54 protein-coding genes and 1 tRNA gene are annotated in these 56,847 nt (G+C 60.6%); 19 read left to right on the top strand and 36 right to left on the bottom strand.

The window, feature by feature from the left end; all coding sequences use genetic code 11:
• Positions 1–29: 29 nt before the first annotated feature.
• From upp to HX899_RS25955, 6 genes are all read right to left on the bottom strand, one after another.
• Positions 30–659: a uracil phosphoribosyltransferase gene (gene upp, locus HX899_RS25980; RefSeq protein ID WP_003544477.1), complete on the bottom strand. Its 630-nt coding sequence runs from the start codon at positions 657–659 to the stop codon at positions 30–32.
• A 103-nt stretch (positions 660–762) separates the two neighbouring features.
• Positions 763–1,731 (bottom strand): adenosine deaminase, encoded by a 969-nt coding sequence (locus tag HX899_RS25975; RefSeq protein WP_181293737.1) that lies wholly within the window; start codon positions 1,729–1,731, stop codon positions 763–765.
• Positions 1,728–2,948, bottom strand: coding sequence for a phosphopentomutase (locus HX899_RS25970; RefSeq protein ID WP_181293736.1), 1,221 nt, complete (start codon positions 2,946–2,948; stop codon positions 1,728–1,730). The genes HX899_RS25975 and HX899_RS25970 overlap by 4 nt, the downstream gene beginning before the upstream one ends.
• Before the next feature lie 112 nt (positions 2,949–3,060).
• Positions 3,061–3,642 (bottom strand): TadE/TadG family type IV pilus assembly protein, encoded by a 582-nt coding sequence (locus HX899_RS25965; protein WP_138332143.1) that lies wholly within the window; start codon positions 3,640–3,642, stop codon positions 3,061–3,063.
• On the bottom strand, positions 3,642–4,277 hold the full coding sequence (locus HX899_RS25960; protein WP_181293735.1) for a TadE/TadG family type IV pilus assembly protein: 636 nt from the start codon (positions 4,275–4,277) through the stop codon (positions 3,642–3,644). Before HX899_RS25960 ends, HX899_RS25965 begins: the two co-directional genes overlap by 1 nt.
• Before the next feature lie 115 nt (positions 4,278–4,392).
• Positions 4,393–4,797 (bottom strand): pilus assembly protein N-terminal domain-containing protein, encoded by a 405-nt coding sequence (locus HX899_RS25955; RefSeq protein WP_138332145.1) that lies wholly within the window; start codon positions 4,795–4,797, stop codon positions 4,393–4,395.
• A 380-nt stretch (positions 4,798–5,177) separates the two neighbouring features.
• Here HX899_RS25955 and HX899_RS25950 point away from each other — a divergent pair, with 380 nt between their 5' ends.
• The 10 genes from HX899_RS25950 to HX899_RS25905 all read left to right on the top strand — a co-directional run bounded on the left by HX899_RS25950 (position 5,178) and on the right by HX899_RS25905 (position 14,951).
• A complete protein-coding gene (locus HX899_RS25950) occupies positions 5,178–5,378 on the top strand; it encodes a Flp family type IVb pilin (protein ID WP_138332146.1) in 201 nt (66 codons plus the stop codon).
• A gap of 124 nt (positions 5,379–5,502) precedes the next feature.
• Positions 5,503–6,015 (top strand): prepilin peptidase, encoded by a 513-nt coding sequence (locus HX899_RS25945; RefSeq protein ID WP_138332147.1) that lies wholly within the window; start codon positions 5,503–5,505, stop codon positions 6,013–6,015.
• 110 nt (positions 6,016–6,125) lie between these two features.
• Complete coding sequence (gene cpaB, locus HX899_RS25940) at positions 6,126–6,941, top strand: Flp pilus assembly protein CpaB (protein WP_138332148.1); 816 nt, start codon at positions 6,126–6,128, stop codon at positions 6,939–6,941.
• Positions 6,942–6,952: 11 nt separating this feature from the next.
• Positions 6,953–8,452, top strand: coding sequence for a type II and III secretion system protein family protein (locus HX899_RS25935; protein ID WP_181293734.1), 1,500 nt, complete (start codon positions 6,953–6,955; stop codon positions 8,450–8,452).
• Positions 8,449–9,201, top strand: coding sequence for a CpaD family pilus assembly protein (locus HX899_RS25930; RefSeq protein ID WP_138388463.1), 753 nt, complete (start codon positions 8,449–8,451; stop codon positions 9,199–9,201). Before HX899_RS25935 ends, HX899_RS25930 begins: the two co-directional genes overlap by 4 nt.
• A 14-nt stretch (positions 9,202–9,215) precedes the next feature.
• Complete coding sequence (locus HX899_RS25925; RefSeq protein ID WP_138332151.1) at positions 9,216–10,493, top strand: CpaE family protein; 1,278 nt, start codon at positions 9,216–9,218, stop codon at positions 10,491–10,493.
• Between the two features lie 132 nt (positions 10,494–10,625).
• Positions 10,626–12,101: a CpaF family protein gene (locus tag HX899_RS25920; RefSeq protein WP_012759732.1), complete on the top strand. Its 1,476-nt coding sequence runs from the start codon at positions 10,626–10,628 to the stop codon at positions 12,099–12,101.
• Between the two features lie 5 nt (positions 12,102–12,106).
• A complete protein-coding gene (locus HX899_RS25915) occupies positions 12,107–13,114 on the top strand; it encodes a type II secretion system F family protein (RefSeq protein ID WP_138332152.1) in 1,008 nt (335 codons plus the stop codon).
• Between the two features lie 15 nt (positions 13,115–13,129).
• The gene (locus tag HX899_RS25910; RefSeq protein WP_181293733.1) at positions 13,130–14,116 is read left to right on the top strand and encodes a type II secretion system F family protein; all 987 of its coding nucleotides are present in this window, start codon (positions 13,130–13,132) and stop codon (positions 14,114–14,116) included.
• Positions 14,117–14,318: 202 nt separating this feature from the next.
• Positions 14,319–14,951: a LysE family translocator gene (locus HX899_RS25905; protein WP_138332154.1), complete on the top strand. Its 633-nt coding sequence runs from the start codon at positions 14,319–14,321 to the stop codon at positions 14,949–14,951.
• 46 nt (positions 14,952–14,997) lie between these two features.
• On the opposite strand, the gene HX899_RS25900 is transcribed toward HX899_RS25905, so the two are convergent.
• Positions 14,998–15,834, bottom strand: coding sequence for a tetratricopeptide repeat protein (locus tag HX899_RS25900; RefSeq protein WP_181293732.1), 837 nt, complete (start codon positions 15,832–15,834; stop codon positions 14,998–15,000).
• A 144-nt stretch (positions 15,835–15,978) separates the two neighbouring features.
• Here HX899_RS25900 and HX899_RS25895 point away from each other — a divergent pair, with 144 nt between their 5' ends.
• The 3 genes from HX899_RS25895 (at position 15,979) to HX899_RS25885 (ending at position 18,768) form a co-directional block, all read left to right on the top strand.
• Complete coding sequence (locus HX899_RS25895; RefSeq protein WP_138332156.1) at positions 15,979–17,370, top strand: M17 family metallopeptidase; 1,392 nt, start codon at positions 15,979–15,981, stop codon at positions 17,368–17,370.
• A 178-nt stretch (positions 17,371–17,548) separates the two neighbouring features.
• The gene (locus HX899_RS25890; RefSeq protein ID WP_181293731.1) at positions 17,549–17,899 is read left to right on the top strand and encodes a MarR family winged helix-turn-helix transcriptional regulator; all 351 of its coding nucleotides are present in this window, start codon (positions 17,549–17,551) and stop codon (positions 17,897–17,899) included.
• 11 nt (positions 17,900–17,910) lie between these two features.
• Positions 17,911–18,768, top strand: coding sequence for an NlpC/P60 family protein (locus HX899_RS25885; protein ID WP_181293730.1), 858 nt, complete (start codon positions 17,911–17,913; stop codon positions 18,766–18,768).
• Here HX899_RS25885 and HX899_RS25880 read toward each other — a convergent pair whose 3' ends face one another.
• The 12 genes from HX899_RS25880 to HX899_RS25825 form a co-directional block, all read right to left on the bottom strand.
• Positions 18,769–20,160, bottom strand: coding sequence for an amidase (locus tag HX899_RS25880; RefSeq protein WP_181293729.1), 1,392 nt, complete (start codon positions 20,158–20,160; stop codon positions 18,769–18,771).
• A 36-nt stretch (positions 20,161–20,196) separates the two neighbouring features.
• On the bottom strand, positions 20,197–21,060 hold the full coding sequence (locus HX899_RS25875; RefSeq protein WP_138332159.1) for an ABC transporter permease: 864 nt from the start codon (positions 21,058–21,060) through the stop codon (positions 20,197–20,199).
• A gap of 3 nt (positions 21,061–21,063) precedes the next feature.
• A complete protein-coding gene (locus HX899_RS25870; RefSeq protein WP_138332160.1) occupies positions 21,064–22,011 on the bottom strand; it encodes an ABC transporter permease in 948 nt (315 codons plus the stop codon).
• A gap of 274 nt (positions 22,012–22,285) precedes the next feature.
• Positions 22,286–23,815: an ABC transporter substrate-binding protein gene (locus HX899_RS25865; protein ID WP_181293728.1), complete on the bottom strand. Its 1,530-nt coding sequence runs from the start codon at positions 23,813–23,815 to the stop codon at positions 22,286–22,288.
• Positions 23,816–23,965: 150 nt separating this feature from the next.
• The gene (locus HX899_RS25860) at positions 23,966–24,886 is read right to left on the bottom strand and encodes a LysR substrate-binding domain-containing protein (protein WP_181293727.1); all 921 of its coding nucleotides are present in this window, start codon (positions 24,884–24,886) and stop codon (positions 23,966–23,968) included.
• 56 nt (positions 24,887–24,942) lie between these two features.
• Positions 24,943–25,938 (bottom strand): P1 family peptidase, encoded by a 996-nt coding sequence (locus HX899_RS25855; RefSeq protein WP_181293726.1) that lies wholly within the window; start codon positions 25,936–25,938, stop codon positions 24,943–24,945.
• A 231-nt stretch (positions 25,939–26,169) separates the two neighbouring features.
• A complete protein-coding gene (locus tag HX899_RS25850) occupies positions 26,170–26,364 on the bottom strand; it encodes a hypothetical protein (RefSeq protein WP_003544544.1) in 195 nt (64 codons plus the stop codon).
• A gap of 522 nt (positions 26,365–26,886) precedes the next feature.
• On the bottom strand, positions 26,887–29,808 hold the full coding sequence (locus HX899_RS25845) for an aminotransferase (RefSeq protein WP_181293725.1): 2,922 nt from the start codon (positions 29,806–29,808) through the stop codon (positions 26,887–26,889).
• A gap of 113 nt (positions 29,809–29,921) precedes the next feature.
• Positions 29,922–30,806, bottom strand: a complete 885-nt coding sequence (gene purU, locus HX899_RS25840; RefSeq protein WP_181293724.1) for a formyltetrahydrofolate deformylase — start codon at positions 30,804–30,806, stop codon at positions 29,922–29,924.
• A 216-nt stretch (positions 30,807–31,022) separates the two neighbouring features.
• Positions 31,023–32,042, bottom strand: a complete 1,020-nt coding sequence (locus HX899_RS25835) for an acyltransferase (RefSeq protein ID WP_180194431.1) — start codon at positions 32,040–32,042, stop codon at positions 31,023–31,025.
• Between the two features lie 160 nt (positions 32,043–32,202).
• Positions 32,203–33,483 carry a hypothetical protein gene (locus tag HX899_RS25830; RefSeq protein WP_138332168.1) on the bottom strand — a complete coding sequence of 427 codons (1,281 nt, stop codon included), beginning with the start codon at positions 33,481–33,483 and terminating at the stop codon, positions 32,203–32,205.
• Between the two features lie 2 nt (positions 33,484–33,485).
• Positions 33,486–34,535, bottom strand: a complete 1,050-nt coding sequence (locus HX899_RS25825; protein WP_181293723.1) for a glycoside hydrolase family 5 protein — start codon at positions 34,533–34,535, stop codon at positions 33,486–33,488.
• A 134-nt stretch (positions 34,536–34,669) separates the two neighbouring features.
• On the opposite strand from HX899_RS25825, the gene HX899_RS25820 reads away from it, so the two are divergent.
• Entirely contained in the window at positions 34,670–36,277 is a 1,608-nt protein-coding gene (locus HX899_RS25820; protein ID WP_181293722.1) for a GumC family protein, read from the top strand.
• Between the two features lie 61 nt (positions 36,278–36,338).
• Positions 36,339–36,671, top strand: coding sequence for a hypothetical protein (locus HX899_RS25815; RefSeq protein WP_138388446.1), 333 nt, complete (start codon positions 36,339–36,341; stop codon positions 36,669–36,671).
• Between the two features lie 6 nt (positions 36,672–36,677).
• Here the strand turns inward: HX899_RS25815 and HX899_RS25810 are convergent, their stop codons facing one another.
• The 9 genes from HX899_RS25810 to HX899_RS35600 form a co-directional block, all read right to left on the bottom strand.
• Entirely contained in the window at positions 36,678–37,352 is a 675-nt protein-coding gene (locus tag HX899_RS25810) for a GNAT family N-acetyltransferase (RefSeq protein WP_181293721.1), read from the bottom strand.
• 22 nt (positions 37,353–37,374) lie between these two features.
• On the bottom strand, positions 37,375–38,133 hold the full coding sequence (locus tag HX899_RS25805; protein WP_171599896.1) for a cephalosporin hydroxylase family protein: 759 nt from the start codon (positions 38,131–38,133) through the stop codon (positions 37,375–37,377).
• 32 nt (positions 38,134–38,165) lie between these two features.
• Complete coding sequence (locus HX899_RS25800; RefSeq protein WP_181293720.1) at positions 38,166–39,314, bottom strand: DegT/DnrJ/EryC1/StrS family aminotransferase; 1,149 nt, start codon at positions 39,312–39,314, stop codon at positions 38,166–38,168.
• A 76-nt stretch (positions 39,315–39,390) separates the two neighbouring features.
• Positions 39,391–40,629 (bottom strand): glycosyltransferase family A protein, encoded by a 1,239-nt coding sequence (locus HX899_RS25795; RefSeq protein WP_181293719.1) that lies wholly within the window; start codon positions 40,627–40,629, stop codon positions 39,391–39,393.
• Entirely contained in the window at positions 40,626–41,168 is a 543-nt protein-coding gene (gene rfbC, locus HX899_RS25790) for a dTDP-4-dehydrorhamnose 3,5-epimerase (RefSeq protein ID WP_181293718.1), read from the bottom strand. The genes HX899_RS25795 and rfbC overlap by 4 nt, the downstream gene beginning before the upstream one ends.
• On the bottom strand, positions 41,165–42,400 hold the full coding sequence (locus HX899_RS25785; RefSeq protein ID WP_181293717.1) for a class I SAM-dependent methyltransferase: 1,236 nt from the start codon (positions 42,398–42,400) through the stop codon (positions 41,165–41,167). Before HX899_RS25785 ends, rfbC begins: the two co-directional genes overlap by 4 nt.
• On the bottom strand, positions 42,397–43,461 hold the full coding sequence (gene rfbG, locus HX899_RS25780) for a CDP-glucose 4,6-dehydratase (protein ID WP_181293783.1): 1,065 nt from the start codon (positions 43,459–43,461) through the stop codon (positions 42,397–42,399). The genes HX899_RS25785 and rfbG overlap by 4 nt, the downstream gene beginning before the upstream one ends.
• Positions 43,452–44,225, bottom strand: a complete 774-nt coding sequence (gene rfbF, locus HX899_RS25775) for a glucose-1-phosphate cytidylyltransferase (protein ID WP_171599892.1) — start codon at positions 44,223–44,225, stop codon at positions 43,452–43,454. The genes rfbG and rfbF overlap by 10 nt, the downstream gene beginning before the upstream one ends.
• Positions 44,226–44,752: 527 nt before the next feature.
• Positions 44,753–45,043, bottom strand: a complete 291-nt coding sequence (locus HX899_RS35600) for a poly(hydroxyalkanoate) granule-associated protein (RefSeq protein ID WP_348647927.1) — start codon at positions 45,041–45,043, stop codon at positions 44,753–44,755.
• A gap of 771 nt (positions 45,044–45,814) precedes the next feature.
• On the opposite strand from HX899_RS35600, the gene HX899_RS25770 reads away from it, so the two are divergent.
• Both HX899_RS25770 and HX899_RS35690 read left to right on the top strand, forming a co-directional pair.
• Positions 45,815–46,060 carry a maltose ABC transporter permease gene (locus HX899_RS25770; RefSeq protein WP_130712886.1) on the top strand — a complete coding sequence of 82 codons (246 nt, stop codon included), beginning with the start codon at positions 45,815–45,817 and terminating at the stop codon, positions 46,058–46,060.
• Between the two features lie 80 nt (positions 46,061–46,140).
• Positions 46,141–46,464 (top strand): DUF6804 family protein, encoded by a 324-nt coding sequence (locus HX899_RS35690; RefSeq protein WP_407073935.1) that lies wholly within the window; start codon positions 46,141–46,143, stop codon positions 46,462–46,464.
• A 237-nt stretch (positions 46,465–46,701) separates the two neighbouring features.
• Here HX899_RS35690 and HX899_RS25765 read toward each other — a convergent pair whose 3' ends face one another.
• The 4 genes from HX899_RS25765 to HX899_RS25750 form a co-directional block, all read right to left on the bottom strand.
• The gene (locus HX899_RS25765) at positions 46,702–47,280 is read right to left on the bottom strand and encodes a recombinase family protein (protein WP_181293716.1); all 579 of its coding nucleotides are present in this window, start codon (positions 47,278–47,280) and stop codon (positions 46,702–46,704) included.
• A 707-nt stretch (positions 47,281–47,987) separates the two neighbouring features.
• Complete coding sequence (locus tag HX899_RS25760) at positions 47,988–49,127, bottom strand: HNH endonuclease signature motif containing protein (RefSeq protein ID WP_181293715.1); 1,140 nt, start codon at positions 49,125–49,127, stop codon at positions 47,988–47,990.
• A 30-nt stretch (positions 49,128–49,157) separates the two neighbouring features.
• A complete protein-coding gene (locus tag HX899_RS25755; protein ID WP_181293714.1) occupies positions 49,158–49,715 on the bottom strand; it encodes a hypothetical protein in 558 nt (185 codons plus the stop codon).
• 34 nt (positions 49,716–49,749) lie between these two features.
• Complete coding sequence (locus HX899_RS25750; protein WP_181293713.1) at positions 49,750–50,364, bottom strand: hypothetical protein; 615 nt, start codon at positions 50,362–50,364, stop codon at positions 49,750–49,752.
• A gap of 1,218 nt (positions 50,365–51,582) precedes the next feature.
• Between HX899_RS25750 and HX899_RS25745 the strand changes: the two genes are divergently transcribed.
• Positions 51,583–52,722: a hypothetical protein gene (locus HX899_RS25745; protein WP_181293712.1), complete on the top strand. Its 1,140-nt coding sequence runs from the start codon at positions 51,583–51,585 to the stop codon at positions 52,720–52,722.
• A gap of 258 nt (positions 52,723–52,980) precedes the next feature.
• Here the strand turns inward: HX899_RS25745 and HX899_RS25740 are convergent, their stop codons facing one another.
• From HX899_RS25740 to HX899_RS25730, 3 genes are all read right to left on the bottom strand, one after another.
• Complete coding sequence (locus HX899_RS25740) at positions 52,981–53,715, bottom strand: DUF2971 domain-containing protein (protein ID WP_181293711.1); 735 nt, start codon at positions 53,713–53,715, stop codon at positions 52,981–52,983.
• Positions 53,716–54,030: 315 nt separating this feature from the next.
• Positions 54,031–55,737: a hypothetical protein gene (locus HX899_RS25735; protein ID WP_181293710.1), complete on the bottom strand. Its 1,707-nt coding sequence runs from the start codon at positions 55,735–55,737 to the stop codon at positions 54,031–54,033.
• An 86-nt stretch (positions 55,738–55,823) separates the two neighbouring features.
• Positions 55,824–55,910: transfer RNA gene (locus HX899_RS25730), tRNA-Leu, on the bottom strand.
• Positions 55,911–56,078: 168 nt separating this feature from the next.
• On the opposite strand from HX899_RS25730, the gene HX899_RS25725 reads away from it, so the two are divergent.
• Complete coding sequence (locus HX899_RS25725; protein WP_181293709.1) at positions 56,079–56,501, top strand: BA14K family protein; 423 nt, start codon at positions 56,079–56,081, stop codon at positions 56,499–56,501.
• Positions 56,502–56,510: 9 nt separating this feature from the next.
• Here the strand turns inward: HX899_RS25725 and HX899_RS25720 are convergent, their stop codons facing one another.
• Entirely contained in the window at positions 56,511–56,804 is a 294-nt protein-coding gene (locus HX899_RS25720; protein ID WP_181293708.1) for a SelT/SelW/SelH family protein, read from the bottom strand.
• Positions 56,805–56,847: the final 43 nt, after the last annotated feature.

The following is a 56,847-nucleotide window of genomic DNA, read 5'->3' as shown; positions in this document are numbered from 1 at the left end:
TCTTTCGATTTGGTAAAGGAAGGTTGAAATTACTTGGTGCCGTACATGCGGTCGCCAGCATCACCGAGGCCGGGCATGATGTAGCCCTTCTCGTTGAGATGACTGTCGATCGATGCGGTGAAGACCGGAACATCGGGATGCGCGGCGCGAAAGTTGCGGATGCCTTCCGGGGCGGCAAGCAGGCAGAGGAAGCGGATATTGTGGGCGCCGCGTTCCTTGAGCTTGTCGATCGCCGCGATCGAGGAGTTGCCGGTCGCAAGCATCGGGTCGACGACGATGATCAGCCGCTCGGCCACGTCTTCCGGCGCCTTGAAATAATATTCGACCGGCTGCAGCGTCTCGTGGTCGCGGTAGACGCCGATATGCGAGACGCGGGCGGACGGCACGAGATCGAGCATGCCTTCGAGCAGCCCGTTGCCGGCGCGCAGGATCGAGGCGAAGACCAGCTTCTTGCCCTCGAGGATCGGCGATTCCATGGTCTGCAGCGGCGTCTCGATCGTTTCCATCGTCAGTTCGAGATCGCGGGTCACCTCGTAGCAGAGCAGCGTCGAGATTTCGCGCAGCAAGCGCCGGAAACTTCCCGTCGATGTCTCCTTGCGCCGCATGATGGTGAGCTTGTGCTGCACAAGCGGATGATCGATGACCGTGACGCCGTCCATGGGGAAGCCTTTCATTCTTTCTATCGAATGTTTCTTTCACGGAAATCGGCCCGACCGCAAGAGTGGCGGTCAATTTGTGCCGATCATCCCCAGCCTCTAACCCTCATATTCGAGCGAGCAGGGCCTTGCGTGTCTCATCGTCGACGAAGGCGGCTTCGATCGCCGTGCGCGTCATGGCATCGATCTCGGCGTCGCTGAAGCCGAAGGTCCCGGCCGCAAGTTCGTATTCTCGCTTGAGCGAAGTCTGAAAGAAAGGCGGATCGTCCGAGCTGATCGTCACCCTGACACCTGCGTCCTTCAGCCGGCGCAGCGGATGGGAGGCGAAATCGGGAAAGACCCCGAGCGCGATATTGGAGCCCGGGCAGATCTCGAGCACGGTGCCGAGATCGGCAAGCCGCGTCACCAGATCGACATCCTCGATGGCGCGCACCCCGTGGCCGATGCGCGAGGGGCGCACCGCATCAAGCGCGTCGGCGACGCTGAAGGCGCCGCAGACCTCGCCGGCATGGATGGTGAGCCCGAGGCCGGCGTCGCGGGCGATATCGAAGGCGCGGGCATAGTCGGCGACCCGGCCCATGCGCTCCTCGCCGGCAAGGTTGAAGCCGGTAATCAGAGGATTGCCGGCCTTTGCCGCATATTCGGCAGCACCAATCACGCTCTCCGGACCGAAATGCCGCTCGCCGGTGACGATCAGCCGGGCCTCGATGCCGCTCGTTTCCCTAGCCCGCCGGATGCCTTCGCAGATACCTGATATATAGGCATCGGCGCCCAGCCCGATCCGCTTGCCGTGGTCGGGCGAAACGATGAGCTCGCTGTAGATCGTATTGATGCCGGCGAGTTCCTCGAGATAGGTTTCGGTCAGAAGCGCATAGTCCTCCTCGGTCTTGTAGACCTCGGAAACCTTGTCGTAACATTCGAGGAAGCTTGCGAAATCATGCCAGACATAGGCTCCGTCGCGAAGCTCAGCGCTGATGTCGACGCCATATTTCTGAGCCTGCGCCGCGGTCAGAGCCGGCGGTGCCGCACCCTCCAGATGGCAGTGCAGTTCGACCTTCTTCAAATGCGATGTCACAGAAAACTCCTTCCGTGCGGCCCGGCCGGGATGCCGAGATGTCTGGCGATGCTCTCGCCGATATCGGCATAGCTGCGACGCACGCCGATCGAACGCGACCGGATGCCGGGGCCATAGGCGATGACGGGCACGCGCTCGCGCGTATGGTCGGTGCCGCGCCAGGTCGGATCGCAGCCGTGATCGGCGGTGAGCACGACGAGATCGCCGGGCTTCAGTTTCTTGTGGACTTCGGGCAAGCGCGCATCGAAGGCTTCGAGTGACGCGGCATAACCCGGCACGTCGCGGCGATGACCGTAGATCATGTCGAAATCGACGAAATTGGTGAAAACGAGATCGCCGTCCTCAGCCTCATCGATCGCCGAGAGCGACGCATCCATCAGCGCCTCGTTGCCGTTCGCCTTGATGACCCTGGAAATGCCCTGATGCGCGAAGATGTCGCCGATCTTTCCCACAGCATGCACATGCCGGCTATGCTCGATAAGCCGGTCGAGCAGCGTCGGCTCCGGCGGCAGCACGGAGAAGTCGCGCCGGTTTCCGGTGCGTTGGAAAGTGGAGGCGGACTGGCCAATAAAGGGCCGGGCGATGACACGGCCGATATTGTAGGGATCGAGCAGCCCCCGGGCCAAACGGCAGAAGGCGAGCAGACGATCGAGGCCGAAATGCCCCTCATGCGCGGCGACCTGGAAGACCGAATCCGAAGAGGTGTAGCAGATCGGCTTGCCGGTGCGGATATGGTCCTCGCCGAGCCGGGCGATGATCTCCGTTCCCGAGGCATGGCAGTTGCCGAGAATGCCAGGCACGTCAGCCTGCCTGCATAGCGCCTCGATGAATTCCTGGGGAAAGGCGTCGCCCTCTATCGGGAAGTAACCCCAATCGAAACTGACAGGTGTTCCCGCGATCTCCCAATGGCCCGACGGCGTATCCTTGCCACGGGAAATTTCGGTGGCAGCGCCATAAATCCCGTAGACCTTCTCCGGGACGGGCATACCGGACGGAAACCGGCCGGAGGCGGACCGTGCGATCTGCATCAGCCCGAGTTCCGACATGTTGGGCAGGGAAAGCGGCCCTTCGCGCAATCCGGCGCGGTCTGCGGCTCCGGCCGCGCAGAATTCGGCGATATGGCCAAGCGTATCGGCGCCCTCGTCGCCATAGGCCGCCGCATCAGGTGCTCCGCCGACGCCGAAGGAATCCAGAACAAAAAGAAAGGCACGCGCCATTTTACACCCGAGAGAGCCGATCGCCGGCCTCTGCAATATCGGAGGCGGCTGAGATCCAGCCATATAATGCTGCGGCCGGCTTGGCAAATTCGAGAAGAGTAGGAGGCGGCCGTCAGCAGTCGCCGCAGGGGATCGAGTCGCCTTGCCGCTGGCGGTAGAAATAACTGCGGCTGATGGTGATCGTGCGCATGCCGTCAGGCATGAAGTTCGGGGCGAACAGGAACATCGTATAGGGGATGCTGAGCTCGGTACGGACCAGGAAACTGTTCGCCGTCTTCATATCCGCTGGCACGTTGCTCACCGTGGTGTTCTTGGCATAGGGCACCGTACCGTCCTTCGCCCAGGACCAGAGCACCTTCGCATTGGCACCGGCATCGATGGTGATCCCGGTGATCTTCAGCGTCAGCGACGTGGAGTTGTAGGGCACGAAGATCGCCGTTGCGACCGACGGCATCTGCGCGAGCGCGCTCTTCGTGACGGATTGCTGCTGCGTGACGAGGTCGGCCACCGTTCCTGCGGCGCGTGTCACGCGCTTGCTGACGCTGAGGCCGACCGTGATCTCGAAAGCGCCGATATAGAGCATGACGAGCACGGGAAAGAGGATCGCGAATTCGATCGCTCCGGCGCCCTTGCGGTCGCGGGCCAGCCGCCGCACCGTCAGGACCAATCTGGTGAACGGGTTGCGCAACGCCATTATGGATACTGCTCGTTCTGGAAGGCCGCGGTCCCGACGATCAGGTATTGCCGCGGCATCGAAGCGTCGGAGGGACGTATCGTGGTGATGTAAGGTCGGACCAGATCCGCGGTGATTTCCCAGCGATAGTAAGCGCGCAGCATGTTGATCGTGCCGGCGCCGCCCGGCGCATATTTGAAGGCAGCCGGGTTGATGTCGGCATATTTATCGGTGGAGAGCTTAGGGATCGTCGTCGGAATGGCCGAGAAGGTGCTGAACGTCTGCACATCCAGGTAGAGCTTGCTCGGCGTGGCGACTTCGCTCGCCGAGCAGCGGATCAGGATCGAGATCTCATTGCAGAAAGCCTGGCGGAATTGCGCCTGGTTCATATCGGTCGTGCGGCCGAGATTATAGGTAATCTGCCCGGTTCGCATCCGGCGGCTCATCGTATCGACGGCATTGGAGACGAGTTCCTCGGCGGCGAAGGCGACGAAAGTTTCGAGGATTGCGAAAATCACCAGGAAATAGGGAATGGCGAGCAGCGCGAATTCGATCGCCGCAGCACCCTCGCGTGAGCGGGCGAGAGCGCGAAACCGTAAGAAACGGAACGGCGCAAAAGCGCGCCCCTTATCCGTCTTCTGATCAATTACCGTCATTGCCTGGATCCGAGCGACATTTTCCAGTCGTCAGACTAAGGTCCGTTCGTTGATTTTCCGTTTCAACCTGACACGACGATTTTAACGAATGGTCGAGGAAGTTGAAAAGAGAGCTTCAGGGTGAGCCGGCGGTCGCTTGCTGCGCATGCTGCTCGCAGTTCGGCGTGCAGGATAGCACGGAGCGCTGGGTCTGCCGGTAGACGCGCACCGTATTGCCCTCGTCGATCGACACCAGGATGCGTTCGTCGAGGATCGCGTTGCCGTCGGCATCGAGGAGGACCAGATTGGTGGTGCCGAAGCTGCGTCCCGTGAGCACGATGGTCTTGGCGTCGGCGACCGTCGCATCGGCGACTGCGGCATTGCCGACAATCACCTTGCTGACGGGGCGGTCGAGCTTCAAGACGCGCGCGTGATCCATATAGACGCGCAGCATGTCATCGTCTGCGGCCGCGGCCACTCCCGAAATACCGAAAACGGCGATCATGCCGGCAAAGAAAATGGTTTTGCCGCTCGATGACATTGGGTCCTCTTTCACGATCACAGCGCAATATCCGCATAGAATGGAAAAAAATGGTGAACGAAGCCTTAAGCTCACCACTCTGTTCCGGGATGAAGCGTAATGATCCGATTTGGTACGGCTCTAGGACGGCGCACCCCCCGGTTGGAAGCAGAATATGTGCTATTTCCGGATGAATGCAGCGGTTATTCCAGGAATATCGTTAAATATTGAGCGAAGCGCGTAAGAAGATACTGACTCTATAGGGGCATGTTGTCTCGTTCACATGTCGTTAACTCTTTTCCTTAAGCCGATGGAAACGGCCATTCGCTAGGTTGCAGTCATCCGATCAACGGCAAACAGTTGGCGGACGTGCTGAACATCAACTGGAGTTAGGAGTTACCATGACCAAGCTTTTTAGCCGTTTTCTGAAGGACGAATCCGGCGCGACCGCAATCGAATACGGCCTGATCGCTGCTCTCATTTCCGTAGCGCTCATCACCGGCGCCACGACCCTCGGCGGCAAGATCGGCGACACATTCAACGGCTTGAGCAACAAGATGAATACGTCTGTCACCTCGGCCGAAAGCACGGCCGGCAACTGAGTCAGACACCGCCAAACGGCGTCTGGATAATGCCGGCTGGATTTGCTCCGGCCGAGCTATTGAGCGGGCTCACAGGCTAAACGGCTGTGAGCCTTTTCGCATCTCGTTACGATCGGGTATAGGCATGATCGCAGCCGCAGTCTTCGTGATACTGCCACTCTGCCTCGCCATGGCGGCGTTCTCGGATCTGTTCACCATGACGATCCCGAACCGCATTCCCGTGATCCTGATCGCCTCTTTCCTCGTCCTCGCGCCGTTCTCCGGCTTGGGGCTGGAAATGATCGGCATGCATCTTGCCGGCGCCGCCATCGTCTTCACCGCCTGCTTTGCACTTTTCGCCTTCAATGTGATGGGCGGCGGCGATGCCAAGCTGTTGAGCGCCACCGCGCTCTGGTTCGGTCTGAATGAATCCTTGCTTTTCCTGATGACCGATGTCGCCGCGATCGGCGGTCTCATCACCTTGCTCATCCTGCTGGTGAGAACGCAGTCCAATACCATCCTCGCCATCGGCTTGCCAGTACCGAACTCGGTTCTGCTTGCCAAGAAGATCCCCTACGGCATCGCGATTGCGATCGGCGGCTTCATGGCTTTTCCTTCTTCGCCGCTGTTCCTCGCCGCGCTGGAAAGCCTGAAATAACGGCATTTTAAATGCCCGTTAACTTAAAATCTAAGCATTCCATTAACCATAATTATACCAATTGCTGAGCATTCTACAGGGCGAACATATCGTGCCCCGAGGAATGATCGATGAAACCGGCCCGCCTTATAATCCTAGCTGTCGCCGTGGTGGCAGCCGGCCTTGCCGGCCTCCTGGCAATGCGCATGGCGGGCAGTGGCGGTGTCGTTACCCAGGTCCGCTCGGTTGTCGAGAAGGAACCGACCGTCAACGTTCTCGTCTCGAGTGGCAATCTGTCGGTCGGCGCAAGGCTGGACGACCAGTCGGTGCATTGGATGGCCTGGCCGCAGGGCGGCGTCGTTCCCGGCCTCATCACGGAAGCCGACAAGCCGGATGCGATCAAGGATCTGCAGGGCGCCGTTGTGCGTCTGCCGATCTTCGAAGGTGAACCGATCCGGCCGGAAAAGATCGCCGATTCCAGCAGCCGCATCCTCTCCTCGCTGTTGCCGGCCGGCAAGCGCGCCGTCGCGACCGAGATATCGGTGGCAACGGGTGCGGGCGGTTTCATCCTGCCGAACGATCGCGTCGACGTGATCATGGTCCGCAAGGGCGCTGAGGCCGACAAGCTCATCACCGAAACCGTGCTGAGCAATGTCCGCGTCCTCGCCATCGACCAACAGATCCAGGAAAAGGACGATGGCTCGAAGTCGGTGGTCGGCACGACCGCGACGCTAGAGCTCACCCCCGACCAAACGAAGGTTCTTGCCGTCGCCCAGCAGATGGCGGACCGGCTGTCGCTCGCGCTGCGCTCGGTCGCCGATGCGCAGGAGCAGGATACCAGCGCCGCAGACTATCTGCTGAGCGGCGACAACGGCAGTGCGATCATCCAGGTCATCAAATCGGGCGCCATCGTCACGGATGCCGGCGCCGCGCCGAAGGCGGAGTAAGGGACGTGCAAATGGGCAATTCAACGCGGCGCGCCGGACCTCTCCTGATAGGCTGTCTTTCTCTGGCAATCGGCCTCTCCGGTATAGTGCCGGTATCTTTCGCCCCGCTTTTCGGGGCAGGCGAGGCGCGCGCCGATTCCGATAGCCTGGTCCGGATCTCGCAGACCGGCTCCAATGCCCATCGTCGGCTGAAGCTCGGGCTCAACAAGGCCGTCGTCGTCGATCTGCCGGAGGATGCGCATGATATCCTCGTCTCCGATCCGACCATGGCCGATGCCGTGACCCGCACCTCGCGGCGCATCTACCTGTTCGGCAAGAAGGTCGGCCAGACGAATATCTTCGTCTTCGGCGCCGGTGGACAGGAGATCGTCAATCTCGACATCGAGATCGAGCGCGACGTCTCCGGCCTCGAAGTCAATCTCCGCCGCTTCATTCGCGACTCCAACATCAACGTCGAAATCGTCTCCGACAACATCGTGCTGACCGGCACGGTGCGCACGCCGCAGGATGCCACACAGGCGGCCGATCTGGCGCAGGTATTCCTCAAGGGCGGCGAAGCGACGACCAGAACAGAAACGGCATCCGGCACCGGCGGCGACAGCTCGGTGGCGCTCTTTGCCGAAGGTCGCCAGAGCTCGCAGGTCGTCAACCTTCTCCAGATCGAGGGCGAGGACCAGGTCACCCTCAAGGTGACGATCGCCGAGGTTCGCCGCGAGGTGCTGAAGCAGCTCGGTTTCGACAATCTGGTTTCCAATTCCTCCGGCATGACGGTCGCCCAACTCGGCAGTCCGAACGCCGACAGCGCGGCATCGACGGTCGGCGGCGGCTTGGCGGCGCTCTTCAAGAGCTCGATCGGCAAATACGACATTTCGACCTACCTCAATGCGCTGGAACAGGCCAAGGTCGTCAAGACGCTCGCCGAACCGACGCTGACGGCGATATCGGGTCAGGCCGCGACCTTCAATTCCGGTGGCCAGCAGCTTTATTCGACGACCGACAACGACGGCAACGTCACCGTCGTCCCGTTCAACTACGGTATCAACCTCGCCTTCAAACCGGTCGTGCTGTCATCGGGACGCATCAGCCTGCAGATCAAAACCAATGTCTCCGAACCGGTGGCCGGCAGCGGCAACGCCACCTATCAGCGCCGCTCGGCGGAGACCTCGGTGGAGCTGCCTTCGGGCGGTTCGATCGCGCTCGCCGGCCTTATCCGCGACAATGTTTCCCAGACGATGGGCGGCACGCCCGGCGTTTCGAAGATCCCGCTGCTAGGGACCCTCTTCCGCCAGAAGGGGTTCGAGCGTCAGGAAACCGAACTCGTCATCATCGCAACGCCCTATCTGGTGCGCCCGGTGGCGCGCAACCAGCTCAACCGGCCGGACGACAATTTCAGCCCTGAGAACGACGGTGCAACCTTCTTCCTCAACCGTGTCAACAAGGTCTATGGCCGCCGCGAGGCGCCCGTTGCCGATGCGCAGTTCCACGGCTCGATCGGGTTCATTTACAAATGAGCGGGGCGCGAGCGGCAGCGATGGCAGAAAACAGAGATCAGGCGATGGCCCATATGAATGCGACGACACCCCGCCTCGGAAACTCGAAGGCGCTTTTTGCCACGGTCGCCATGTCGGTGGCGATACTTTCCGGATGCGCCGGCCCGCATGACCAACTGACGACCGGCGGCATTCCGGACGATTACCGTGCCCGCCACCCGATCATCGTGACGGAAGCGGAGCAGACGGTGGATATACCTGTTGCCTCCACCGATCGCCGCCTGACCATCGCCCAGCGCGATCTCATCCGCGGCTTTGCCGCAAACTATATCTCGCGCGCCTCGGGCCCGGTTTACGTGCTGTCGCCACAAGGCTCGCCCAATTCGGCGGCCGCCTATCAGCTGCGCAATCAGGTTCGTGCCGAGCTGACATCGAGGGGGATTGCAAGCTCGAAAATCGTCAACACCTCCTATGCCGCCGTCGGTCCCGGTGATGCGGCGCCCATCCGGCTGAGCTTTACCGGCACCACCGCGGTCACCACGCAATGCGGTCAGTGGCCAAAGGACATATCGAACGATTTGACCAACCAGAACTACTATAATTTCGGCTGCGCCTCGCAGAACAACCTTGCCGCCCAGATCGCCAATCCGGAAGATCTGGTGGCGCCCCGCGGTATGACTCCGATCGATGCGCAGCGGCGCAACAATGCGATCCAGGAATACCGGACAACAACGACGACGATCGAAGATGCTGGCGACAGCGGATTCTGAGGCGGAACGGAACGATGAGCGCGATCGAATACGAAATCAGGAATCCCAGCGAGCTTCGCAACGCCGAGGAGGCGGTGCGCATGGCGGATCTGGAAAGCATGCGGCCGCTGCCGCGCATCTCCGTCCATGCTTTCTGCGAGAGCGAGGCCCTGCAACAAGTCATGGAACGCTGCGCCAATGATCGGCGCGTCGCGAAGGTCAGCATGCGCATCACCAGCGGCGGCATCGCCGCTGCCGCCAATATGTTTTCCGGCGCCCCGACGCCGAACCTCATCATCCTTGAGACCAAGGCGAATGCCGCGAATCTGCTCGGCGAACTCGCGCCGCTCGCCGCCGTCTGCGATCCGACGACCAAGGTCGTCATTATCGGCTATTACAACGATATCGGGCTTTATCGCGAGCTTATCCGCAACGGCATTTCCGAATATATGGTCCAGCCCGTCGCCATGCCCGATATCCTTACGGCGATGGCCTCGATCTTTGTCGATCCGGACGCCGAGCCGCTCGGCCGCAGCATCGCCTTCATCGGCTCGAAGGGCGGCACCGGTGCCTCGACCATCGCGCATAATTGCGCCTTCGGCATTTCCAATCTCTTCTCCACCGAGACGATCCTCGCCGATCTCGACCTGCCCTTTGGCACGGCCAACATCGACTTCGATCAGGATCCGGCCCAGGGCATCGCCGAAGCGGTCTTCGCACCCGATCGTCTCGACGAAGTCTTCCTCGACCGCCTGCTGACGAAATGCTCCGAGCATCTGTCGCTGCTGGCCGCACCCTCGCTGCTCGACCGTGCCTATGATTTCGACGGCCAGGCCTTCCAGCCGGTGCTCGACGTTCTGCAGCGCAGCGCGCCCGTGACCGTGCTCGATGTTCCGCATGCATGGTCGGAATGGACGCGCTCGGTGCTGTCGAGCGTCGACGAGGTGGTCATCGCAGCGGTTCCCGATCTCGCCAATCTGCGCAACGCCAAGAACATGCTGGACGCGCTGCGCAAGATGCGGCCGAACGACAGGCCGCCGCATCTCATCCTCAATCAGGTCGGCATGCCGAAACGGCCGGAGATTTCACCGTCGGATTTCTGTGAGCCGCTGGAGATCGATCCGATCGCGATCATCCCCTTCGACATCAATCTCTTCGGCAACGCCGCCAATAGCGGCCGGATGATTTCCGAAGTCGACCCGAAGTCACCGACGGCGGAAACCTTTTCGCAGATATCGCACATCGTCACCGGCCGGGTCGCGATCAAGAAGGCGAAGAAAGGCGGCCTGCTGGGCCTCCTGAAGCGCAAGTAGACGATGAGCAATTCCAGCAAAAGTGTGCAGCGGTTTTGCGTCCGGAATTGCGTGAAAACAAAAAGATAGAGCATTTTCTTGACTCGGAGAGATCGGGAAATGCTCTAGAACGAGCAGATTGGATCGAGTGGCATGTTTGGAAAACGCGGAAACGAAGGTTCCGGAAAGGTCGGGGGGGCGATTGCTCCTCCGCCGCCGGCTCCGGCCGCCGCCCCTGCGGCCTCTTCCCCCTCCATTCTGGTTGAACCCTCGCGCGAATCCGCACGCCAGCAGGTGACGCCACCGCCGATGCAGACGCCGCAGCGCAAGCGCCCGGCCCGCACCGATGAATATTACGACACCAAGGCGCAGGTCTTTTCCGCGCTGATCGACACGATCGATCTCTCGCAGCTTTCCAAGCTCGACGGCGAAAGCGCCCGCGAGGAAATCCGCGACATCGTCAACGACATCATCACCATCAAGAACTTTGCGATGTCGATCTCCGAGCAGGAAGAGCTGCTCGAGGATATCTGCAACGACGTCCTCGGCTACGGCCCGCTGGAGCCGTTGCTGGCGCGCGACGACATCGCCGACATCATGGTCAACGGCGCCGGCCAGACTTTCATCGAAGTCGGCGGCAAGACGATCGAATCCGAGATTCGCTTCCGCGACAATGCACAGCTTCTCTCGATCTGCCAGCGCATCGTCAGCCAGGTCGGCCGCCGCGTCGACGAATCGAGCCCGATCTGCGACGCCCGTCTGCCGGACGGTTCGCGCGTCAACGTCATCGCGCCGCCGCTGTCGATCGACGGGCCGGCGCTCACCATCCGCAAGTTCAAGAAGGACAAGCTGACGCTCGATCAGCTCGTCCGTTTCGGCGCGATCACGCCGGAAGGCGCAACCGTGCTGCAGATCATCGGGCGCGTGCGCTGCAATGTCGTCATTTCAGGCGGCACCGGCTCGGGCAAGACGACGCTTCTGAACTGCCTCACCAACTATATCGACAGGGACGAACGCGTCATCACCTGCGAGGATACCGCCGAACTGCAGTTGCAGCAGCCGCATGTCGTCCGTCTCGAAACGCGCCCGCCGAATATCGAAGGTGAGGGCGAGATCACCATGCGCGATCTGGTCAAGAATTGCCTGCGTATGCGTCCCGAGCGCATCATCGTCGGCGAAGTGCGCGGACCGGAAGTCTTCGACCTGCTGCAGGCGATGAACACCGGTCACGACGGCTCGATGGGCACCATCCACGCCAATACGCCGCGCGAATGCCTGAGCCGTATCGAATCGATGATTGCCATGGGCGGCTTTACCCTGCCGGCAAAGACGGTGCGTGAGATCATTTCCAGCTCGGTCGACGTCGTTATTCAGGCGGCACGCCTTCGCGATGGTTCGCGCCGCATCACCCAGATCACCGAGGTGATCGGCATGGAAGGCGACGTCATCATCACCCAGGATCTGATGCGCTACGAGATCGATGGCGAGGATGCGAATGGCCGCCTGATCGGCAGGCACATGTCGACCGGCGTCGGCAAGCCGCATTTCTGGGATCGCGCCCGCTACTTCAACGAGGAAAAACGTCTTGCCGCCGCCCTCGACGCGATGGAAGCGAAAACGAAGGAATAGGCGAGATGTTCGGGTTCGATCCGATAGTGCTGGCAATCGTCGTCCTCGCCGCCGTCTCCGCGGCGGCGGTCGCCTATGCCCTGTTGTTTTCGAAGATCGAGGCCGACAAGAAATCGGCAAGCCGCATCAATCGCGTCAAATCGGCCGAAAGCGACCGGGTCAAGGTCAAGGCCGCCCGTGACCGGGTGCAAGAGCTGTCGAAGCGCCGTAAATCCGTGCAGGACAATCTGAAGGATCTGGAAAAGCGCCAGCACGAAAAGACCAAGAAGAGCGTGTCGATGAAATCGCGGCTGGTGCAGGCCGGCCTGACGATCACAGCGGCGAAATTCTATCTCATCAGCGCCGTCTTCGCCTCCGTGCTGCTGCTTGTCGCTTTGGTCGTCGGCGCATCGTTGATGGTCATGGTCGGTATCGCTGTCGTTGCCGGTCTCGGTCTGCCGCGTTGGGTCGTCGGCTTCCTGATCAAACGCCGCCAGACCAAATTTTTGAACGAGTTCCCCAATGCGCTTGACGTCATCACGCGCTCGATCAAATCAGGCCTGCCGCTCAACGATGCGATCCGCCTTATCGCGACCGAAGGCACCGAACCTGTCAAGAGCGAGTTCCTGCGGGTGATCGAGGCTCAGCAGGTAGGCCTCAGCATTCCCGACGCCTGCGCCCGCATGACGATCCACATGCCGCTCCAGGAAGTCAACTTCTTCGCCATCGTCATCGCCATCCAGTCGCAGGCCGGCGGCAATCTGTCGGAAGCGATCGGCAACCTCTCCAAGGTGCTGCGCGAGCGCAGGAAGATGAAGGCCAAGGTCCAGGCGCTCTCGATGGAAGCCAAGGCGTCGGCCGTCATCATCGGGGCTCTGCCCTTCATCGTCGCGACCCTCGTCTACATGACGTCGCCGAATTACATGATGATCCTTTTCACCGATCCGCGCGGTCATTTCATTATGGGTGTCTCGGCAATCTGGATGTCGATCGGCATCTTCGTCATGCGCAACATGGTCAATTTTGACATCTAGCAGGAAGGAAGCACCATGTCGCAGGATCTTGCCGCAACGCTGACCAATCCGAGCATGCTGATTGCCCTTCTCGTCGCGATCGCCGTCTTCGCCACTTTTTACACGATTGCCGTTCCCTTCTTCGAGCGCGGCGATCTGAACAAGCGCATGAAGGCTGTTTCCACAGAGCGCGAGCAGATCCGTGCCCGCGAACGCGCCCGCATGAACACGGAAACCGGCGCCGGCAAGGCCTCGCTCAGGAGCCAGAATAACCGCTCGGTCCGTCAGATCGTCGAGCGCTTCAACCTGCGCAAGGCGCTGGTCGACGAAAACACGGTCAACAAGCTGCGTGCCGCCGGTTTCCGTTCGGAGAATGCGTTGAATACCTTCCTGGTGGCGCGTTTTCTGCTGCCTTTCCTTTTCCTGGCGCTTGCTGCCTTCTGGGTCTTCGGTCTCGGCAATCTCGTCGAAAAGGGCACGCCGATCCGCCTCTTCGCCGTCATCGGCGTCGGTTATCTCGGCTTCTACGCACCGAACATCTATATCTCCAACCGCATGGGCAAGCGCCAGCACTCGATCAAGCGTGCCTGGCCGGATGCGCTGGATCTGATGCTGATCTGCGTCGAGTCCGGTATCTCGATCGAGGCCGCGATGCGCCGTGTGTCGGAAGAACTCGGCGAACAGTCGCCGGCGCTCGCCGAGGAGATGGTGCTGACCACGGCCGAACTCTCCTTCCTGCCGGATCGCCGCGCGGCGCTCGAAAATCTTGCCACGCGCACCCAGATCGAGTTGGTGCGTTCGGTAACTCAGGCGCTGATCCAGGCCGATCGCTACGGCACGCCGGTCGCGCAGGCGTTGCGCGTTCTCGCCCAGGAAGGACGCGACGAGCGTATGAACGAGGCGGAAAAGAAGGCGGCCGCGCTGCCGCCGAAACTGACGGTGCCGATGATCCTGTTCTTCCTGCCGGTGCTGATCGCCGTCATTCTCGGTCCGGCCGGCATTCAGGTGGCAGACAAGTTCTGACGGTTGCCCCGGCCCCGGAAAGCGGATGCCGCTTTCTGCAGAAGACGATGTTGCCTCAAAGACCATTGATCCGATCTGCAGCCTTCAATCACGCGTGACCGCCGCTGGCATAGCTGGTAAACGGGATGGACGACCATTGGCAAGCGCGCGGATGCAGCCGCAATGCCCCTGGCGCTCGTTCAATCCAAGAGAGAGGTTTCCGATGTCTTCTGCCGGCATTTTCATCAGCATCATGGCAGCCTTGGCCGTCGGCGCGATGAGCCCCGGCCCGAGCTTCGTCGTCGTCTCCAGGATCGCTATCTCGCGTTCAAGGCTGGATGGCCTTGCGGCCGCACTCGGCATGGGCGCCGGCGGTGTCGTTTTTGCCGTGCTGGCGCTTGCCGGGCTGACGGCGCTGCTGTCTCAGTTCGAATGGCTCTATGTCCTGCTGAAGGTCGCAGGCGGCGCCTATCTCGTCTATATCGCGGTCAATATCTGGAGGAGCGCCGGTCAGCCGCTCGAAGTCTCTGACGCCGTCAACGGCAACCGCGCGCTAAGATTGAGCTTCATGACTGCGCTGCTGACCCAGATCAGCAACCCGAAAACCATCATCGTCTATGCCAGCCTCTTTGCGGCACTCCTGCCGAGGACGGTGCCGCTCGATCTCATCGTCGCGCTGCCGCTCGGCGTCTTTGCCGTGGAGGCCGGGTGGTATTCGATCGTGGCCTTCGCCTTTTCGGCCCGCCATCCGCGGCGTCTCTATCTTGCCGCCAAGGGCTGGATCGACCGGGCCGCCGGTGCAGTCATGGGCGGCCTGGGTTTGCGTCTCATTCTTTCAGGCCTGAGCGCCCGCTAAGATCAGGACCTCTCCGAAAGCGTAGCCTTTCGACGACATGATTCGGTCAGTTGGTGCTGCTGTCGCCTGCTGCTTGCGGCGTCTTGTCCTTGGCGGCGAGTTTCTGCCAGGAATTCTGCTGCGAGAGCATGCCTCTGAGATAGGCGACATTGGCATCGGCCTGCTGCGGCGAAAGTTCGCGCCGGGCGATCTGCTCGGCTTCCGGGAAACGCCCCTGCAGACCGACGACCAAGGCAAGGTTCTGCCTGACGCGGCTGTCGGCTGTGGGTTGGCTGGCGGCGGAGCGCAGGTAGGTTTCGGCCGTGCGCAGATCGCCGGTCAGCACGTAGGACATGCCGAGGTTGGAAAGGATGGAGGGCTCGTTCGGCTGGATGTCGAGCGCGTCGCGGTAGCGCTGCCGGGCATCGCTTGCCCGGCCCATCTGGTCGAGGATCGCGCCTTGGGCCGAGATCAGCTTCCAGTCCGGACGGTCCGGCGTCTGGGCGCGGCCGATCGTGTCGAGCGCCTGCTGAAACTGGCCGGCCGCCGCCTGTGCCTTGCCGTAGGCGGCCAGCACGTTGCGGTCGCCGGGATTGGCGATCGCCACCTGCTGCATGACGGCGAGTGCCTGCGTGTCGCGGCCGTTCATGCGCAGCAGATTAGCGTAGTTGACGCCGGTGACGGGATCGCGCGGGTTCTTTTCATAGGCCTGACCGAGCCGGTCCGTCGCCGAGCGCAGCTCGGTCGCGTCCATTTCTTCGACCGGTTTGGTGAGTTTCGGCACCGAGCCCGTCGTCATCCGGTCCTTGGTGGTCGAGCAACCGGCAAGGGCAAGGACGAGCAGCGATGCCGCAGCGCCCTGCAGGATACGATTCGTGATTGTGGTGGTGAGCGAGGCAGGCATGGCGCGTTCCTGGATTCCGAAATCGGCGCCTGACCTCGAAGCGGAACAGGGAAAGGTTTGACGCGTAATCTTCGCTCCAGCAATAGTCTGTTAACCCTAACAGACCGTTAAGGAACGATTCCTTGCGACCGCCGAAGGACAATCATGGCCCCCTATCAGTTTATCGAGAGACCGACTCCTTTCAACACGAAGGGCGGTTCGACGCTGCCGATCTTTGCCGTTACCCCTGCCCATATCGAGACCGGCACGATCGATCCGATCGCGCTCAATTGGGCGCGCAGGGCAGGCTACAAGGCCGAAAGCGGGTCGCTGCTGCTGATTCCGACGGCCGAAGGGCATCTCGGCGGCGCGCTTTACGGCCTCGGCACCAATCCATCCGAGCAGCCTTACATTACCGGCAGGCTCGCCCGTGCGCTGCCGGCCGGCGACTGGCACATTGAGACCGCGCCGCTGACGGCAAATCGCCTGGCCCTCGGCTTTGGGCTCGGCAGCTACCGTTTCGACCGTTACAAATCCGAAAAATCGCCGGCGGCGACGCTGATGATCCCCCGCGATGCCGACGCCGCCGACATCAAGCGCCAGCTTGCCGGCGTCTTTCTCGCTCGCGACCTGATTAATACGCCGACGAATGACATGGGGCCGAACCAGCTCGAGGCCGTTTTCCGTGGCCTGGCCGAACATTACAAGGCGGAGATATCGGTTATATCGGGCGACGATCTGCTCAAGCAGAACTTCCCGCTGGTCCATACCGTCGGCCGCGCCAGCGCCGATGCGCCGCGCCTTCTCGAGTTGCGCTGGGGCAAGAAGGGCCATCGCAAGGTGACGCTCGTCGGCAAGGGCGTCTGCTTCGACACCGGCGGTCTCGACATCAAGCCTGCCGCCTCCATGCTGCTGATGAAGAAGGACATGGGCGGGGCGGCGAATGTCATGGGGCTTGCCCTGATGATCATGGACGCCAAGCTGAAGGTCGACCTGCGCGTCATCGTCCCTGTCGTAGAAAACGCGATCTCGTCCAATGCCTTCCGGCCCGGCGACATCTATCGGAGCCGCAAAGGCCTGACCGTCCAGATCGACAATACCGACGCCGAAGGCCGTTTGATCCTTGCCGATGCGCTTGCCTATGCCGACGAGGAAGAGCCCGATCTGCTGATCGACATGGCGACGCTGACCGGCGCTGCCCGCGTTGCCCTTGGCCCGGATCTCCCGCCCTTCTTCACCGATGACGCCAATCTGGCGCATGACCTGACCGAAGCGAGCCTGGAAACCGACGATCCGATCTGGCGCCTGCCGCTCTATTCCGGCTACGAAAAGGATATCCGCACCAAATTCGCCGACCTTACCAATGCACCCGCCGGCGGCATGGCGGGGGCGATTACCGCAGCCCTCTTCCTTAAGCGTTTCGTCAGCAAGGCGAAGAGCTGGGCGCATTTCGACATTTACGGCTGGGCTCAAGCCGAACGACCACATTCGCCGGGCGGCGGCGAGGCACAGGCGATCCGCGCGCTCTTTCACCATATCCGCGAAAGCTTGCGCTGACGCCCTGTCAGAAATAAGCGTTGAGGCGCATCGCATGATCTCTGTTCACGCACTGCGCCTCGCTGCCGATCGTTAGAATTTTATTCACCCTGCCGGGCGGCAATTTCCAGCGCCTCTTGCATGTGCATGGCAACTACCGGAAAATGAAACGTTAGCGTAACGATCTTCCGGAGGGGCCGTGCCGATCGAACTGACCGCCTCGCAGGCGCTGGGGCTCTGGCATGGCGCGGCGCTCGATCAGGTCCGCCACGACGATCGCGATTTGACGTTGCGCCAGATGGCGATCCTGCTGCATATTTATCTGGTGCCGCCGCCGCACACGGTGCGCGGGCTTGCCGCCACGCTTGAGGTCACCAAGCCGGTCATTACCCGTGCCTTGGATACGATGGGCGAGATGGGCCTGGTCGATCGCGTGCGCGACGATGCCGACCGGCGCAACGTGATCATCAAGCGCACCGTCGGCGGCGCGCTTTACCTGGAAAAGCTCGGCGATCTCATCCGAGATCAGGCCCGCCTGCTGCCGATCTGAAAGGAATGCGAATGACGATGCTCGACCGCCGCCTACATGCCTACCGGCCCGATCTCGCGGAAGCCGGCCTCGAAGGCAAGGTCGAGGCGTTGCGCTTTGTGAAAGGCGCGCCGGCGCGTGTCGCCGTTCCTGTCCTGGCCGTGCGCCCTGAACCGGACCTTGCCCGCGGCATCGATACGGAACTGCTTCTCGGCGAGGATGTGACGGTTTTCGATCGCGCCGACGGCTGGTGCTGGGTGAAGGCGGCCTCGGACGGTTATGTCGGTTATGTCGCGGCGGACGCGCTCTTAGAAAGCAGCCCGGCGCCGACCCATATCGTCACCGTCCAGCGCACCTTCCTCTATCCCGAACCGGAACTGCGCAAGCCCCACCAGGCGATCCTGTCGATGGGAAGCCGCGTTCATGTCGCCGGCGAGGCGGAAGCGCGCGGCAATCGCTACGTCGTGCTCGAGGACGGAACGGCGATCTTTGCCAAGCACGTCCAGCCGATCGGCGCTCTCGATGGCGCCGATTACGTGGAGATCGTCGCCCGTTTCCTGGAAACGCCCTACCTCTGGGGCGGACGTTCCGGCCTCGGTATCGATTGCTCCGGCCTCGTCCAGCTGGCGATGCTGATGACGGGCAGAGCCGCGCCGCGCGATGCCGACCTGCAGGCGGCAGGTCTCGGCCAGCCGATCGCTCGCTCCGAAGTCCGCCGCGGCGACCTGGTATTCTGGAAGGGTCATGTCGCCGTCTTCGAAGATCAGGAAACCATTCTGCACGCCAACGGCCATAGCATGACGGTAGCGCGCGAGAATTTCGAGGCCGCGGTCGAGCGCATCGGTTGGCTCTACGAGCACCCCACCGGCTATCGCCGCCCGATCAGCTGATCAGCCGATCGGAGGCTGCGGCCACGATCTCACTCCACCCGTCCAATCCTCGAAGGCCTTCGACAGTCTGAGCACCCGCATGTCGTCGAAGCGCGGCCCGACGATCTGCAACCCGATCGGCATGCCCGAGCGGGAGAAACCGCAATTGATCGAGGCGGCCGGCTGCTCCGACATGTTCCACGGCACCGTGAAACCGATATGTTCGAACGGCAGGGCCGGATCATTGGTCGGAGATGCCCATTCGGCCGGATAGGAGATGATCGGATTGGTCGGCGAAAGCAGGGCGTCGACCTCGGTGAACAGCCGTCCGCAGCTCTTGCGCATCTCGATCGTCTGGTTGAAGCCTCTGACCGCATCGACGCCGCGGATGTCGGCGCCGCCCTTCGCCCAATCCCTGATATAAGGCAGGATGCTGTTGCGCCTGTTGTCGTCGAGATCGGCGATATCGCCCCAGAGCCGGGATCGCCAGAAATTGTCGAGCCCATCCAGCATCGCGCGTGTCAGCACTGGCTGGACCGATAGAATCGTCGCGCCGGCCGCCTCGAATTGTTTCGCCGCCGTTTCGACCGCGGCCCTGATCTCGTCGTCCACCGCAAGCCCGCAGCCGGCATCGAGCATCAACCCGATCTTCATGCCCGACAGGTCGATGTCGAGATCCATCCAGTTGAAATCGTTCGGCGGCAGGCTGGTGCCGTCGCGCCAGTCCGGCCGTGACAGCGTCGCCATCGAAAAGGCCGCATCCTCGACCGTGCGCGCCATCGGCCCGACGCAGCGCCCGACATAATAGGGATCGGCCGGAATGCGTCCATGGCTCGGTTTGAAGCCGAAGATGCCGGTCCAGCCGGCGGGAAGGCGCACCGAGCCGCCGATATCGGTGCCGATATGCAGCGGCCCGTAGCCGGCCGCCGCCGCCGCGGAAGCCCCAGCACTCGATCCGCCGGGATTCTGTGTGGTGTTCCAGGGATTGCGGCTGAGAGGATGAAAGCTCGAAAGTCCGGAGGAAAGCATGCCGTAATCGGGGCAGGTGGTCTTGGCGAAGATCACCGCGCCGTCTTCCCGCAGCCGCGCGGCGGCCGGTGCGTCGGCCTCTGCCGGCTTCAGTTCCACTGCCCTCGTGCCTGATGGCACCGGCTGGCCCTTCGTGGCGATCAGTTCCTTCAGCGTCACCGGGATGCCGTCCAGGGCGCCGAACGTTTCTCCCTTCGCCCAGCGCTCCGTCGACGCTTTCGCCTGGGCGCGCGCCGATTCCGGATCGTAGAGGTAGAGCGCCGAAATCGACGGCTCCCAGGCGGCGATATGGTCTTCGAGGGCGAGCCAGTAGTCGAGAGGGGAGAGGCTTTTATCGGCGAAGCGCTGCCTGAGTTCGCGGATGGTAAGATCGGTTTCGGTCATGGCATGGTCTTTCGGGCTTTTCGTCTTGGGAGGACATCAGCGGCTCGCCTCGCGCGGGTCGAGCAGATCGCGCAGACCGTCGCCGAGCATGTTGAAGCCGAAGACGGTGAGCGCGATGGCAAGGCCGGGCAGGATCGCCAGCCAGGGGGCGAGCGCCAGATAGGTTTGCGCATCGGCAAGCATCCGGCCCCAGGTCGGCGCCGGCGGCGCCATGCCGAGTCCGAGGAAGCTGAGACCCGCTTCGGTCAGGATCGCCAGCCCCAGCTGAATCGCGCCATGCACGATGATCTGGCTGGCGATATTCGGCAGCACATGGCGCAGCGAAATGGTCAGGCGCGTATTGCCGATCGCGCGCGCCGCCGTCACATAGTCGCGGCTCCAGGCCTGCAGCGAAGTCGCGAGTGTGACGCGGGCAAAGACCGGGATCATGAAGACGGCGATTGCGGTGATCGCGGTGAACCGCCCTGGCCCGAGAAAGGCGCCGAGCACCATGGCCGACAGGATCGGCGGCAGCGCGAAGATGACGTCGCAAATGCGCATCAGCAGCGCTTCGAAGGGACCGCGGATTGCCGCCGCCGAAATGCCGGCGATCGAGCCGAGCGTCCCGCCGATCGTAACCGCTGTGATGGCGATCGACAGCGAATTCCAGCAGCCCGCCATCAGCATCGAAAGCACATCGCGGCCGAACTGGTCCGTGCCGAGCAGGCCGAAGGCAAGCGGCGGCTGCAATTTGTGGATGATCTGCATTTTAGCCGGCGGCAGCGGCGTCCAGACGAGCGACAGCAGCGCAACGGTGGTGAGCAGGCCGATGATCACAGCTCCTGAAATCAGATTCATTCGCCGGCTAAGTATAAAGACCCGACGGCGGCTGGCAATTGCGGTGGATGCGATCGGTGCCATGCGTCAGGCCGCCTTTCTCATCCTGGGATCGATCGCCAGATAAGAGAGATCGACAATGAAATTCATCACGATGACCAGGCCTGCGAAGAACAGCACGACATCCTGCATCACGATGATGTCGCGCTGGGAGAGCGCCTGAAGCGCGAGCCGTCCGAGGCCGGGCAGGTTGAAGACGTTTTCCACCAGCACCGCGCCGGCGACGAGAAAGGTGAATTGCAACCCGATCATCGTCAGGATCGGGATCAGCGCATTCGGCACGATATGGCGCCAAAGCACCGCACTGCGTGACAGCCCTTTGGCGACCGCGGTGCGGGCAAAATCCTCGTGCATCGTGTCAAGCACAGCCGAGCGCGCCACCCGCGTCAACACGCCCGCCTGCGGCATCGCTAGCGCGACGGCGGGCATAACCAGCGCCTGCAATGCCGGCATCAGACCGGAGCTCCAGCCCGGGAAGCCGCCGGCCGGCATCAGCCCGAGCATCGTCGAAAACAGGATGATCAACAGCAGCGCCACCCAGAAGGCGGGCACGGCGATGCTGATCTGCGAAAACAGCGTCGCGATGACGTCGAAGATACCGCCGCGGCGCGAGGCGGCCAGCACGCCGAGCGGCAGGGCAATCGCCACCGAAAGCACGATCGCCATCAGCGCCAGCGGCAGTGTTACCGCCAGCCGCTCGACGATCAATCCTGCCACCGGCACGCCATAGGTCAGGGAATTGCCGAGATCGCCGGAGAGCACGCCGGCCAACCATTGCCCGTAGCGCAGCAACAGCGGCTGGTCGAGGCCGAGACTGTCACGGAGCGCTGCAAGAGTTTCCGGTGTTGCCGAGGTGCCGAGCATGATCGAGGCGGGATCGCCGGGCAGAAGGTCCATGACGGCGAAGATCAGCAGCGAGACGACCACGAGCGTGACGATGAGACCGGCGAAGCGGCGGGCGAGGAGTGGGATCATGCGTGCCACGCTTTCGATGTGGAACGGCGGCTTCCCCGCACTCCCTCATTCCTGTGCTCGTCACAGGAATCCAGCCACGGCGCGTCTGCGCCGTGAATAACTCTCATGCGATGAGTAGGTGCTTCTCCCGCGCCCAAAGACTTGGGCGCACTGGATTCCTGTGACAAGCACAGGAATGAGGGAGCGAGAGGTTCGCGTGAGTCGACCATATCCGACTGTTCTGCTTCCGGCGCCAAGGCCATCACCTCATCACATCGCGCCTGACCTAACCCTCTCACTCGTCCCAGGAAACACCAGACAGCACGTTGGAAGGGATCGGCTCGTTCTCCCACAGGCCCTTCAGCTTTTTGTCCCAGACGCCGAGTTTCGGCATAACGAAGAGGTAGAGCGCCGGCACGTCCTCGGCGAGGATCTTCTGCGCTTCGCCATAGATCGCATTCTGCGCGGCAGGATCGGCCGTCTCCTGGACCTTCTTCATCAGCGCGTTGAAAGCAGGGTTCTTGTAATTGAAATAATACGGATCGCGGGCATAGATGTCGATGTCGAGCGGCTCGGCATGGGCGACGATTGTCATGTCGAAGTTGCGGTCCTTCATGATGTCCTGGACCCATTTCGCCGGAAATTCAGTCGGCTCGATATTCATCGTCACGCCGATCTCGGCAAACATTGCCTGTATCACTTGGGCGCTGCGCGGCGCATAGGCCATCTGTGGCGATTTGATCGTGAAGGTGAAGCCGTTGGGGTAGCCGGCTTCGGTGAGCAACGCCTTCGCCTTTTCGACGTCGTAGGGCAGCACGCCAGTCATGTCCTGGTAACCCGGATCGTTCGGCGTGTAGTGGCTGCCGATCGGTGTGCCGAGGCCGGACCACGCGCCGTCGATCACCGTCTTGCGGTCGATCGCCATCATCAGCGCCTGGCGGACACGCTTGTCGTCGAACGGCTTCTTGGCATTGTTCATGCCGGCAACGACCTTGAGTTCGGTATTGCCGATCTTGGTGACGAGCCTCGCATCGCCGTCGAACGAACTCATCAGCTCGGGTGCTGCAAATTCCGGAAAGGCATCGAGGTCGCCGGATTTCAGTGCTGCCGCCTGCGCCTGCGGATCGGCAATGAAGCGGAAGGTCACCTTGTCGAGCTTGGCGGCCGCATCCTTGTTCCAGTAATCGGCATTCTTTTCCAGTTCGACCTTGTCGCCCTTCGCCCAGCTGGCGAATTTGAAGGGACCGGTACCTACAGGCGTCGTCTTGTCGCCGGCCGCCGTCTTCGGTGCGACCATCACCGAGGCTGGCCAGCCGAGCCAGTAGATCAGGCTGCCGGTCGGGGCCGAGAGATGCAGCACCAGCGTTTCGGCATCGGGCGTATCGATCGAGGCGATCGAGGCGAAAAAGCGCTTCTGCGGATTGACCGAATCGGCGCCGCGGGCGCGGTCGAGCGAAAACTTGGCGCTCGCGGCATCGAAGGCCTCGCCGTCATGGAATTTGACGCCGGTCTGCAGCTTGAACGTATAGGTCAGGCCATCGGGAGAGATCTCCCAGCTTTTTGCCAGCTGCGGCTGGATCTTACCGGCCTGGTCGATCGTCACCAAGCCCTCGAACACGTTCTGCCAGGTCACCTGGCCGATTGCGACCGGTGCTGCGATCGTTGGGTCGAGACCGGTCGGCTCGACGCTCATGCCGAGATTGAGCGTGGTCTTCGCCGCCTCGGCCGGCGTCATCGCCGTCATCACCAGGCCGGCCGAAAGCGCGGCACCGAGCGAAAGCCGCCTGGCGAAACGCGCTGAAGGCGCAAACGAAAGCTTGATCATCATGTTCCCTTATCTGGCCGTGCGTCGATGACGACGAGCTTTTGCGAGGAGAGTGACACTATGCCGGTGCACACACAATGACGATTTTGTGTGCTCAGTGTAGCCAAAAAAGCTACACCTGATATCCGCGGGCAATGCAAGCTCGAAGCGTCAGTCTTTCGTCTCGGCCCGGCGGTTCGTGCGCTCGCGCATGAACCTTTCGATGAAGTCGAGCAGTTTCGTCGCGGCGAAGGACAGCTGCCGGTCCGGCGCGACGCAGAGATCGACATGGGTGCGGATGCCGGTTTTGCCGGCCAGTGGAATGGCAAGGAGCTGACCCGCCTCGATCTCGCGGCGGACGGTGAGCGCCGGCAGCAGCGTGACCGCAGCCCCGCTGAGCACGAGTTCCTTCAGCATTTCGAGCGAGCTGGTGACGAAGACGGGATCGAGGCTCAGTCCTTCCTTCTCGAACAACGCGTCGAAGGCCTGCCGAAAGCCGAAGGATTGGTCGGGCAGCGCCAGCGCATGGTCGGCGAGCTCCCGCACCGCGATCTCGGTATGCGCGGCGGCTGGATGCTGCGGCGTGACGATGAGATCATAGGCGATCTCGGAGCGCAGCCGCACCTTGGTGCCGGACATGGGAGGCGCAAAGAGCGTCACCGCAATATCCGCCTCGGCGCTGTTGACGGCATCGATCGCCTGCCGCGCACTGGTGATCGTCACGGTAAAACGCAGTTTCGGATATTTCAGGCTGAATTCGGCAAGCGCCGGCGCCAGCAGATTGGCGACGGTGGCGCCATTGGCATAGATGCTGACGCGGCCGCGCTGCAAGCCCTTGAGGTCTTCGATCAGCTGCTGCACATGATCGAGCTCGCGCAGCGTCCGGCCGGCGCGGGCGGCAAGCAGCTCGCCGGCCGCCGTCAGCTTGACGCCACGGGCGCTGCGTTCGACGAGCGGCGCGCCGAAATGATATTCGAGGTTCTCGATCTGCCGGCTGATCGCCGTCGGCGCGACATTCAGATTCTCGGCCGCCTGGCGCATCGAATTGGTCCTGACCAGCTCGTCGAAATACATCAGCGCCCGGATCTGCATTCACGTCTCTCCGCCATTCGGCATATTAGATCTTCAGAGAGTCTGACCCTATTCAATCAACCGCTGCTCGGATAGCGGTCGCGCCATGCCTTTTGCGCGCCCTCGACCGGAAGGGCGGTCGCCGCGTAGACGCCACGGGCGATTGCCCGCGCCATGACGATGGTCGCAAGGTGGCAAAGCTCCATCAGGCTTGCCATGTCGTCTCTTCGATGCCTGGCCGTCGAAGCGGCAAAGACGGTATCGCCGTCGAGCGGCAGGTGCGCCGGCAGCAATGCTCGGGCAAGGCCGTCATGGCCGGCGAGCGAAAGCCTGTGCGCCTCGGCCTTCGTCAGCTGCGCATCGGTCACGACAGCGCCGATCGTCGTTGCCGGCGTGTTCATGCCCTTGAGCCGCATCCTATGGTCGGCCACATCAGGCATGCCGAGCCCGCCGAATTCTGCGTTTTTCTCGAAAGGTGCCGCCCAGAAATGCGGCCCGTCGCCGATGGTTGCCGAACCCAGCGCGTTGACAGCGACGATCGCCGCGACGCGATGCCCGGCGCTGCTGACGGCGCTGGCCGAGCCGAGCCCGCCCTTGAAGGTGGCCGTCGTCGCTCCCGTCCCGGCACCTGTCGTACCGAGCGCGAATGTGCCCTTGGCCGCAGCCTGCAGTGCCGTATACCCCATGTCGCGATAGGGCGAGTGAAGGCCCCAATCCTTGTCGCCGCCATTCAGCAGGTCCATCAGGATTGCCTGCGGCACGATCGGAATGCGCACCGAGCCGACGGCAAAGCCGCGGCCGAGTTCGCGCAGGCCCGCCTGCACGCCGCCGGCGGCATCCAGCCCGAAGGCCGAGCCGCCGGAGAGCACGAAGGCATCCACGGCATTGATGGTCATCGACGGATCGAGCAGGCCGGTGTCGCGCCCGCCGGGCGCACCGCCGAGCACCGTGCCGGATGCGACGGCCGGTTCGTCGAAGACGATGACCGTGACGCCGGAACCGAGCGCAACGTCGGTCGCATGGCCGACGGAAACGCCTTCGATGTCGGTGAGGAGGTTGAGAAGATCGGGCAAGGGCGGATCCTTATGCGGAAAGGCGGCCGGTAGGACTGTACTGCATAATTCCTTAAATCGGAATCGATTTAAGGATAAAATTATGCAGCAATTCAAAGTGTTACAGCGTCCTTTGCGCGTCTGATAAAGACGCGCGCCGCTGTAATGTCCTAAAAAAACAAGACCGGCCCCATTTGGCGGGACCGGTCGGACATCGGGAAAAGCCGTGAATGCTAATCGCGGCCTCATGCCTCAGGCATGAAGCGGCTTCGGATGACGGCGGGTCATCAGGTCATGGATGGCCAGCCGCACCTCGTCCGGCGAGCCGAAACGCTGCTCGTCGAGGTCGTGGACATGAAATTTCACGGCGATGAACTTCAGCCGGTCTTCATCGGGAATGACGATCCCGACGGGAACGCCTGCATATTCGATAACTTGCTTCTTCATAGATAGAACTCCTGCCGCGCGACATGCGCAGCCATGGCGAATTGACTTGTCTGGTACCGTTGAAAGGAGGACGAACGTCACATTCGACAGTTCGGGCGGGAGAGGGCGCCCGGACGGTCATTGCCAAGCACAGATCGCCCAAGGAGATCGGCGAGAATATCGATGTCTATCATGCTCGTTCCTTGTGTTGGCGTTGCACTTGAGGGGTCCCGGTAGAGCCCGGGGCCGGTGAAGGCTGTCTTCTATAATCCATTAACTTGGTAGAGATTACCCGATAGCCTGTCAGAAACATATTCCGAAACGTGTCAAAATATCGACGATCCGAAAAAATTCATTCCGTCGTAGCCCGAACTTGCAGAAAGAAACATATCAGCTCTTCGTTAAATTCGCATGACAGAATCGAACTTCGATCGATCACCGCGGCAGACATAGGAAGCCTTGCTGTATCAGGCAATGGCCCGTTTCGTTAAAAATCGAAATGCCTCGAAATGACCGATTTGGTTAATGCCCGAAACCCCTGGATCACCAGCCCTCTTCGAGCACCTTCTCCAGCATGTCCGCGAAGAAATCCGCACTTTCGATGCTGAGGCAGAGCGGTGGTTTGATCTTCAGCACATTTTGGTGATCGCCGGTCGGCTGCATGATGACGCCGAGTTCGAGAAGCCGGTCGCAGATTGCAGCCGTCTCTTCCGTCGCCGGCTCCAGCGTCGTTCTGTCGCGGACGAATTCGAGGCCGAGATAGAGGCCCATGCCGTGCACGGCGCCTGCAATCGGATGGCGGTCGATCAGCGCCGCGAGCCGTGCCTTCAGATGATCGCCGACCGTCCGGGCATTTTCCTGCAGCTTTTCCTCGGCCATGATGTCGAGCACCGTCATGCCGGCGACGCAACTGACCGGGCTGCCGCCGGTGGAGGAAAAGAAGGTACCCTCCGTCTCCAGCGATTGCGCGATCTCCCGCGTGGTGATGACGGCGCCGAGCGGATGGCCGTTACCCATGCCCTTGGCGATGGTGATGATATCGGGCACCACCCCTTGCTGTTCGAAGCCCCAGAAATAATGTCCGAGCCTGGAATAGCCGACCTGCACCTCATCGGCGATGCAGAGGCCGCCGCGCGCGCGCACCTGCGCATAGATTTCCCTGAGATAACCGTCCGGAAGCGGAATGCCGCCGGCATTGCCGTAGACCGATTCGCAGATGAAGCCCGCAAGGCCGTTGCCGCCGGCGTCGATCGCCTCCAGTACCGGCGTTACCGCGCTGAGATAGTTTGCCGCGGTATCGGGACCACGAAATGCGCCGCGATAGGTATTCGGTGAAATGACGGCATGCACCCAGTCCGGCCGGGTGCTCCGCGCCTGCGGATTGTCGGCGATCGAGGTGGAGACGGCATCACTTGCCGCCGACCACCCATGATAGGCTTCGAGCAGGCAGAGCATGTTGCGCGCGCCGCTATGGGCTTGCGCCAGCCGAAGCGCCAGATCGTTCGCCTCCGAGCCGCTGTTGACCAGGAAGACCGCGTCGAGCCCATCCGGTGACAGGGCGGCGAGGCGTTCGGAAAATTCCGTAATCGCCGCATAGTGGAAGCGGGAATTCGTGTTGAGCCGCAGCCATTGCGCGCTGATCGCCGCCGCGAGCTTGGGATGGCCATGGCCGAGAATGGTGACGTTGTTGACCATGTCGAGATAGGCGCGGCCCTCGACATCGAACAAATGCTCCTTCCAGCCGCGCTCGATCTGCGGCGGCGCTGCATAATAATTCTTCTGCGACCTTGCGAGATGCACCCGCCGCCTGGCGAAGAGCTCCGCGGTTTCAGCTTGCGGCGCATCCGCTTGCGGGCTGAGAAGCAGTGAGGGCGAAGGGCAGAGCACCGACCAGGCCGCCGCCGCGCGCGGTGAAGCAAAGAGCGGCGGTTCGAGACCGGCGACGCTGCAAAGCTGGACGCGCAGCCCACCGAGCGACGACGCCTCTCCGAAAACCGTGCCGAGCGAATCGCCGGCGGCGATCTCGGCTCCATCCTCGACCGAGAGGTCGAGCCCATCGAGATGCAGGGTCATGGTGTCGCTGGCGAGCGTCAGATGCTGGTCCTTCCAGCCGATGCGGCCGGCAAAGGGCGCGGCAATCGCGCTGCCTGCGGCAAGGCATATGTCGACGTGCAGGGCGCAGGTCGCCTGTCCCTTCGCGGTTCCCGCGCGGGAAAGCCGATATTCGCCGTAGCGCGTCGCTGCCGTACCGTTTTCGGTTGCCATGCGGGCAAGCAGCCGCCAGTCCATGTCCGTATTCAGCCAATTGCCGGCGGAAAAATGCGGGCTCCGTACCCCGAGATCGACATAGGCGATCCCGGCGGGATCGATGTCGGGCAGCAACGGCAGCCATCCCGATAGTTCCGGCGCGGCCACATCTGCGCCGGCTGCCTTGAGGATCGCTGCTTCCATGAGATCGAAGGGAACCGACATCGCCGTATCGAAGATCGCCCGCTCGCGGTCAAGATTGTCGCGGACATAGTCATTGTCGGGATCGACCGAAATCTGCTGCTCGCCGCTGGCGACGAGAATGACCGCGCGTGCGACGATCAACGGCCAGAGCGCCTTCAGTTCCTCGTCGCTCAGCGGATAGATCGCCTGATAGGCGGTGACGGCGGGCAGGATATGAAAGGGGTCGCCATCTGCCTGATGCAGCAGCGAAGCACAGGTGACGGCGAGGTCGCCGACCAGCCAGCCGCGGATGATGTCGCCGAAATCGATCACCCCGTCGGGGACGATATGGCCACGGGCGTCACGGTGGCCGACGACATTGTCACCGGTGACGTCGTGATGCACGGCCTGCAGCCGAAGCGACGGCGCCAACGGCTGGATGCGGCGAACGGCCATCACCATGGTCTTGGCGATCCGGTCGCGCGCCGCACCGTCGGTGATGGCCGAAAGCAGCTGCACGGCAACGGGACCTGCCCGTCTGAGATCCCATTGCAGGCTGCGGTCGAGACCGGGATGGTCGAAATCGGCAAGCGCCTGCGCCAGCCTGGCGCAGAGCGCGCCGAGGGCTGCAACGGAAGCCGGCGCCAGATAGGTCAGCTCCGTCAGCCCATGGCCTTCCAGATATTCCAGCAGCCGGGCCTGATAGCCCTGCCCGCGCACGGTAAGGACGACGATCTCCCGCCCGTCATTGGTGGCGATCACCTTCGGAACGCGCGGCGCACCTTGCCTGCTTTTGAGGTGATGGATCGCCGCATTCTGTGCTTCGAGCTCGCGGATCTCGTAGGCGGCATGGCAGATCTTCAGGACGTAACGACCCCTGTCGCTATCGACGCGATAGTTTCGATCCTGCTGGCTGCCGAGTTCGGCAAGCGTGCCGGAGAGGCTGTAATGAGCAAGGAGGATCTCTTCCGCGTCGATGGCGGTCACGTCGGGGCGCGGCAGCGCCATGCGATCAACAAGCGCCTCGTCGGTCATGACACCCCTCCCGCAGCATGATTCGATTACCTATTGAACGAGATAATCAAGTACTTGCCGCTAGCAGGCAACGGGGATTGTCGTTTGCCAGCAAAAGAGATGCAGGGCTGCGCTCAGCCCATGCGTTCGGAGGCGTAGCCGCCCGGGCTTGCCGGGAAGACCACGGTGCGGTTGCCGTTTAGGAAGGTGCGGTGATGGATATGGGCGTGGATGGCACGCGCCAGCACCTGGCTTTCGACGTCGCGGCCGATCGAGACATAGTCGTCGGGTGACTGCGCATGGGTGATGCGCGCCGTATCCTGCTCGATGATCGGGCCTTCGTCGAGATCGGCGGTGACGTAATGCGCCGTCGCCCCGATCAGCTTCACGCCGCGTTGATAGGCTTGTTTGTAAGGGTTGGCGCCCTTGAAGCTCGGCAGGAAGGAATGGTGGATGTTGATGATCTTCCCGGACATTTTCTGGCACATCGCATCCGAAAGCACCTGCATGTAACGCGCCAGCACGATCAGTTCGGTGCCCGTCTGTTCGACGATATCCATGATCTGGCCTTCGGCCTGCAGCTTGTTCTCCTTCGTCACCTTGATGTGGTGGAAGGGAATGTCATGGTTGACCACGACCTTCTGGTAATCGAAATGGTTGGAGACGACGCCGACGATATCGATCGGCAGCGCGCCGATCTTCCAGCGGTAAAGCAGGTCGTTCAGACAATGGCCGAAGCGCGACACCATCAAGAGCACCTTCATGCGGGCATTGCCGTCATGGATCTCGGCATTCATGGCGAACCGCTTGCAGATCGGCTCGAAGCCTTCCTTGAGTTCGGCAAGCGGCACGCCTTCCTCGGAGATGAAGCTGACGCGCGTGAAGAACCTGCCGGTATCGAGATCGTCGAACTGCGAACTATCGATGATGTTGCAGCCCTTTTCGGCCAGATAGCTCGAAATCGCCGCCACGATGCCGCGCGTCGACTTGCAGGATACCGTCAATACGTAACTTGTCATGTCTTTCCCTCTTCCCTCTCCAAGGCCGCCGCTGTGCTTAGATCAAAGCCCGGACCGCGAATAGGCCGGCGCACTTTCATTCATGCGACAAATTGCAAGATAAACCATCACGTTTGTGCAAGTTCTGTCATTGCTCAGTCTGAAGCTTAGGAGAAGTTGCGCGAAAAACTGTACCGTCAGCGCCGCTTGGATGCGTATTCTCGCCTTCGACGCGCTTTAGGCCGGCGGCCGGCTCGCCACCGCAACCTTCCGGCGGCGCGGTGAGGTAATCTCATGGATGATCGCACCGCCGATCGACGAGAGCACCAGCGAGAGGATGACGAAGAGCACGGGCTGCTGCAGGATGCCGATCGGCAGGCGATCGGCGACGACCCTGAGAAAAGCCAGGGTGAAGGCGTGGGTGATATAGATGCTGTAGGAGCAGTCGCCGAGATAGTTCAGCCATCCGATCAGCGGTAGCCTGGAAAAATCGATGGAGATCGCGCCGTAGACGATGAAGATCGCCGGGATTCCCCAGGCATAGAACCGGCTTTCCGGTGGCATCAGCGCCTCGTTGATGAAGAGAAACGCAAAGCCCATGGCAAGGGCCGCCCAAGCCCAGCGGTTCGGCAGAAGCACCTTCTGCCCATAGAGCCAGCCGAGCACGACACCGGCGAGGAACTCCAGCATGATCGGTTCGCCGTAGAACCGGGTCACAGTCGTTTCCGGCAGCAGTCGGCAGGCGATCAGGATGACGGCAAAGACGGCAAACATCACCGGGATGCGCCGAGCTTCCTGTAGCGGCAATAGCAGCGCGAAGACGAAATAGAAGAACATTTCGTAATTCAGCGTCCAGCCGGGAACGACGACCGGCGTGATCGTGCTGGGATCGGCGGGATTGGCCCATGGCAGGAAGAACAGCGAGGCAATGAGATGCGGCAGGTCGAACACCGTCGATTTCAGCAATGATGGAGCGACCAGCGCCACTGTCGCTGAAAACAGCGTTGCCAGCCAGTAGAGCGGCACGATCCTCTTGATGCGCCGGCGGGCGAAATCGATCGGGCTCATCGCGCGTCCGCTCGTCGTCAGCCACATCACGAAGCCGCTCAAGACGAAGAAGATGTCGACGCCGGTTTCGCCATAGACGAAGGCGGTGGCGTCGACTGCGGGATTGACCTTGGCAAGCTGCAATACCGCGTGGAAATAGACGACCATCAGCGCCGCGATGGCGCGCAGATATTGAAGCTGGACAAGCATCGAGCGTCTTGCTCCCCAGAGCATGATGCCGAAAAGCGTGGGCGGTTTCCGGACGACATTATGCTCTATTTCTTTGATTTAGAACAGGATTCAGATTTTAGGCCGATCCGGCCTAAAATCATCCTGTTCTAGGGCTCGCGCGGACAGGCGCCCGCTGCGGTCAACTCAATACATCTGCCGGACGACCCTGCCGGATGCGCGGGCTGTCGTGGAAACGCATATATCCGACGACGAACCAGAGGAGACCGGCGATCTTCATCGAGAAGACCGCGGTTCCTCCGATCATCATATTCAGAAAAATGAAAAGAGAAAGTGAATGGGCGCAGCGCCGCTGCGCCGCCGTGCGCCCGGCGGGAAAGAGGCAGACGAACAGCCATAAGGCGATGACGCCGAAGATCGTCGCCGCGTAGATAAGGTAGACATAGCCGCTGTCGGCGAATTCGGCGACCCGGTCGACCGAAAGCCCAAGGACGGCGAGCGGATCGAGCTCCATGATCTTCTTCATCGTCAGATTGATGCGGCCGGTGAAGTTGTCGCCGGTCGCGTTGGGTTTCAGGACGTAGACGAGGAAGCCCGCGGCGACGATCAGTGGCATCAGCGCCAGATTGAAATTCTTCGGGATCTTCGGAAAGACGAAATAGCCGACGATGCAGGCAAAGCAGAAGATCAGCATCGTGCGCGTGTCGTTGGTCACCAGGATCAGCACGGCCGTGCCGATCATCAGCAGCCTGTCCCAGCGCCCAAGCTTTTCCCACATCGAAATCAGGTAGACCGCGATCACGCCGCAGAAATTGGCGAGCGACACCTGCTCGAGGAAGATCGACGAGGAACGGTGGTCGATGATGCCGAAGGAGAAGCGCTCGGGAAAGCCGAGGGCGTTCTGGAAGAGGCCCGTCGTATTATAGCTCAGCGGCAGCAGCCCGCGCGTATTGGCGAAATAATCGGACGGATGGACGATGCTGACGTAGAACGGCACGCTGACGATCTCGAAGATCAGGAAGATCATAACGGCAAGGCTTGCCCAGCGAAAGGCGAGCTTCATCGTTTTCTCATTGCTCCAGCCCCCGAGCCCGGTGAAGCAGAAGATGATCAGCACGTTGCGGAAGTGATCGATGAACAGCATGCGGTTTAGCACGCTGACATAGATGGTCACGACGAGCGTGAACAGCAGGAACAGGAAGGCCGGAAGATCGGTCTCGTAGATCCCCTTATGCAGGATATAGATGATGGCGCTCGCCATGATCAGGCCTTCGCTGGCGGCGACATGCGTCATCGAAAGCGGCACGATGTTGTGGTTGATGAAGGCGAGAATGCCGTTATAGAGCACGGAGAGCAGGCCGAGCCAGAGCACTGTATGATCGGTGCGCGATGCCTCGCGGGCGGCATCGAGCCGGTTGCCGGCTACAGTGAATGTTGCTGTCCTCTGATCGACGACCGCCATGCTCATTTCCCCGCAGGCTTGACGGCGGAGCAAGTGCCGGCACCGGCTTTTGCCACCTCGGCAAGAAGCTGCATCTGCGGCCGCTCAGGGCCCTTGCGCGGCTGGACGTTGAACGGCTCGTTCGCCGGCCACCAATCGCCGGCCGCCCAATAGGACCAGCCGAGCCAGACGTCACTATTATCAGACATGGTGGCGTAGATTTCGGTCAGCCCGCTCATGCAGTCCTTGTCGGCGGAGGCCCCGAATTCGCCGAGAAAGCCGCGCTTGTGGTTCTGCTTCAGCCAGGCAGTGACGCCGTTGATCGCCGCGACCGCGGCGCCTGCACCTTCGCAGGTCGGATGGGTCCCGGAGGAATCGGCGTCGAGATACTGATGGACCTCATAGGCGTAGAAGTCGAGCGGGTCCCGCACGCCGAGCATCACCGTTCCGTTGGCGCCGCCGATCACATCCTTTTCCCAGCTGCCCGCGCCGCTCCATGCCGTGCCCGGCACCAGGATGAGGTTACGGGCGCCGACGGCGCGGATGCTGCGGATCGCGGCATTGGCGGCATCCAGCCAGTCCGTCGCCTTGATGTCGTGCGGTTCGTTCATCAGGCCGAAGAGAACGCCGTCCTGATTGGCGAATTCGACGGCGAGCCTTGCCCAGAAGTCACCGAAGGCGGCATCCGTCGCCGGCGCCGTGCCGATCTGGGTCTTGTCGTAATAGCCGAAATTATGCGGGTCGAGCAGAACCGCCATGCCGTGCTTGCGGATCAGGCCGATCGTATCTTTGATCCGCTTGAGTTCATCCTCGTCGAGCCGCCCGCCAAGTGCGGGCTGCAGCCGTTCCCAGCGGAAGGGCAGCCGGATGATCGTCATGCCTTTTTCGGCGAAATAGCTGATCGTGTCTTCGCTCGGATAGGTGTAGTTGGTGCCGTAGATGCCGCCACGCTCGCCGTATTCGCCGCCGGACAGATTGACGCCGCGGTAGCAGGGGGCCTCAGCCGCAAGGGCCGGCGACGGGGTGAGAGCGGCCGCAAGCAGCAGCGCTGTCAAATGTCGTGTCGTCCTCATGGCATCCTCGCAATCGCGTCAAATCGCAACATCGGCGTCGCGAGAGTTATTTTAACTGTCCGTTAGCTAAGAATTTCTAAAGTATCGGCACCTCGGCTTCAGTCTTTCACGCTGGGCGGGACACGAGTGCGCGTATGAACCAGTATGACAGGAACAGGGTAAGCCGGCTCCCTGGCTGGCGCAGTTTTGAGCCATCTCAGACTGCACCGGAAGGCGTGCGCGTGCGCAGTCCCGTCGTCCGCCCGGATGATTTCGTCCGGCCATCGCCCGAACCCGCCCCGCCCCCCTTCGTGCCGCCGGCAAACATTGCGGAAACCCGCCAATATGAGCGTCCGGCGGCTCCTCCTCCAAGACAGCCTGTCGTCGACGCGCCGCCGAATGCAGAGCCCGCGCCTGCCGCACCGCTTCTCGACCTCCGCTCGAGTATCGCCGCGATCTGGAGCCGGCGGCTGATCGTGTTTGGCCTGGCGCTTCTCGGAGCCCTCACCGGCGGAGCGGTGGCGCCGCTGATTGCCCAGAAGTTCACCGCCGTCAGCAGCCTCTATTTCGATCCGCGCCAGATCGGCCTTGCCGATGCCGGCGCGCAATCTTCGGGTCCCTCGCCGGAAATGATCTCGGCGCTGATCGACAGCCAGGTACAGATCCTCACCTCGGGCAATGTGCTGCGGCGCGTCGCCGAGGCCATGAAGCTCGACCAGGACCCCGAATTCACCGGCGGCCGGACGGATGGCGCTGCCGTGATCGGCACTCTGCAGAAGGCGCTGGTCATCACCCGCGAGGCCAGTACCTATGTCGTCTCGCTTGCTGCCACGACCAACGATCCCGAAAAATCCGCAAGGCTTGCCAATCAGGTCGTCACTTCCTTCACCGAGGAAGAGAACAGCGCCTCGAACGGCATCTACGAAAACACCTCGTCGACGCTCGATGGACGCCTTAACGACCTGCGCCAGAAGGTGCTGGAGGCCGAGCAGGCCGTCGAAACCTTCCGCGCCGACAACGACATGGCCGCGACCGAAGGCAACCTGATCTCCGATCAGCGGCTCGTCTCGCTGAACACGCTGCTGGTGACGGCTCAGGAAAAGACCATCCAGGCAAAGGCGCGCGCCGATGCCGTCGCCAATCTCCGCGTCGAGGACATCGTCGCCGGCAACCAGACGGAGGGCGGCGTCACCTCGCCGCTCGTCAGCCTGCGTCAGCAATATGCCACCCAGGCCGCCGCCGTCGGCAGCCTCGAAAGCCAGATGGGCACGCGTCATCCGCGCCTGCAGGCGGCCCGCTCGTCGCTGCAGAGCATATCAGTCGAAATCAAGGGCGAATTGCAGCGTCTCGCCACCTCGGCAAGGGGCGAATACGAGCAGGCCAAGGCCGCCGAGGACAGCGTCGCCAAGGAGCTTGCCGTGCAGAAGGCGCTGCACGCGAGTTCGTCGGACAAGCAGGTGGAATTGAACGAATTGCAGCGCAAGGCGACTGCGGCGCGCGATATTTACGAGACGGTGCTGAAGCGCTCCAGCCAGACGAGCGAGGAGCAGAACCTCAACCAGAGTAACATTCGCGTCATCTCGCCGGCCGAGCCGCCGGTCAAGGCCGACGGTCCGGGAAAGAAAATCCTGCTGGTCGCCGGCATCATCGGCGGTTTTCTGGCCGGTTTTGTCGTCGGCGCTGGCTTTGCGATCCTTGCCGGCCTCTTCGGCCATCCCGTCATCAGAAGTTATTTCAGGAAGTCGCCTGCTGCGGCAGCTTGATGACGATGCTGAGCTTTCCTACATCGTCAGAGCGGCCACCAACGCCGGCAGGAGAGTTGCCATGCGGCTTGTGATGATGCTTCCCATATTGCTCGTTGCCGTGTCCGGCCTTACGCCCTCGTCCGCCCTTGCCGTCGACTGGACGAAATCGGTCGATTCTGGCGTTCAACCCCTCTATCCCTATAGGGGTCTTCCCGGCGTCAAGGCGCAGCCGGACAAGAAGGAGGAGGAATCCTACAATTGCCGCACCGAAACCGTCCAGGTCCGCCGTCGTTATGACGAGATCTTCCGTTCGGGGGGCATGCCGACGCTGATGTATGTCTGCGAACGCGACGGCTTCATCTCGATGGACGACAAGGTGCCGCTCCGCGGCCACTATCAGCCGGTGCGGTGAGGGGCTTCAGGCGGTCAGTAAAGCCGATGGATGCGCCCGCCGGAAACGTTCGATCGGAAGCTTCATCCTCAGATAGTCGAAGCCGGCATTCGCTTCCGATCGATCGACGATCGAATATTTGATCATGCCCTCTTCTTCCGTGCGCCGCAGCGGCAGGCTTTCGGCCGCCGCAAAGCCCAGCCGCTTGTAAAGGCCGATCGCTTTTTCATTGTGGGAGAAGACGTGCAGCTCGGCGGTTTCGACCCCAAGTCCGGAAAACATCCACTCCAGCAGTGCCATGCCGCAATGGAACATCAGGTTGCGAGTATCGCTCGTCCGGCCGCGGATGACGTTGTCGAATTCGGCCGAGCCGGGCCGGATGTTACAGATGCCGAAATTGCCGAACCGGTTTCCGCCTGGATCGCAAATGACGAATAGGATTCGGTCGGCGACGGGCAGTGAGATGGTTTCGAGCCACCGCCGTGTGCGTTCCTCGGTGGCGCTAAACTGGGTGAGGAAAAACGGCATCGACTGGTTGCGCCACGTCGTCAGGTCGTCGATCAGGCCGGGTTCGGCAAGCATCGACCTGTCGATGCATTGCAGGTCGCCGACGTGCCTGCCGCTATCGTCCCTGATCGGAAGTCGGAGCCGTCTGGCCGGATCCGCATTGTCCTTGAGGCTGACGATATCGACCTGCGCCATGAACGACTATCCCTGATTCCGCTCACGCCTTGCGGCAGATGCAGTAGCCGCCCGGCGAGGAAGACAACACGAGCTTGCCGTTCAGAACCGGATCGACTTCGAAGCGGTCGGTTTCCGCCAGATAATCGGTGACGGCCTTCAGTGGTTCGTTGCCGCGCAGCCAGACCTTGGAGCGCTTTGTGAAGGCCTGTTCCTCCGTCAGGTGGCCGATGAGCGTGTCGGCGACGACGAGGTAGCAGCCTTCCGTCACCAGCGGACCGTAGGCGCGGCATTCCGCCAGAACATGCTCGTAGGAATGGTCGCTGTCGAGCACCACCATCACGCGGGCGCCCGGCGGGATCTCGGCCTTCACGGCGGCAAGCACGTCGTCGTCGACGGAACCGCCCTGGATCATCTTAATCCGGCTCGACATCGGATGGGATTCGATCGACTCGCGATTATGGGCGCGGATGTCGATGTCGACGCCGACAACCTTGGCCTTGTCGTTGCCCATGGCGGCGAGGATCGACGCCATGAAGATCAGCGAGCCGCCGCGCGCAATGCCGGTTTCGATGATGACATCGGGCTTGGTCGCCCAGATGACTTCCTGGGTCGCCAGGATATCGACCGGAAGCTGGATGATCGGCACGCCCATCCATGACCAGAGATAGAAATAGTCGAACTTGTCGAGCCCGATCAGCGTGTTCAGCGATTGTTGGAAACTTGCGTCGTCCTTGCCGAGTGCAAGCGACATTTCCCGCTTGTGGGCTTCGAATTCGAGACGATCGTCCTTCGTGGTCATGACTGTTCTTTGTCCTTCGCTGTAGGGCTGTCTTAGACCGACTGCCGCAATGCCGTGCTGTTGTGGTAGATCCGCCCGGCCGCCATATCGAGCAGCGTTGCCGCTACCCGGTCGATATCGGCTTCACTCATGTCGTGATAGCTCGGCAGGTTGATCGCGCGGCCCGGGATGCTCCAGGCGTTCACGTTCTCGGGCCGATCTTCGAACATGGAGAGGCTGGAGAGGGGATAGAAGAAGACGCGCGCGTCGATATTGGCGGTCTCGAAGGTCTGCTGCATCATCTCGCGGGTAATGCCCGTCGACGGATGGAAGACGGCGGTCGGCATCCAAGCGCCGTTGATCGTGCCGGTGTATTCCGGGTTCATCGTGATGCCGGGCAGGGCCGAAAGCCGGGTCATGTAGGAGGCCAGAATTTCGCGCTTGCGGTTGACGAGTTCCTCGATGCGCTCGAGTTGGGCGCATCCGATGGCCGCCTGGATGTTGGACATCTTGTATTTGAAGCCGACCGCATCTGGCCAGAACTGCTTTGTCTGTCCGCGAGCCCGGCCGTGATTGCTGAGCGTCAGCACCTTTTCGTAGAGTGCCGCGTCATTGGTGACGAACATGCCGCCTTCGCCTGTCGTCATCGTCTTGGTGCCGTGGAAGGAGAAGGTGCCGAAGGCACCCATCGAGCCGGCGCGGCGACCGTGCCAGACGGAGCCGACCGCTTCGGCCGCGTCTTCGATCACCGGAATGCCCGTCCGCTTGCCGATTTCCAGCAGCGCGTCCATGTCGCAGAGATTGCCGTAGAGATGCGTGGCGATAATGGCCTTGGTCTTCGGCGTGATATGGCGCTCGACCTCCTCGGGATCAATGCACCACGTATCGGCGAGAACATCGACGAAAACGGGTATTGCCCCGAGGTGGACAATAGGGGAAACGGTCGCAACCCAGTTCGTATCGGCGAGGATCACTTCATCGCCGGTGCCGACGCCGAGCGCTGCAAGCCCCATGTGCATGGCGCCGGTGCAACTCGAGGTCGCGATCGCAAAGCCGCTGCCGAGATAGGTTTTGAATTCGCGTTCGAAGCGGTTGAGATAGTCGTAGCAGCGCGCGCCCCAGCCGGTGGCGGCGGCATCGGCCGCATAATCCGTTTCGAGCTGGGTGATCGAAGGCTTGGTGTAGAAGATCCTGTTTGTCATGCCGCTAATTTCTGTTGAATTGAAATCAAGACGCAGGCGCCTGCGACGATGCTAGTTTTTGAAACTGCCGCGAGGTTCACATGATGATGTGCCGGGCGACATCGTGCTGGTGGAACACGAGATTGGGCAGGTAGCCGAGTGCTACGAAATATTCCCGGTCGCTGTCGGCGCTGATGAAGACGGCGGTGCTTTCCAGCGGGCTGTCGTTGAGTTTCACCGTCACCTTCACCTTTTCGCTGAGGCCGAGTTCGCGCATCAGGCCTTCGAGCGCGGTGATTTCCGGGAAACCGCCGAGAAGCAGCGTATCGATGCCGATTGCTGAATTCACTTCGCTCACCAGCGTCTGGATGGCGACCATCAGGGGCAGCCTTTCACGGAAACTGCGAATTTCCGGGTGGTCGAGCATCCCGCCCCACATGATGCGGGTATAGAGCTCATAGGCCTTGATGAAGTTCTTGCTCTCCGCCCACAAGCGGCAGGCGACCGCCATGCGATTGAGCGTGAAGATCTTGCACATCTCCTCATATTTGAGACGCGTCTCGGGCGTGAGGGACAACGCCCCGCGCCTGACGGCCATATAGAGAAAATATTCAAGCCCGCCGCGATAGCGATCCCAGCTCGTCATGACGTCGTTGGTGCCTTCTTGCGGGCGGTCGCGGGTGATCGCCGAATTGACGATGGAGCGGTAGAACGGCCGCTGCAGGAAGGTGACCGCGCCCTGATCGAGGAAATGCGCAAGGAACGGGAACGGGTAGAAGCAGAATTCTCTCGGAATCCAGGCCGACCGCAGGGCTGACGAGCGATAGATCGCGATTTCCGGAAAGATGTGGCCTTCGCAGATATACTGGAAGACGTCGCCGAAACTTCCGTGCGGAAACTTTCGGTCCTCTTCAACATTGTAGAACTTCCTGATGTCGGTTTTGGCAACTTCGTCGTAGAAGAACCACGGCGCATGGGCGCAGGTCACCTCCTGATTGTTGTCGAGATATCTGATGGTGTCGGCCACCGCATCGGCAATCAGGATGTCATCGTCGGCGAGATAGATGAGGTATTCGCCCTTGCCGAGGCGCAGAGCGCTCGTGACGTTTGCCTGGGCGCCGGCATTGGTTTCGCGCTTGCAGTAGCGGATCGGCAGCCCGCGGGCGATGAATTCCTCGACCACCTGCTGCGTGCCGTCCGTGGAGGCATTGTCGCAGATGACGATCTCGAAGGGAAAGTCGAACTTGTAGTCGTTCTCGCAGTAGGTCAGCGCGTTTCTGAGATGGGCTTCGCGGTTATAGGTCGGGATGCAGATGCTGAGTTTGATACCGCTCAAAGGCTTGTCTCCTGGTCGTAGCTGTCAAGCGTGGCGTCGCGCTCGCTGATGATGCTCGGCGTGAACGGCCAGGCGATGGAAAAGGCGGGATCGTCCCAGCGGACGCCACGGGCAAGCTCCGGTACGTATGCTTCCGACATCTGGTAAAAGAGTTCGCAATCATCCTCGAGCGTCAGGAAGCCGTGTGCGCATCCGGCAGGTATGTAGAAGGCGTTGTGACTGATGGCATCGAGCTCGACGGAGGCCCATTTGAGATAGCTCGGCGAATCCGGCCTCAGATCGAGCGCCACGTCGAAGACCCTGCCGCGCGTGGCGCGCACCAGCTTCACCTCCGGCCGCGGTTGGGCTTGGTAGTGCATGCCGCGCAGCGTGCCGCGCTTGTGGTTCTGCGAGACATTGCACTGCGGGTAGACGGGCATGAGACCTTGCGCCGCAAAGCTCTGAGCGTCGAAGGTTCGTGCGAACATTCCCCGGTCGTCGGAGCGCGCGTCGACTTCCACGACAAAGGCACCCGAAACCGCAGTCGGAAGGAATTTCATCCGAGCACCGTCAGTTCCGGCACGGCAACGGCGAAGCGTCCGCCCCAGGCGCCGATCCTGTTGTTGGCCGCAACGACCTCGTTCTTGATGTTCCAGGGCAGGATGAGCACGTAATCCGGCTGCGTCTCGTCCATCTTCTCCGGCGCGTAGATCGGCAGCTTGCTGCCCGGCAGGAAATGCCCCTGCTTGTGCGGATTGCGGTCGACGACATATTCGATGAGGTCGGTGCCGACGCCGCAGAAATTCAGCAGCGTGTTGCCCTTGGCGGCAGCGCCATAGGCGGCGACCTTCTTGCCGTTGCGTTTGGCTAGTTCGAGGAAGGCGAGCAGGCCATCCTTGATCGGCGCCACGCGGTTCTGGAAGGCCTCGTAGATCTCGACCTTGTCGAAGCCGGCGGCCGCCTCATCGGCGCGCACCTTGGCAAGTCCGTGGCCGGTTGCGTGAGCCGTGGACGTTGCACGGCAGGCAAGCACGCGGAGACTCCCGCCATGGGTCGGCAGTTCCTCCACGTCGAACACCTTGAGGCCGTGCGCCGCGAACACCTTTTCGACGGCGAGTAGCGACAGATAACAGAAATGCTCGTGGTAGACAGTGTCGAACTGGATGTTTTCCATCAGCCGCAGCAGGTGCGGGAATTCGACGCTGACGACGCCGTCCGGCTTCAGTAAGGTCGAAAGCCCGCCGACGAAGTCATTGATGTCAGGCACGTGCGCCAGCACGTTGTTGCCGATGACAATGTCGGCGGCAAGGCCGCGGGAGACGAGATCGGCGGCCGTTTCCCCGCCGAAGAAGCGCGCTTCCGTGGGAACGCCGATCTGCCGTGCCACTTCCGCAACGTTCTCGGCCGGCTCGATGCCGAGCACCGGTACGCCGGCTTCGACGAAATGCTTGAGGAGGTAGCCGTCATTGCTCGCCACCTCGATCACCTGCGATGTCTCGCTGAGGCCGAAGCGCTTGCGCGCCATGATGGTAAACTGGCGGGCATGCTCCACCCAGCCGTCGCTGTAGGAGGAGAAATAGGCATAGTGGCTGAAGATATCCTTCGGCGGAACGAAGGCATCGGCCTGCACCAGCCAGCATTCCGTACAGACGAAGGCGCGCAGCGGATAGGATGGCTCGGGTAGTTTGAGCTGCTCCTCCGTCAGATAGGCATTGGCGAGCGGCATCGAGCCCAGATCGACGAAACGATGTTTCAGCGGAGCATCGCAAAACCGGCAATTATGCGTTGTCATGATACTGTTTCCTCATAAGCCGCGATCTGCCCGAGCGAGAAGGCGCGCATGTCGGCTCCCTCGCGATTGGCCTTGTACCAAGCGGCTGTCCAGTCGATAGTCTGTTGCAGGCTGAGGCGCGGACGCCAGCCGATGGTGTCGAGCGCCAGAGCGGAGCTCAGCGTCAGCGCCGGCGCTTCGGGCAGATGTTCGCCCGGCGCAAGCCGCCACACGTCTTCGACGCGATGAGCGCGTCCGAGCGCTTCCGCAAGTTCGGAGACCGTCGCGAAGCTCTGCGGATCGGGGCCGAAATTGAGCGCTTCGGGCAGTTCCTTTTCACCGGCAAGCGCCAGGGCCTCGGCGAAGGCGAGATAGCCGCCGAGCGGCTCCAGCACATGCTGCCAGGGGCGGATCGCTTCGGGATAACGCAGCAGGATCGGCTGACCGCTTTCGAAGGCGCGGATGAAGTCCGGGATCAGCCGGTCCTTCGACCAGTCGCCGCCGCCAATGACATTGCCGGCGCGCACCGTCGCAACGCTGATGTCGCGCCCCTTGAAGAAGCTGTCGCGGTAGCTCTGGACGACGAGTTCGGTGCAGGCCTTGGAGTTGGAATAGGGGTCCTTGCCGCCGAGTGTATCCGTCTCGACGAAGGGAACACCGCTGCCGATGTTGGCATAGACCTTGTCAGAGGTGACGACGAGAACCGTCTTGGCCGAGGGCGTTTCCCGCACCGCGTCCAGCACGTTCGCCGTTCCCATCACATTGGTCGCGAAGGTTTCGGTCGGGTTTTCATAGGAGCGCCGCACCAGCGCCTGCGCTGCCATGTGGATGACGATTTCAGGCTCGAAATCGATGAAATGCTGCTTGAACGTCGCCGCTTCGCGGATGTCGGCAATGTGATGGCTCTGCCCGTTCCAGGGCGCAAGCCGCCCATAGAGTGAGGGATTGGTCTCGGGTTCGAGCGAGACCGCCGTCACTTCCGCACCGAGCTTTTCCAGCCACAACGACAGCCAGGATCCCTTGAACCCCGTATGTCCCGTCAGGAACACGTGCCTGCCATTCCAGAAGTCCGTCAGGCCCATAGCTTCCACGGCGCCTTTCCGGAACTCCAGAGCTCCTCGAGCTGGTTGCGCTCGCGCAACGTGTCCATCGGCTGCCAGAAACCGTCATGCTTGAAGGCGGCGAGCTGGTTGTTGGCGGCCAGCCATTCCAGCGGCCCGGCTTCCCAGATCGTGTCGTCGCTCGGGATGAGATCGACCACCGAAGGGTCGAGCACGAAGAAGCCGCCGTTGATGCGCTGGCCGTCGCCCCTCGGTTTCTCCACGAAGGAGGTGATGAACTGCCCCTCGATATTCGTGGCGCCGTAACGTCCGGGCGGGGTTACCGCGCACATCGTCGCCTTGAGGCCATGGCTGCGATGAAAGGCGACTTCGGCGGCGATATCGATGTCGCCGACGCCGTCGCCATAGGTCATGCAGAACGGTTCGCCGGGTGTCAGATGATCGCGAACGCGCCCGATGCGGCCGCCGGTCATCGAATACATGCCGGTATCGACCACGGTCACGCGCCAGTTCGGTCGTGTGCCGCCGTGATAATTGATGCTGTTGGAGGCGAGGTCGACGGTGATGTCGTTGTGGTGCAGAACAAGGTTTACGAAATATTCCTTGATCATATAGCCCTTGTAGCCGGCGCAGATGATGAAATCATTGAGTCCGTGATGAGCATAGATGCTCATGATGTGCCAGAGGATCGGCATGCCGCCTATTTCGACCAGAGGCTTGGGTCGGATACTGGTCTCCTCGGCAAGACGAGAGCCAAGGCCACCGGCGAGAATTACGACTTTCATCCCAAGCGAACTCCAGAGTGTCTAGTCAGGTTTCCAGACCACCCTGAGAGTCGCCCGGGCTCTTTACCGGCGGAACGGCCGTATGTTCATCCTTGCCCCGGTATCCGATTTCGTTCTTGTGTGAGGCTTGCGGGGTGTCGGAACGGGCCGCGCGTTTCGCAGGCCGTGCGTTGAGCAATGGAACAGCTTGTCGTTCGGGACATTCCGTTTGGCCGAAAGCACGTCCTTCCAGTTTTACGAGGGCGTCAAGCGGCGCAATTGATCCGAAGAGAAAGCGGCCGATCCTGATAGGAAAACGTCAGATACCGCCGGCCGATTGCCCCGGCAAAGGCCCGGCGCGTCGGCTCGAAGAAAAAATCCCACTTCGGAATCCCGAAATTCCCCCGCTTCGGTATCCCGAAATTCGACGCCTTTCGCGGGCTGTTGTTGTGGAGAAACATCCAATGATTTCAGACCCACAACCAATTTCGGGATTCCGAATGGTGAGAGTTTTCTACGCGCCGCCATCCTTGGCCGGATCGTTGCGTCTAAGCCTCTAGACTGAGCTGGAGTGGGGCATCGTCAGCCTCGGCGACCTTAGGCTTACGTTTTGTTGCCGCCCGGCGTGGTGGTTTGGTGGTTTTCTGCAGAGTGTCGGAGCCGAGCTCATCTGACTCGCCGCTGGACAGCAGCGGGTAAGCAGCAAGCGCCGCGCCGGCAGAAGCTACCTCAATGACCGCCTTGGTGCGCGGCATTTCAACGGGTGGTTCGGCAGTTGACACCTCACGTGCCTTTGGTGGCTGGGGGTTGCTAGCTGCGGACGTGGCGTATCGGATCATCGCAAGACTCCATTGTGTTCGCTATATGTTCACATTTTGGGGTAAGGGAGTCAATGGAGGCCGGCTATCAAGAGCGGTGGGAATAAGCGTCCAGAAATGAGGATTTCGGAGAGTTCTTGGGAGCTATTGAGCGAACAAGCCTTAAGCGCATTGTCACTGGCCTTTGCTACAAGGCACCAATGCACAACTTAGCTGAAAAGGCTTAACTCCTTGATCTTGGTGGCGATCAAGAATGGAATGGTGCCCAGAAGAGGACGGGTCTCATTTGCGATAGTGAGATTGATTTTATTGTGTTTTCCACGCCTTTGTCCTTGTTTTGTGCGACAGTCTTGTGTAGCACAAAGTGGCGCTTCTGAACAAGCGCGTAACGCAATCTCTTAGGGCGAGGTGTGAAGTGCATAAGATCGTGGGGCAGTGTGAAATTGAGGTTCGGCGGTACGTGGTTTACGTGAAAGTGTTCGGGTTTGAGTTCTGTTGGACCAGAGGCATCGGCTTGGCAGTGGGAAATATAGCGGTGTGGGGAGCGTTCTAACCGGGCGCACTTAGTTCTCAAGGACTGCGATAGGCAAGCCTCAGGTTCGGCATAGTCGACCTGGGGTTTTTCTTTATCTGGAAACATTCGAAGTCTTCGGCCGAAAGGCAAAGATGTTCCGGCAAGCCCGATGCTGACCTATGGCAGGGCGTTAAGAAAACTGTTCGCTTCCCGCCAGGGCAATTGCGTAGGCCCGCACTTGCAACTACTAATCGACTACTTCACGGGGGCGGGAATCAATGCAAAGCGTAGCGGATATTCTGAAGGGTGCGTTTGGGCTGGTCTTTGGGCTGGGAGCGGCCGTCGTGGGCCTAATGTTTCCACTCGGCGGTCTGTATTGGCTGTGGATTGCCATCCAAATCGGCAGCTTTTGGATGTTCGTTGTCGGCATGATTCCGCCCTTGTGGCCGGTGAGCTGCATTGTGGGGATGTACTCGCTGGCTTTTGGGGTGCCAAACTGGGTATTCAACTGGTTTGGACATTAGGTCCAGCCGCCCGGCTGGCTTGACTGGGTATTCCCCCAGGCGATCCCCAGCAGCTAGGCTCCAGAACTAGGACGGTCGATATGCAATCACGACTCTACTTCGCGGCCGCCGCGATGCTTTGCCTTGCTACACTCCCACTGCCGTACGGGTACTACATGTTGCTGCGCCTTGTGGTCGCCGTAGCAGCGTGCCTCGCAGCGTTTAAATTCTATAGCGAGAAGAGCCAAGTTGACTGGAAGGTTTGCTTCTTTGGGGGTCTCGCTCTCCTGTTCAACCCGCTTCTGCCTGTCTTCCTCACGCGCTCACTGTGGCTGTGGATCGATTTAGCGGCTGCGCTGCTGTTTTGCTATGCGGCCTTGCGTCGTCGACGCCCCCTCGCAGCCGTGGGCAAAGACGCGCTATAGCCATCGACGCAACCCCTGCAGCACAAAACGCAAACAGACGGTCGCGCATATATGCATTGCTCATGCCTGAGCCATGCGCTGAGTGCGTACTTCAAGGGAATTTCAAGCGGTCTCGGGTCGCAATGGCATAGGCGCGCGGAAAGCACGGGCGCGGGCCATACGAAAGCCGCCCAACGTTCCCACGTGAGCGGCCCGACGTCTGCCGGTGGTCGGCTCTGCACGGCGTAGAGGCAGTGGCTATGCGCTCTCTTGCTCCTTCTTCGAAGCGCGAAGGATGCGCCAGTAGCTGCTTTCGCTGATACCAAGGGCGGTCATGATCTCGGCCATGGTCTTGCCTGAGGCCTTCAGCTTCAGCACGTTGTCGCTCTGGCGCTGGGCGGTCGGCTGGCGTCCCGTGTACTTGCCTTCAGCCTTGGCCTTTGCCACGCCTTCGCGCTGGCGTTCAAGCATCATCTCACGTTCGAACTGAGCGACCGCGCCCAGCACGCTTAGCATGAGCTTGCCCGTGGGCGTGCCAGTGTCGAGGTTCATGGCGAGGATGCGGAGAGATACGCCCTTCTTGTCGAGCCGATCAATGATTGACATGAGGTCGTGCATAGAGCGAGCGAGACGGTCCAGCTTGGTCACAACAAGCGTGTCGCCCTCGCGAACGTAGTCAAGGCAGCGCTCAAGCTCGGCGCGCTCAGCAACCGATGAGACTTGCTCAGCGAAGGTCTTAGTGCAGCCGTGCTCTTTGAGGTCGCGAAGCTGGGCGTCGAAGCCAGCCTTCTGGTCAACTGTAGAGGTGCGCGCGTATCCGATGATGGTGGCGGTCATGAGTGAAGGTGTCCCCCATTGGCAAGCGACTGTCACTTGCATCTATAGTGTTGTGACAGTGATGGTGTCAAAAGTCAATCCATATCCATGTGACAGGTGCAGCTTTCTCATCTGCGCTCTGTCACACGATGCTGCCCTAGTGACAGGTAGTGCTTAGCGATCGATGCGGAGACCCACGGCGATTATATGGAGAGCGTCGGATAAGCAGCGCGCTGGCGGTCGGGGACCATGGGCCGCAACGTGAAGGGCCGAGGCTGGCGTGGCTGTGTCATCTTCAATGCGGGAGCATCCGCGCTTCGGCCTGTCGAGGATGAGCGCAGAGCGCGGGCCTATCGCTAGCCACAATGCGCCCATGGCTGGCCTCGGGTCTCTCTGTCGGCCGGAATGTCCAGTAACAGCAAAAGGACCGCACAAGGCCAGCCACGGGCAAGCTGCATGTCCCGCGCCAAGCGTCTCGACGAGCGAGCGAAGAGGGCGATGCAGTGCGGGAGGCGGATGGAACGAGGGATGGAGAATAGGACGATGAACCCACAATCAAACGTCGCTCAGGGCCGATGGGGAGTTTCAGAAATTCTAATATCATAAGAGGCCGGACATTTTTGCTTCGGCGAACATCGCGCGCCGCGCACTGCTAATAAAATTTCCGGTCACGGTTTAAGCGCGCGTGCTTGTCCTTCTATCTCGGGACTTCTTCACGGTGGCTCTAGTTAGCGCTTAGGGTCGTATGCTGCACCGTACGATGTGCGGATTGCGCCGCGCTGCACCTTCAGCCCTGCCTTACGCACCACCCGCAAGACATACTCAACATCGACCCCATGGGCTTCAGCTATCGCGGCAGAGTGCCGACCTTCCCTGAACTCCTGCACAATGTCGGCAGTGCGCTCGGCCACCTGCCGAGTTTTGGCGTTGCCGTTAGCCTTCCATACGGTCGAGCTTGAATAGCCTGTGAGGGTGACGATCTCGGCGTTGCTCTTGCCTTCCGCTGAAAGTGCGCGGATGCGGTCCAGGTCTGTTTTCGGTCGAGCGTGGCGCTTCTGAAAGGTGATCTCTCCATCTCTGGCGAGTTCTTCAAGAATGCGCGTAACGCTATCGGGGTCGCAGTCCATGCGCTTGGCGATCTCATACGGTCGGAGACCCTGAAGATGGAACTCCTTCAAGCGGTCGCGGGCGATGGTGTTGCGGTCGAGCGTGACGCCAGCCGCAAGCAAGACCGTGTGCGCGCATGTCACGGTGCATCCCACTTCGGCAGCAATCGCCGGGGTGTTGTAACCTGCGCGGTGCAGGGCAAAGATATAGTCGTGGTCGAATGTGCGCACTGAGGCCCGTAGCTCGATGCCTTCCTCCATGAGGATGCGCTTCACTGTCTCGCGTGTGGTGCGATAGGTCTTAGCGAGGGAGGCCAGCGTCGCCCCGTTGCGGTAGGCCTTGCAAAGGTCTGCGCGCTCTATGTTCCGGCGTTCAGCCCTGCGAAGGCGCAAAGCGCTCATACGGCCCTCCGTGCGCTTGCCCCTGCCGTTTATCTTCTTGGTATTCCAGATGAGATTGGAGAGAAGGTTACAAGTTGGCGTGTCGTTCAGGTGGAGAGCTTCGAACCCTTTGGGGCACGGCCCACGGTGGGCTTCAAGCACGAGCCTGTGGACCTGCTTCGGAGGCTGTCGACCTTCGGGCGTGCGGAGGAAAATGTAGATGTAGCCGGTGCGGTGAAGGTACGGCTCAACAATCTCGCCTGTGGCTGCGACCCTTATGCGGCCGTGGGTGCTGGCCTCGTGCGTCGGGATACTCGGGACCACTGCCCATGCTTCTTCCGCGATAGCGGGACGGTGGGTCTCTTGGATAGGGAGTGTCATTTCTTGGGTTCTTCCTGTGAGCTTCAGGAGCTATTGACCAGAGGCTAGCTTGCTCTGCTGGGTCTTGAGGCTTTGGAACGACGAGAAGCCCTGCATTCCAGCGCCGATAAGCCCGGTGGCTAGATTGCCGAAGGATGGTCCCTTGGCTTTCGCGACTTTGTTGACGGTGTCGACGTAAGTTGAACCTGACGCCTGACGCTTGGCCATGTTATCCAGCGCGTCCCATGTGAGGTTCTGCGTGCTTGCGGCCTGACGGTCAGCTTCCTGCCGGTCGAGGTCAGCCATGAGGCTTTCTATGGAGAGGCCAGCTTGTCCTTCAGACGCGGACTTGTTCTCCTGCTCCGACCGGACGCGCTGATATTCCGTGTCCATGGTGAAGGAGTCCTGGGCCTGAGCTTGGTTCTTCTGAACCTCCTGCTGCTGCAAGACGTTCTGCTCGGAGCTAAATGCTGCCTGAGCGTTCGCCACGTTTTTGGCGTACATTTTATTCTGGTTGTCGGCTTCTTGCTGCTGCTGGGTGTAGCCGCCGAAGGCTTGAGCCACGCCGAGACCCGCAGTTAATACGCCCATGGAAACGGGTTCGCACATGGCTAGTCCTTATGTGAAGTAGGGGTGTAGGGGTTTAAGAGAAAGCACGAGCCACGAGGTTGCGCACTGAGACCCAAGGGAAGCTGTCGGCTAGCCCTGCAGGATCGGGGAGGCATACGCCGGGAATACCTGCGGAATTGATGCCTGGAGCGAGTATGATGGCCTTCTTGACCGCATAGACGCGGGAAAGATTTGACACCCGATAGTCGGGAAAGAGCGCGGGTGTTCTCCACTCTTCGCCTTCGAGGGTGACAGCCTCCAGCAGTTCGGCCGGGAAGGTGCGAGCACGCAGGGCGGTAACGCGGCGCTTGATCACCTTGCCGTCAACAGCCAGCTGAACCACCCTGTTGGCGTCGGGCTTGACCGGTCGGCCCGTGCCAATGCGGATCACTCGGGTTTGCATATTGATAGCGTAATGCGGGGCTTCTTCGATTGCTCGGAAGCCTTCTTGTAGGTCGGGCATGGTGGGCGGGGGCTTTCTTGTGGCACTCACGTAGCTGACGCCCACGTGCACGCATCCAGAGTAAATGGTGTTTATGGCCCGCTCTTTGTCAGCTCGCGGCGCGCGCAGCTTCTGCGCCGAAGGCTTGGCCTCGGGCATTGTTGTGGCGGGCTTGATGCGGGCGCTGGTGGCCTTGCGGGAGACCACGGATTAACGCCGGATGCCGACGAAGCTGCCCCTATGGTCGGTCGATCTGCACGGCTGCTGTATGCTCGGGCTGTCGGCTATGAACGAAGGAGATGATACCTATAGGGTTTCTTCCTTCATCCCCTTTGCCTTACAAGCCCCTGTCGCTAGAGCGCTGGGCTAGGCGTCATGCTTGGCTTTAAGCTAGCCATTGAAGGAGCCATTACCTACTGCTCTATCAATGGTGTTTTAGGCATCACGCTCAAGAGGAGGAGTCTTATTCCCTACTGCTCTATCACTGGTGTTTTCGGAGCTTACCACCGAGAGCGCTAGCCTTATTCCCTACTGCTCTACCAGACAGGTTTGAACCTTACGCTCAAGAGCACAGGGTTAATTCCTTACTGCTATCATTGCTGTCTTTGGAGCCTATCATCGAGAGCGCGAGTTTTGTTCCCCTAGAGCGCGGTCCCTGAACCCCAGCGGCCACTGACCTTGGACGTTATGGCGTTCTGGCCACGGTGGCCAAAACCGCAGGAGCTAAGGGTGGTCGACCTGCCTCGGAGTTCTTCTTGAACGAAGGCCGTGGAAATCTATTCGTCCGCGCTTTGCTCCAGCCCCCGTTCCTGGCCAATGGTGCTTTGCTGACTCGTGGTGCACTGCTGATGCGCGTTTGTGGCGTCGGCGGTGGGGCTAGCTCGGCGGAAGATAGGATGGGCTCAGTGAGTCCCTACGGGCCGCTCTCGCTGGTGTCTATGTGACGTGCTGGGTAGGCCAGCGAAGGAGCAGCGTTGTGCTGGCACGCGGAAGTCGCGGGGGGTCACGGTGTCGAATGGGCGAAGCGCGCGGGGGGTCTTATTCTAGAGGAAGGGTTTTGAGCGCTCGTCCCGGCTCTGCGTCTCGTTCTTACATTCCAAAGTGTCGGAATTGATCCTGTCGGAAACGATCCTTACGTATCAAGGGCGTCGCTCTTATCCCCTTCGCTAATATACACAGCGTCAGTTTCGCGCCCCTGCCCTAACCAAGAGTAGTGGAATTGATCAGACTTAGCCCTGCCACCGGAGAGGAGACTGCCACGTGGCGGCCCTCCACATAGTCGTGGAAGCCGTTGTCTTGTATTACCTCAGTTTGTGCCGCTAAATCAGCGAGACAATGGGTCGTTGAGAAACTCTGTGCTGGAAAGTTTTGGCCGTGGCCATCGTGTCCTATCCCCTGAGAGATTGTCCTGGATGCCATGGGTCAATGACATTCGGGAATATCGATGTGTATGGTTCCAGCGTCTTGCTGGGATGTGAGCGATGCCGATACACAGAAAGGGTCTCGCTTCCTCCCATAAGGAAGTCAAAACTCTACTTAGATCAAAGCTTTCTCAGCATGGTCTTCAAAGCGGAAGACAAAAGGTATCTCAGGATTGCTGAAAGCATTAAAGGAATTTGCGCCAAGCAAGCTCTGGTCGTCCCGTATTCAAACGTCCACGAGGATGAGACCCATCAATGGAAGCATTACGAAGCTCTCATAAACTTCATTAAAGCGACTGCTCGCGGCCATGAAGTGGCGCCGACATATGAGATTATTCAAGCCCAGTTCGATCAGGCGTTAGAACTGTGGCTAACAGCGAAGGAGCCAGATTTTTCAGTTAACAAACGAGACGCTTTTGATCGCGAGATTGACGAGTGGGAGGGCTATTATCGGATCGAGGTTGGCGGCTATTATGGCAATGTCGAGAAACTTCGATCAGCGAAAATTGCTTCGATATCTGGCTTGGTGGATACATTCGACACTTGGCGAACTAGCACTCAAACAGTTGAAGAGCAAATAGAACTTGAGCTAGCACAAGCAGCACTGGGTTATCTCGATGCGTACAAGAGCTACGTGCAGCGCATAGCTGAAGGAGACTACGCTGTTCTGCTCGATGGCCCAATCAATGCGAACTATGTGAAGCGTCTGGTGAGCTGCAAAGCCCTCGGAGAAAATGTTGATGACCGCGTCAAGGCCGCGCTTCGCTTTCTCGCCTCGTCACATTTTGCGGCGATGCCCGCGCAATCAATATCTGCCCGGATATATGCGGAACTTCGAGAGCAGGTGAGGAGAGGGGCATATACCAACAAGGAGAAGGCGAACGCGCGGCTGAGTGGTTTCTTTTTCGACGTCGACCACATTTCCGTCTATGCCCCTTATTTTGACGGCATGGTAGTGGATCGGAGTATGCACGAATTGCTGAGATCTGGAACCGTTGACCTAAGCAAGCGGTGGGGAACGAAACTATTTAGCGCGGTAAACATCGAAGAGTTTGAAGGTTGGCTGAATGAGATCGAGCAAGGTATCTCAGATGCGCAATTTGAAGCGCTAGCATCTGCCTATCCCGCTCTGAAGCATCGGTGATCGCGCGCATTGCTATCAGGAAAGCGAAGCGGATTGCTGATTTCGTAGGATTGATGTTCGCGAACGAAGGTGGGGCGGGATTGGCCACATTCATAGGCGATCAGTTTGGGGGTTTAGAAAAACCACCCCTTGTCGCCGAAGCTGACATGTCAGACCTAGAAGAGCAATGGGGGATGATGGATCGCGCGACATTGCCAGTTGGTCCATTCCTATAGCCAGGGTGCTTCGCAAGCTGGAAAGATAAGCGGCGGTTGGTCGCTACCGATAGGAACCTGTTGATACCGAAAGATTTGCATTGTCGAAGCCGTATCGATGCAGAAAGTTTTCGACAACGCGTAAAGGGGTTGTGTTCTTCGGGCCGAGAATAAGTTGTTCGATTATTTTTGTACCATCTTCTACGGCCGGAAATTCTATCGTCTGATATGGCACTAGCCGCCCATTCGCAGTGCGATAGTCGGTTTCATGCGGTGGTAGTATATTCAACGCCAGCCGCCACTCGTTCTCTTCTCGAAATGCCGGATTCTTGAACGAAAACCAGATGGGCTGCAGCGTTGTAAGGGTGCCGAAAAGCTCACTATTCTTGGATCGATATTGCTCTCGCTCCGCCTGAAGCTGCTCCTCCGTTTTAAGGCTCAGCAGACTGCCGGGCCTTGGAATGCTCACCGCACCTTCGGAAATCAATTCCTTCACCTTTGGGAATATCTCTCGAACGCGCTGCTTCTGATCATCAAGGTTGTAAATAACTTTCTGGAGCCGAACGAGCCGATTACTTTTCGTGATCGCTGTAAGAAACTCATGGGAGAAGCCAATGCTGACTCCCCTCCCATCATCAGCGTATCCGCGCCATTGGCTTAAGGTGTCGCCGTCTTCTGACATGCAGAAGCCAAGGCAATCAGTGAACTTGTCGATAAGTCCAGCCATCCCTGTGAGTTCGTCGCGCTCAGATTTATTGATGTCCTCTTCTGAAGCAACCTCGCCGATGACAGATGTCATCCATTTGCCTTCAAGGGCATCATTGGAGGATGTTAAAGATGAGAGCCAAATTGTTCTGGTCGACAGGATACTTCTGAACGTCTCGGTAGGGCAGTAATGGAAGTAGGGCAAGAAACACTCTCATCAGATGATTCCCGAATAGTTTGACAACTTCACGCAGTGTGCGCAAGCGCGCCCTTGCAGCGCTGTTAGTCCGACATAATAATAAGAATTGTCTGACGCGCCGGAAGGCCAACGGTCTTAGCCTACTCCGATCTGAACCCGCAGCGCGCCTTCCCTATATGACGCGCTGCGTTCTGCGATGCTGCCGCCGCTTTATGCGTCTGTCAGCTGCTCGGCCTTAGGCACGCTGTCGGCCATCCCTTTGAGGTCGAGCTTTGAGATAGCCTTAAGCATCTCGGGTGTTCCCGGGTGATAGTATCCGGCCGCATCGCCTTCGGCAGAGTGGCCTTGAATTGCATTAACCAATAGGATGTTGCACCCAGAGCGGTCAGGAAGCTCCGACTTAAACCAATGCCTGAACGAATGCGTCGGTCCTTTACGCTTGTCGGTGATACCCAATCCGCGTACCCAAGTGCCAACCCGATTACTGACACCCTTCGAAGGGTGCTTCTGGTCGTCTCGCAGCTGGATTGCCGCCTTTCCCTTACTGCCTCCATAAAACAAAGGCCCTTTGCCTCGGGTCTTCACAAACTCAAGGAAGCCATCTGTTATGAGGTCCGGGTGGATTGGTACGACCCTCTCTGATCCCTCGTTCTTAAGCGACCCGCCGTCTGGTGCAGTGGTGATATTGAGACAGGGGTTACCAGCATCATCGGTGATGACCATGGTTGCCCAAAGCTGCGCTATCTCTGCGACACGAGAGCCTGTCTGCGCCTGAAGCCACGGTATCCAACGGAGGTGCGCGAGCTTTTCCTTCCGTGCGGCGTTCAGTATTATCGCGATTTCTGTACGACTGAAAGGCAAACGCCTTGTCCCTGCCACGGCCTTCTGTGGTGCCTTCACGCCTTCGAAGGGATTGCGGTTGATACCGGTCGTCTCGCTGTCTCTGAGACCGAAGCGATATAGCGTGTTGAGCGCGGCGAGGTAGGTTGTCGAGATCTTCTTAAGTCCCTCGGCTATCAGCGAGTCCTTCCAGCGCAGGGCGTCGACACGTTCAACCCGGTGCGGATCGTCATGGCCCACGAACTGCTTAAAGCGCGCCACGTAGCCGCGCCATGTCGAGATCGTAGAAGCAGCGCGCTTGTCCGCCGCCTTCCAACGGTCGAAGAGGTCGTCAAAGGTCTTAACATGCTCTTCGGTGCCGCTTTGCCGGGCTGGAGCGGTTTTAGCTTTCCACGCGGGATATTGAGCCGCGTAGGGGTCGGCCGCGTAGTTTCCGTGGCTGCGCTGCCCCAGCGTTTCCACGACACGCCTTAAGGTCGCCGGTAGCCCTTCAACCAGATCGCGGTAAGACTTCTCTGACAGCAGCACGGCGCGGGCGGACAGGAAAGCGTCAAGGTCGACGATGCGCCTAACACGTGCGACGGCGGCGGCTCTGCCCTGGGGCGTCAGCGTTCGAATGCCCTCTTCGGCGTCGGTGATCATGTCCTGCCACTCGGAAAGCTCGCTCCACTCCTCGACCCCATCGTCTACGACAATCTTATGGCGCGCCGGGGGATCGGCCTCATACTGGGCAAGGAGTGCTTTGTGGATCTCGCCCAACAAAGAGGTGATATCCATATGGGAAAGATCTTCAGGCCCGCGCTGCGCTGCATCTAGGAATGCCTCGACATGGCCTAAGGCTGCGGCATGACGAACTTTAGCCAGTCGCGAGGCGGGAGCGCCAAGGGAAAAGGTGATCATATCGCCTAGCGTGACCGTGACCATGTAGGTGACGCTGTCCGGTGCGGTCGTTTCGGGAAGGTAAATCGAGAGCTTTTTGCCCCGCAAAATGGGCAGAAGAGCGGTAGGGACGCGCTTCTTAAATTGCTCGTTCTTCGTGCCAGCGCGCTTCATTGGTCGGGAGATCCGCATTACCATTGTGGGGCGCTCCTGTGTGACACTGAGGAGCAGTCAACCCCTTGAAATGCTAAATGAATAACGATTTCAAGGGGGACATAAACGGATGGTGCCCAGAAGAGGACTCGAACCTCCACACCCTTTCGGGTACCAGCACCTGAAGCTGGCGCGTCTACCAATTCCGCCATCTGGGCGACGGAGAGCGATGTAAGGGGGTGGCCCCTGACTGTCAACTGGGTTTTTGAAGTTTTTCTGACAGTTGGCGAGAAAGCAGCCGATCACATGGGCGGGAGTGGCCCGAGGCGGGCATAGCGCTCCGGCTGGTGCGCCCTATATAAAGGAAATATCGAAAGGAATGCCTCATGCTTGCTCCCCGCACGCTTCTGCTCGCCGGCCTTCTCGTCATTCTCGCGCCCGCAATCGCCGGGGCCGATTCGCTGAAGCTGGGCAAGCCGGGGGTTGGGCCGTTGAACACGGGCTCGACCCTCTGCGACTTTCGCGGCTGCTTCGGTTTTGGGCCGCAGCAATGGCATCGTCCCGCCTATGTCCAGCCGAACTACCGTCCACGCGGCGCGACCGGGCCGACTTATTACCAGCCGGGTGCTGCCGGCCGGCCACAGCTGACCTATGATCCGCCGCCGGTGCAAAGGGTGCAGCCGAAGGCGCGCAACATGAACAGCCATGCCGCCTGGTGCAGCAACGAATACCGTTCCTACAATCCGCGGACCGATCGGTTCGTCACCTATGAGGGCATCTACAAGACCTGCCGCTCGCCCTACCGCTGATCGTCGTGATCAGCTTTCCAGCGAGGCGCGGTCGACATGGCCGAGATCGCGGCCGGGCTCGACGATGTCGCGGACCCGCTGCTTCAGTTCCTTCGGCCCGGGAAAGCCGCCGTCGCGCTTGCGCTCCCAGATCAGATCGCCATTGACGCGGATCTCGAAATTGCCGCCGGTGGCGGGGATCAGCGCCACCTCACTGAGGCTGTCGGAAAAGGTATGCAGCAGCTCCTGCGACATCCAGCTGGCGCGCAGCAGCCAGTTACACTGGGTGCAGTAGAGGATCGTGACGCGGGCTTTCTCGGTCATGGCGATGTCCTTTCGTTTGCTGAGATTTAAGCCCTGTGGCGCG

The sequence above is a fragment of the Rhizobium sp. WYCCWR 11146 genome (assembly GCF_013591995.1).
In the GTDB taxonomy this organism is placed as follows: domain Bacteria; phylum Pseudomonadota; class Alphaproteobacteria; order Rhizobiales; family Rhizobiaceae; genus Rhizobium; species Rhizobium indicum.
Note: the sequence above shows the minus strand (reverse complement) of the source record. Positions and strands in the feature narration are given on the sequence as shown.

Excerpts from the sequence above, each read along its gene's own strand:
- upp (WP_003544477.1), bottom strand. The coding sequence starts at position 659 with ATGGACGGCGTCACGGTCATCGATCATCCGCTTGTGCAGCACAAGCTC.
- HX899_RS25970 (WP_181293736.1), bottom strand. The coding sequence starts at position 2,948 with ATGGCGCGTGCCTTTCTTTTTGTTCTGGATTCCTTCGGCGTCGGCGGA.
- HX899_RS25965 (WP_138332143.1), bottom strand. The coding sequence starts at position 3,642 with ATGGCGTTGCGCAACCCGTTCACCAGATTGGTCCTGACGGTGCGGCGG.
- HX899_RS25960 (WP_181293735.1), bottom strand. The coding sequence starts at position 4,277 with ATGACGGTAATTGATCAGAAGACGGATAAGGGGCGCGCTTTTGCGCCG.
- HX899_RS25955 (WP_138332145.1), bottom strand. The coding sequence starts at position 4,797 with ATGTCATCGAGCGGCAAAACCATTTTCTTTGCCGGCATGATCGCCGTT.
- HX899_RS25950 (WP_138332146.1), top strand. The coding sequence starts at position 5,178 with ATGACCAAGCTTTTTAGCCGTTTTCTGAAGGACGAATCCGGCGCGACC.
- HX899_RS25945 (WP_138332147.1), top strand. The coding sequence starts at position 5,503 with ATGATCGCAGCCGCAGTCTTCGTGATACTGCCACTCTGCCTCGCCATG.
- cpaB (WP_138332148.1), top strand. The coding sequence starts at position 6,126 with ATGAAACCGGCCCGCCTTATAATCCTAGCTGTCGCCGTGGTGGCAGCC.
- HX899_RS25935 (WP_181293734.1), top strand. The coding sequence starts at position 6,953 with ATGGGCAATTCAACGCGGCGCGCCGGACCTCTCCTGATAGGCTGTCTT.
- HX899_RS25930 (WP_138388463.1), top strand. The coding sequence starts at position 8,449 with ATGAGCGGGGCGCGAGCGGCAGCGATGGCAGAAAACAGAGATCAGGCG.
- HX899_RS25925 (WP_138332151.1), top strand. The coding sequence starts at position 9,216 with ATGAGCGCGATCGAATACGAAATCAGGAATCCCAGCGAGCTTCGCAAC.
- HX899_RS25920 (WP_012759732.1), top strand. The coding sequence starts at position 10,626 with ATGTTTGGAAAACGCGGAAACGAAGGTTCCGGAAAGGTCGGGGGGGCG.
- HX899_RS25915 (WP_138332152.1), top strand. The coding sequence starts at position 12,107 with ATGTTCGGGTTCGATCCGATAGTGCTGGCAATCGTCGTCCTCGCCGCC.
- HX899_RS25910 (WP_181293733.1), top strand. The coding sequence starts at position 13,130 with ATGTCGCAGGATCTTGCCGCAACGCTGACCAATCCGAGCATGCTGATT.
- HX899_RS25905 (WP_138332154.1), top strand. The coding sequence starts at position 14,319 with ATGTCTTCTGCCGGCATTTTCATCAGCATCATGGCAGCCTTGGCCGTC.
- HX899_RS25900 (WP_181293732.1), bottom strand. The coding sequence starts at position 15,834 with ATGCCTGCCTCGCTCACCACCACAATCACGAATCGTATCCTGCAGGGC.
- HX899_RS25895 (WP_138332156.1), top strand. The coding sequence starts at position 15,979 with ATGGCCCCCTATCAGTTTATCGAGAGACCGACTCCTTTCAACACGAAG.
- HX899_RS25885 (WP_181293730.1), top strand. The coding sequence starts at position 17,911 with ATGACGATGCTCGACCGCCGCCTACATGCCTACCGGCCCGATCTCGCG.
- HX899_RS25880 (WP_181293729.1), bottom strand. The coding sequence starts at position 20,160 with ATGACCGAAACCGATCTTACCATCCGCGAACTCAGGCAGCGCTTCGCC.
- HX899_RS25875 (WP_138332159.1), bottom strand. The coding sequence starts at position 21,060 with ATGGCACCGATCGCATCCACCGCAATTGCCAGCCGCCGTCGGGTCTTT.
- HX899_RS25870 (WP_138332160.1), bottom strand. The coding sequence starts at position 22,011 with ATGATCCCACTCCTCGCCCGCCGCTTCGCCGGTCTCATCGTCACGCTC.
- HX899_RS25865 (WP_181293728.1), bottom strand. The coding sequence starts at position 23,815 with ATGATCAAGCTTTCGTTTGCGCCTTCAGCGCGTTTCGCCAGGCGGCTT.
- HX899_RS25860 (WP_181293727.1), bottom strand. The coding sequence starts at position 24,886 with ATGCAGATCCGGGCGCTGATGTATTTCGACGAGCTGGTCAGGACCAAT.
- HX899_RS25850 (WP_003544544.1), bottom strand. The coding sequence starts at position 26,364 with ATGAAGAAGCAAGTTATCGAATATGCAGGCGTTCCCGTCGGGATCGTC.
- HX899_RS25845 (WP_181293725.1), bottom strand. The coding sequence starts at position 29,808 with ATGACCGACGAGGCGCTTGTTGATCGCATGGCGCTGCCGCGCCCCGAC.
- purU (WP_181293724.1), bottom strand. The coding sequence starts at position 30,806 with ATGACAAGTTACGTATTGACGGTATCCTGCAAGTCGACGCGCGGCATC.
- HX899_RS25835 (WP_180194431.1), bottom strand. The coding sequence starts at position 32,042 with ATGCTTGTCCAGCTTCAATATCTGCGCGCCATCGCGGCGCTGATGGTC.
- HX899_RS25830 (WP_138332168.1), bottom strand. The coding sequence starts at position 33,483 with ATGGCGGTCGTCGATCAGAGGACAGCAACATTCACTGTAGCCGGCAAC.
- HX899_RS25825 (WP_181293723.1), bottom strand. The coding sequence starts at position 34,535 with ATGAGGACGACACGACATTTGACAGCGCTGCTGCTTGCGGCCGCTCTC.
- HX899_RS25820 (WP_181293722.1), top strand. The coding sequence starts at position 34,670 with ATGAACCAGTATGACAGGAACAGGGTAAGCCGGCTCCCTGGCTGGCGC.
- HX899_RS25815 (WP_138388446.1), top strand. The coding sequence starts at position 36,339 with ATGCGGCTTGTGATGATGCTTCCCATATTGCTCGTTGCCGTGTCCGGC.
- HX899_RS25810 (WP_181293721.1), bottom strand. The coding sequence starts at position 37,352 with ATGGCGCAGGTCGATATCGTCAGCCTCAAGGACAATGCGGATCCGGCC.
- HX899_RS25805 (WP_171599896.1), bottom strand. The coding sequence starts at position 38,133 with ATGACCACGAAGGACGATCGTCTCGAATTCGAAGCCCACAAGCGGGAA.
- HX899_RS25800 (WP_181293720.1), bottom strand. The coding sequence starts at position 39,314 with ATGACAAACAGGATCTTCTACACCAAGCCTTCGATCACCCAGCTCGAA.
- rfbC (WP_181293718.1), bottom strand. The coding sequence starts at position 41,168 with ATGAAATTCCTTCCGACTGCGGTTTCGGGTGCCTTTGTCGTGGAAGTC.
- HX899_RS25785 (WP_181293717.1), bottom strand. The coding sequence starts at position 42,400 with ATGACAACGCATAATTGCCGGTTTTGCGATGCTCCGCTGAAACATCGT.
- rfbG (WP_181293783.1), bottom strand. The coding sequence starts at position 43,461 with ATGGGCCTGACGGACTTCTGGAATGGCAGGCACGTGTTCCTGACGGGA.
- rfbF (WP_171599892.1), bottom strand. The coding sequence starts at position 44,225 with ATGAAAGTCGTAATTCTCGCCGGTGGCCTTGGCTCTCGTCTTGCCGAG.
- HX899_RS35600 (WP_348647927.1), bottom strand. The coding sequence starts at position 45,043 with ATGATCCGATACGCCACGTCCGCAGCTAGCAACCCCCAGCCACCAAAG.
- HX899_RS25770 (WP_130712886.1), top strand. The coding sequence starts at position 45,815 with ATGCAAAGCGTAGCGGATATTCTGAAGGGTGCGTTTGGGCTGGTCTTT.
- HX899_RS35690 (WP_407073935.1), top strand. The coding sequence starts at position 46,141 with ATGCAATCACGACTCTACTTCGCGGCCGCCGCGATGCTTTGCCTTGCT.
- HX899_RS25765 (WP_181293716.1), bottom strand. The coding sequence starts at position 47,280 with ATGACCGCCACCATCATCGGATACGCGCGCACCTCTACAGTTGACCAG.
- HX899_RS25760 (WP_181293715.1), bottom strand. The coding sequence starts at position 49,127 with ATGACACTCCCTATCCAAGAGACCCACCGTCCCGCTATCGCGGAAGAA.
- HX899_RS25755 (WP_181293714.1), bottom strand. The coding sequence starts at position 49,715 with ATGTGCGAACCCGTTTCCATGGGCGTATTAACTGCGGGTCTCGGCGTG.
- HX899_RS25745 (WP_181293712.1), top strand. The coding sequence starts at position 51,583 with ATGACATTCGGGAATATCGATGTGTATGGTTCCAGCGTCTTGCTGGGA.
- HX899_RS25740 (WP_181293711.1), bottom strand. The coding sequence starts at position 53,715 with ATGACATCTGTCATCGGCGAGGTTGCTTCAGAAGAGGACATCAATAAA.
- HX899_RS25735 (WP_181293710.1), bottom strand. The coding sequence starts at position 55,737 with ATGGTAATGCGGATCTCCCGACCAATGAAGCGCGCTGGCACGAAGAAC.
- HX899_RS25725 (WP_181293709.1), top strand. The coding sequence starts at position 56,079 with ATGCTTGCTCCCCGCACGCTTCTGCTCGCCGGCCTTCTCGTCATTCTC.
- HX899_RS25720 (WP_181293708.1), bottom strand. The coding sequence starts at position 56,804 with ATGACCGAGAAAGCCCGCGTCACGATCCTCTACTGCACCCAGTGTAAC.